The 57,671-nt window shown below is 37.1% G+C and carries 51 protein-coding genes, 1 pseudogene and 1 riboswitch (1 of these 53 only partly in view); of the genes and pseudogenes, 45 read left to right on the top strand and 7 right to left on the bottom strand.

All coding sequences use genetic code 11. The annotated features are described in order from the left end of the window. Window positions 1–30 precede the first annotated feature (30 nt). Window positions 31–654, bottom strand: a complete 624-nt coding sequence (locus CWO92_RS12280) for a TDT family transporter (RefSeq protein ID WP_101354504.1) — start codon at window positions 652–654, stop codon at window positions 31–33. Window positions 655–848: 194 nt separating this feature from the next. On the opposite strand from CWO92_RS12280, the gene CWO92_RS12275 reads away from it, so the two are divergent. After that, entirely contained in the window at window positions 849–2,564 is a 1,716-nt protein-coding gene (locus CWO92_RS12275) for an ABC transporter ATP-binding protein (protein ID WP_101354503.1), read from the top strand. Between the two features lie 177 nt (window positions 2,565–2,741). Here CWO92_RS12275 and CWO92_RS12270 read toward each other — a convergent pair whose 3' ends face one another. After that, on the bottom strand, window positions 2,742–3,347 hold the full coding sequence (locus CWO92_RS12270; protein WP_101354502.1) for a GNAT family N-acetyltransferase: 606 nt from the start codon (window positions 3,345–3,347) through the stop codon (window positions 2,742–2,744). Between the two features lie 159 nt (window positions 3,348–3,506). Between CWO92_RS12270 and CWO92_RS12265 the strand changes: the two genes are divergently transcribed. The 7 genes and pseudogenes from CWO92_RS12265 (at window position 3,507) to CWO92_RS12235 (ending at window position 12,911) form a co-directional block, all read left to right on the top strand. Beyond that, on the top strand, window positions 3,507–5,234 hold the full coding sequence (locus tag CWO92_RS12265) for an ABC transporter ATP-binding protein (protein WP_101354501.1): 1,728 nt from the start codon (window positions 3,507–3,509) through the stop codon (window positions 5,232–5,234). Between the two features lies 1 nt (window position 5,235). Further along, window positions 5,236–7,099, top strand: a pseudogene (locus tag CWO92_RS12260) (ABC transporter ATP-binding protein). Between the two features lie 310 nt (window positions 7,100–7,409). Continuing rightward, entirely contained in the window at window positions 7,410–9,827 is a 2,418-nt protein-coding gene (locus CWO92_RS12255) for an immune inhibitor A domain-containing protein (RefSeq protein ID WP_165786679.1), read from the top strand. A 96-nt stretch (window positions 9,828–9,923) separates the two neighbouring features. Beyond that, window positions 9,924–10,106 (top strand): small acid-soluble spore protein H, encoded by a 183-nt coding sequence (locus CWO92_RS12250; RefSeq protein ID WP_101354500.1) that lies wholly within the window; start codon window positions 9,924–9,926, stop codon window positions 10,104–10,106. A gap of 146 nt (window positions 10,107–10,252) precedes the next feature. After that, window positions 10,253–11,029: a molybdate ABC transporter substrate-binding protein gene (gene modA, locus CWO92_RS12245; protein ID WP_101354499.1), complete on the top strand. Its 777-nt coding sequence runs from the start codon at window positions 10,253–10,255 to the stop codon at window positions 11,027–11,029. A gap of 3 nt (window positions 11,030–11,032) precedes the next feature. Next, entirely contained in the window at window positions 11,033–11,692 is a 660-nt protein-coding gene (gene modB, locus CWO92_RS12240; protein WP_101354498.1) for a molybdate ABC transporter permease subunit, read from the top strand. A gap of 22 nt (window positions 11,693–11,714) precedes the next feature. Beyond that, entirely contained in the window at window positions 11,715–12,911 is a 1,197-nt protein-coding gene (locus CWO92_RS12235) for a class I SAM-dependent rRNA methyltransferase (protein WP_101354497.1), read from the top strand. Between the two features lie 158 nt (window positions 12,912–13,069). Here the strand turns inward: CWO92_RS12235 and CWO92_RS12230 are convergent, their stop codons facing one another. Beyond that, window positions 13,070–13,537 (bottom strand): hypothetical protein, encoded by a 468-nt coding sequence (locus tag CWO92_RS12230; protein WP_101354496.1) that lies wholly within the window; start codon window positions 13,535–13,537, stop codon window positions 13,070–13,072. A 91-nt stretch (window positions 13,538–13,628) separates the two neighbouring features. Between CWO92_RS12230 and CWO92_RS12225 the strand changes: the two genes are divergently transcribed. From CWO92_RS12225 to CWO92_RS12180, 10 genes are all read left to right on the top strand, one after another. After that, the gene (locus CWO92_RS12225; protein WP_101354495.1) at window positions 13,629–15,116 is read left to right on the top strand and encodes an amidase; all 1,488 of its coding nucleotides are present in this window, start codon (window positions 13,629–13,631) and stop codon (window positions 15,114–15,116) included. A gap of 248 nt (window positions 15,117–15,364) precedes the next feature. Next, on the top strand, window positions 15,365–16,444 hold the full coding sequence (locus tag CWO92_RS12220) for an NAD(P)/FAD-dependent oxidoreductase (RefSeq protein ID WP_233270043.1): 1,080 nt from the start codon (window positions 15,365–15,367) through the stop codon (window positions 16,442–16,444). Between the two features lie 112 nt (window positions 16,445–16,556). Then, window positions 16,557–17,333: an isocitrate lyase/PEP mutase family protein gene (locus tag CWO92_RS12215; RefSeq protein ID WP_101354494.1), complete on the top strand. Its 777-nt coding sequence runs from the start codon at window positions 16,557–16,559 to the stop codon at window positions 17,331–17,333. Between the two features lie 17 nt (window positions 17,334–17,350). Then, window positions 17,351–17,926 (top strand): bifunctional transcriptional activator/DNA repair enzyme AdaA, encoded by a 576-nt coding sequence (locus CWO92_RS12210; RefSeq protein ID WP_101354493.1) that lies wholly within the window; start codon window positions 17,351–17,353, stop codon window positions 17,924–17,926. Beyond that, window positions 17,913–18,830, top strand: a complete 918-nt coding sequence (locus CWO92_RS12205) for a DNA-3-methyladenine glycosylase family protein (RefSeq protein WP_101354492.1) — start codon at window positions 17,913–17,915, stop codon at window positions 18,828–18,830. Before CWO92_RS12210 ends, CWO92_RS12205 begins: the two co-directional genes overlap by 14 nt. Beyond that, window positions 18,814–19,296: a methylated-DNA--[protein]-cysteine S-methyltransferase gene (locus CWO92_RS12200; RefSeq protein WP_101354491.1), complete on the top strand. Its 483-nt coding sequence runs from the start codon at window positions 18,814–18,816 to the stop codon at window positions 19,294–19,296. Before CWO92_RS12205 ends, CWO92_RS12200 begins: the two co-directional genes overlap by 17 nt. A 304-nt stretch (window positions 19,297–19,600) precedes the next feature. Continuing rightward, window positions 19,601–20,635: a SepM family pheromone-processing serine protease gene (locus CWO92_RS12195; protein ID WP_101354490.1), complete on the top strand. Its 1,035-nt coding sequence runs from the start codon at window positions 19,601–19,603 to the stop codon at window positions 20,633–20,635. Window positions 20,636–20,782: 147 nt separating this feature from the next. Then, on the top strand, window positions 20,783–21,457 hold the full coding sequence (locus CWO92_RS12190; protein WP_101354489.1) for a response regulator transcription factor: 675 nt from the start codon (window positions 20,783–20,785) through the stop codon (window positions 21,455–21,457). Then, entirely contained in the window at window positions 21,454–22,497 is a 1,044-nt protein-coding gene (locus tag CWO92_RS12185) for a sensor histidine kinase (RefSeq protein WP_101354488.1), read from the top strand. The genes CWO92_RS12190 and CWO92_RS12185 overlap by 4 nt, the downstream gene beginning before the upstream one ends. Before the next feature lie 160 nt (window positions 22,498–22,657). Then, entirely contained in the window at window positions 22,658–24,349 is a 1,692-nt protein-coding gene (locus CWO92_RS12180) for a methyl-accepting chemotaxis protein (RefSeq protein ID WP_101354487.1), read from the top strand. Between the two features lie 188 nt (window positions 24,350–24,537). On the opposite strand, the gene CWO92_RS12175 is transcribed toward CWO92_RS12180, so the two are convergent. Both CWO92_RS12175 and CWO92_RS12170 read right to left on the bottom strand, forming a co-directional pair. Next, window positions 24,538–25,371 (bottom strand): HAD family hydrolase, encoded by an 834-nt coding sequence (locus tag CWO92_RS12175; RefSeq protein ID WP_158176694.1) that lies wholly within the window; start codon window positions 25,369–25,371, stop codon window positions 24,538–24,540. A 34-nt stretch (window positions 25,372–25,405) separates the two neighbouring features. Continuing rightward, window positions 25,406–26,947: a sensor domain-containing diguanylate cyclase gene (locus CWO92_RS12170; protein ID WP_165786678.1), complete on the bottom strand. Its 1,542-nt coding sequence runs from the start codon at window positions 26,945–26,947 to the stop codon at window positions 25,406–25,408. 471 nt (window positions 26,948–27,418) lie between these two features. Here CWO92_RS12170 and dltX point away from each other — a divergent pair, with 471 nt between their 5' ends. From dltX to phnE (CWO92_RS12070), 21 genes are all read left to right on the top strand, one after another. Continuing rightward, entirely contained in the window at window positions 27,419–27,583 is a 165-nt protein-coding gene (gene dltX, locus CWO92_RS12165; RefSeq protein WP_367593490.1) for a teichoic acid D-Ala incorporation-associated protein DltX, read from the top strand. An 18-nt stretch (window positions 27,584–27,601) separates the two neighbouring features. After that, entirely contained in the window at window positions 27,602–29,122 is a 1,521-nt protein-coding gene (dltA, locus tag CWO92_RS12160) for a D-alanine--poly(phosphoribitol) ligase subunit DltA (protein ID WP_101354483.1), read from the top strand. Beyond that, window positions 29,119–30,297 carry a D-alanyl-lipoteichoic acid biosynthesis protein DltB gene (gene dltB, locus CWO92_RS12155; protein ID WP_101354482.1) on the top strand — a complete coding sequence of 393 codons (1,179 nt, stop codon included), beginning with the start codon at window positions 29,119–29,121 and terminating at the stop codon, window positions 30,295–30,297. Before dltA ends, dltB begins: the two co-directional genes overlap by 4 nt. 105 nt (window positions 30,298–30,402) lie before the next feature. Further along, a complete protein-coding gene (dltC, locus tag CWO92_RS12150) occupies window positions 30,403–30,636 on the top strand; it encodes a D-alanine--poly(phosphoribitol) ligase subunit 2 (RefSeq protein WP_101354481.1) in 234 nt (77 codons plus the stop codon). After that, window positions 30,633–31,832: a D-alanyl-lipoteichoic acid biosynthesis protein DltD gene (dltD, locus tag CWO92_RS12145; RefSeq protein WP_101354480.1), complete on the top strand. Its 1,200-nt coding sequence runs from the start codon at window positions 30,633–30,635 to the stop codon at window positions 31,830–31,832. The genes dltC and dltD overlap by 4 nt, the downstream gene beginning before the upstream one ends. Before the next feature lie 166 nt (window positions 31,833–31,998). Continuing rightward, window positions 31,999–33,444: an amino acid permease gene (locus CWO92_RS12140; RefSeq protein ID WP_101354479.1), complete on the top strand. Its 1,446-nt coding sequence runs from the start codon at window positions 31,999–32,001 to the stop codon at window positions 33,442–33,444. A 156-nt stretch (window positions 33,445–33,600) separates the two neighbouring features. Next, a complete protein-coding gene (locus CWO92_RS12135; protein ID WP_101354478.1) occupies window positions 33,601–34,791 on the top strand; it encodes a serine hydrolase domain-containing protein in 1,191 nt (396 codons plus the stop codon). 134 nt (window positions 34,792–34,925) lie between these two features. Beyond that, the gene (locus CWO92_RS12130) at window positions 34,926–35,393 is read left to right on the top strand and encodes a MarR family winged helix-turn-helix transcriptional regulator (RefSeq protein WP_158176691.1); all 468 of its coding nucleotides are present in this window, start codon (window positions 34,926–34,928) and stop codon (window positions 35,391–35,393) included. 6 nt (window positions 35,394–35,399) lie between these two features. Continuing rightward, a complete protein-coding gene (locus CWO92_RS12125; RefSeq protein ID WP_101354476.1) occupies window positions 35,400–37,127 on the top strand; it encodes an ABC transporter ATP-binding protein in 1,728 nt (575 codons plus the stop codon). After that, the gene (locus tag CWO92_RS12120) at window positions 37,124–39,013 is read left to right on the top strand and encodes an ABC transporter ATP-binding protein (protein WP_101354475.1); all 1,890 of its coding nucleotides are present in this window, start codon (window positions 37,124–37,126) and stop codon (window positions 39,011–39,013) included. Before CWO92_RS12125 ends, CWO92_RS12120 begins: the two co-directional genes overlap by 4 nt. Window positions 39,014–39,286: 273 nt before the next feature. Further along, the gene (locus tag CWO92_RS12115; protein ID WP_101354474.1) at window positions 39,287–39,904 is read left to right on the top strand and encodes a DUF5052 family protein; all 618 of its coding nucleotides are present in this window, start codon (window positions 39,287–39,289) and stop codon (window positions 39,902–39,904) included. A gap of 572 nt (window positions 39,905–40,476) precedes the next feature. After that, window positions 40,477–40,586, top strand: a riboswitch (SAM riboswitch). 98 nt (window positions 40,587–40,684) lie between these two features. Continuing rightward, window positions 40,685–41,731: an LLM class flavin-dependent oxidoreductase gene (locus CWO92_RS12110; protein WP_101354473.1), complete on the top strand. Its 1,047-nt coding sequence runs from the start codon at window positions 40,685–40,687 to the stop codon at window positions 41,729–41,731. Then, the gene (locus CWO92_RS12105) at window positions 41,728–42,669 is read left to right on the top strand and encodes an ATP-grasp domain-containing protein (RefSeq protein ID WP_101354472.1); all 942 of its coding nucleotides are present in this window, start codon (window positions 41,728–41,730) and stop codon (window positions 42,667–42,669) included. Before CWO92_RS12110 ends, CWO92_RS12105 begins: the two co-directional genes overlap by 4 nt. A gap of 148 nt (window positions 42,670–42,817) precedes the next feature. Next, window positions 42,818–43,573, top strand: coding sequence for a threonine/serine exporter family protein (locus CWO92_RS12100; RefSeq protein ID WP_101354471.1), 756 nt, complete (start codon window positions 42,818–42,820; stop codon window positions 43,571–43,573). Between the two features lie 67 nt (window positions 43,574–43,640). Further along, entirely contained in the window at window positions 43,641–44,078 is a 438-nt protein-coding gene (locus CWO92_RS12095; RefSeq protein ID WP_101354563.1) for a threonine/serine exporter family protein, read from the top strand. A gap of 140 nt (window positions 44,079–44,218) precedes the next feature. Beyond that, window positions 44,219–46,066 (top strand): asparagine synthase (glutamine-hydrolyzing), encoded by a 1,848-nt coding sequence (gene asnB, locus CWO92_RS12090; RefSeq protein WP_101354562.1) that lies wholly within the window; start codon window positions 44,219–44,221, stop codon window positions 46,064–46,066. Between the two features lie 115 nt (window positions 46,067–46,181). Next, entirely contained in the window at window positions 46,182–47,426 is a 1,245-nt protein-coding gene (locus CWO92_RS12085; protein WP_233270041.1) for a DEAD/DEAH box helicase, read from the top strand. Between the two features lie 68 nt (window positions 47,427–47,494). Further along, on the top strand, window positions 47,495–47,632 hold the full coding sequence (gene ypzF / locus CWO92_RS25430; RefSeq protein ID WP_165786677.1) for a protein YpzF: 138 nt from the start codon (window positions 47,495–47,497) through the stop codon (window positions 47,630–47,632). Between the two features lie 336 nt (window positions 47,633–47,968). Then, the gene (gene phnC, locus CWO92_RS12080; RefSeq protein ID WP_101354470.1) at window positions 47,969–48,739 is read left to right on the top strand and encodes a phosphonate ABC transporter ATP-binding protein; all 771 of its coding nucleotides are present in this window, start codon (window positions 47,969–47,971) and stop codon (window positions 48,737–48,739) included. Further along, window positions 48,739–49,515, top strand: coding sequence for a phosphonate ABC transporter, permease protein PhnE (gene phnE, locus CWO92_RS12075; RefSeq protein ID WP_101354469.1), 777 nt, complete (start codon window positions 48,739–48,741; stop codon window positions 49,513–49,515). The genes phnC and phnE (CWO92_RS12075) overlap by 1 nt, the downstream gene beginning before the upstream one ends. Window positions 49,516–49,553: 38 nt before the next feature. Then, a complete protein-coding gene (gene phnE, locus CWO92_RS12070; protein WP_437177545.1) occupies window positions 49,554–50,309 on the top strand; it encodes a phosphonate ABC transporter, permease protein PhnE in 756 nt (251 codons plus the stop codon). 308 nt (window positions 50,310–50,617) lie between these two features. Here the strand turns inward: phnE (CWO92_RS12070) and CWO92_RS12065 are convergent, their stop codons facing one another. Further along, window positions 50,618–51,544 (bottom strand): phosphate/phosphite/phosphonate ABC transporter substrate-binding protein, encoded by a 927-nt coding sequence (locus CWO92_RS12065; protein ID WP_101354467.1) that lies wholly within the window; start codon window positions 51,542–51,544, stop codon window positions 50,618–50,620. Between the two features lie 292 nt (window positions 51,545–51,836). Between CWO92_RS12065 and CWO92_RS12060 the strand changes: the two genes are divergently transcribed. The 5 genes from CWO92_RS12060 to CWO92_RS12045 all read left to right on the top strand — a co-directional run bounded on the left by CWO92_RS12060 (window position 51,837) and on the right by CWO92_RS12045 (window position 55,837). After that, window positions 51,837–53,411 carry a bifunctional metallophosphatase/5'-nucleotidase gene (locus CWO92_RS12060; RefSeq protein WP_101354466.1) on the top strand — a complete coding sequence of 525 codons (1,575 nt, stop codon included), beginning with the start codon at window positions 51,837–51,839 and terminating at the stop codon, window positions 53,409–53,411. A 233-nt stretch (window positions 53,412–53,644) separates the two neighbouring features. Further along, a complete protein-coding gene (locus CWO92_RS12055) occupies window positions 53,645–55,033 on the top strand; it encodes an L-cystine transporter (protein WP_101354465.1) in 1,389 nt (462 codons plus the stop codon). A 102-nt stretch (window positions 55,034–55,135) separates the two neighbouring features. Next, on the top strand, window positions 55,136–55,321 hold the full coding sequence (locus CWO92_RS25425) for a hypothetical protein (RefSeq protein ID WP_158176686.1): 186 nt from the start codon (window positions 55,136–55,138) through the stop codon (window positions 55,319–55,321). After that, a complete protein-coding gene (locus tag CWO92_RS12050) occupies window positions 55,261–55,677 on the top strand; it encodes a GNAT family N-acetyltransferase (RefSeq protein WP_158176685.1) in 417 nt (138 codons plus the stop codon). The genes CWO92_RS25425 and CWO92_RS12050 overlap by 61 nt, the downstream gene beginning before the upstream one ends. Then, the gene (locus CWO92_RS12045; protein ID WP_101354463.1) at window positions 55,658–55,837 is read left to right on the top strand and encodes an SE1832 family protein; all 180 of its coding nucleotides are present in this window, start codon (window positions 55,658–55,660) and stop codon (window positions 55,835–55,837) included. The genes CWO92_RS12050 and CWO92_RS12045 overlap by 20 nt, the downstream gene beginning before the upstream one ends. A 30-nt stretch (window positions 55,838–55,867) precedes the next feature. On the opposite strand, the gene CWO92_RS12040 is transcribed toward CWO92_RS12045, so the two are convergent. After that, the gene (locus CWO92_RS12040; RefSeq protein ID WP_101354462.1) at window positions 55,868–56,707 is read right to left on the bottom strand and encodes an alpha/beta fold hydrolase; all 840 of its coding nucleotides are present in this window, start codon (window positions 56,705–56,707) and stop codon (window positions 55,868–55,870) included. A 170-nt stretch (window positions 56,708–56,877) separates the two neighbouring features. Here CWO92_RS12040 and CWO92_RS12035 point away from each other — a divergent pair, with 170 nt between their 5' ends. Further along, on the top strand, window positions 56,878–57,671 hold the 5' portion of the coding sequence (locus CWO92_RS12035) for a PRK06851 family protein (protein ID WP_101354461.1). 298 nt of this gene lie beyond the right edge of the window; 794 of the gene's 1,092 nt are visible here — the first part of the coding sequence; the start codon lies at window positions 56,878–56,880; its stop codon lies off the right edge, out of view.

The following is a 57,671-nucleotide window of genomic DNA, read 5'->3' as shown; positions in this document are numbered from 1 at the left end:
GGCACCATGGATAATGCAATTCGTATTTACTCAATTTTCTGTAAGGTTATGACTCTTGGAACGGATATATCGATTTAGAATAAAGGCAAGCCCTAAGCCGTATAAAAAAAATTCAAACCACCATAGCCAGGTTCCGTATATGTTAACAAATAGTCTTCCAAGGACTGATTGACCAGATGCTATCATGGATTGAATGGCCACACATGCAAGCAAAAAGATACCATGTACTTTTCCGCGGAGGATAGCCCCTGTTGATTTAAATAACTCTGCATAATTGCGAATGATGATGACTATATATCCAATGGTCCATAAACAATTTAGAAGAAATTGTGTAAAGGCAACTGCTTTTAAGAAAGGCGCAAAGTTCCTCATAACTAAGATAGATATAGATGTCGCCGCAACCCAGGTACCTACTTCGAAGCTGGATATTGGATCACGAAGATGACGCTCCCACATTAGGCCATGTATCATATCACGTCCGAAAGCCATAAATAGAATGAATAATAAGAAGATTACCAGAATAGTAGAAAGGATGGCAAGATCTTTATGATGAGATACAACCTTGTGCAAAGCACCTAAAAGCAGTATTCTGGTTGCCATTACAATGGCGCCTGCGGAGGTTGGCACTTGTTGATTTAAAATTCTAGATAACATTGTAAATCCCTTCTTTAATAACTTTTAAACACTATATGAGTATAGGATGAAAGATAATCGAAGTAGACGACAGATACTTCCACTTGCAATAGAGGTTTTGTTCAAAATGTGCCATTTCAAAATAATGTAAATCCCTTGATTTAAATAGTTATTCACCATATAATCCAATTATATTTTTAGATAAGGAGAATCCTATGATTAAACGTTTTTTTACTTACTATATTCCGCATAAAAAGCTATTTATGATGGACTTTAGCAGTGCGGTTATAGTTGCAGTATTAGAATTAGCCTTTCCGCTTGCGGTGCAGTGGTTTATTGATTCCCTATTACCGAGTAAGAATTGGTCTTCCATTGTTACGGTCAGTATTGGTTTGTTATTGCTTTATATGCTCAGTACATATTTACAGTATATTGTAAACTATTGGGGTCATAAGCTTGGAATAAATATCGAGACAGATATGCGCCAGCAGTTATTCCAGCATGTGCAAAGGCAATCATTTCGGTTCTTTGATAATACCAAAACCGGGCACATAATGAGCCGTATTACGAACGATTTATTTGATATCGGAGAGCTTGCCCACCATGGACCGGAGGATTTATTTATCGCGGTGATGACGTTTGTTGGAGCACTCATTATTATGCTTACGGTTAACGTGAAATTGGCACTCCTAGCTATTGTTATCGTTCCGTTCTTAATTTGGCTCATCATTGTTTGTAATTTAAAAATGAATCGGGCTTGGAAGCAGATGTATAGTGATATTGCTGATGTAAATGCCCGCGTGGAGGATAGCGTTTCCGGGGTCAGAGTGGTTCAATCTTTTACAAATGAAGAATATGAGATGAAGAGATTCACAACAAATAATCAGAAGTTTAGAACTGCTAAGCTTGGCGGTTACAAAGTCATGGCCTTTAGTAATTCAGGGATTTACATGATGACTCGTTTCATAACGCTTGCTGTTTTAATATACGGTGCATGGTTATGTTTTAATGATCAGCTTACAAATGGAGAACTTGTCGGATTTGTGCTGTATATTAATGTGCTATTTAAACCGATTGATAAGATAAGTGCATTAATGGAACTTTATCCAAAGGGGATGGCTGGTTTCAAGCGATTTACAGAATTAATGGATACGGACCCGGATGTGGTAGATATTGAGGATGCTGTAGATGTGCCTTTTCTTAAAGGAGACATTCAATTTAAGAATGTTACTTTCGGATATGATGAGCATAAGGTAGTGTTAGAAAATGTTGATTTGAACATTAGCGCTGGAGAAACAGTAGCGTTTGTCGGTCCATCCGGTGCTGGTAAAACCACCATTTGTTCTTTAATCCCAAGGTTTTATGATGTGGATGGTGGGCGCATTACAATCGATGGCATTGATATTCGGCAAATGACTAAGCGTTCCCTAAGATCACAAATTGGAATTGTCCAACAAGATGTATTCCTATTTACCGGAACTTTAAGGGAAAATATTGCTTACGGAAATCTGCAAGCTACAGAAGAGGATATTCAAGAGGCAGCTCGGCGTGCACATCTAGAGGATTTTATCGCCTCATTGCCATTTGGATATGAAACGCAAATTGGAGAAAGAGGATTGAAGCTTTCTGGAGGGCAAAAACAAAGAATTGCGATTGCCAGAATGTTTCTTAAAAATCCACCAATCTTAATATTGGATGAAGCGACGTCAGCATTGGATACTGAGACGGAAATGATTATTCAACAAGCTTTGACTGAACTGGCAAAAAATCGAACTACCTTAATTATTGCACACCGCTTGGCCACTATTCGCAATGCAGATCGCATTGTCGTTGTAAATGAATCAGGTATAGCGGAAGAAGGAAAGCATGATGAGTTGATTGAAAAGGATGGAATTTTTGCGAGACTTCATCGGGTGCAATATCAAAGATAGAAAGGAATAATTGGCGGAAACCAGATTCATTAGTTAGTTGAAACTGGCCTCTATCCACATATTTGAGGACACTAGATCCGATATCTTACTAAATGCTTTTCTTGCGATTTTTAGTGAATAACGGATCCAGTGTCCTTTAAATTCTTAAATAAGACTATTTTAGCATTCAAGAGATTCCTAGTCCGCCAAAGAAATTTCTCCGCGACTCTTCATAGGTCCACCTTCTTGATATTCTGATTTTAACATGGAATAAACCACGGTATCATAAAACCTTTCTCCATCAATATCTGTTTCGCGAAGAATCCCATCTTTATGGAATCCAAACTTCTCCATCAGCTTTTTTGAACCTTTGTTATCTGCAAAAATATCACCGACCATTCGGTTTAATCCGAGGGTGTTAAACCCAAATTCTAAGATTTTTGGGAGTATTTCTGTCATTACTCCTTTTTGTTGAAAGTCTTTATGAATGACGACACCCATTTCCGTTTTTTGATGCCATGTATGTAATTTGTGGAAACGGAACATACCTATCACTTGTTCATCTTGTTTATTGATTATTACCCAAGGAATCTCCTTTTGTTGTTTGAAATTCTCCAAGCTATTTTTAATAGATGCTTCCAATTCTTTAACGGTTTCGATAGGATGTGGGGTAATGTACTTCATGGTTTCTTTATCACTCATAAAGGAGTACATATTTGGTGCGTCTTTCAAGGTCATTCCCCGCAGGTGAAAATTCTCTGTTTCAAGCGCAGGAATCTCCGTAAACTCTAAAACTATAGCCATTTTCTTCACCTCTATGAAGTGTATTCGTGCTTCGTATGATAAACTCCTCTTAAATTACTTAGGAGGGCGAAAAAAGTAGTGACTATTTTGAAAATGGATAGTATCTTTGAAATAGTAGATTCGTTTTACGAAATATTTGAAAACGAAGGATGGAGTTAGATGAGGTTCTTAAAAAAATATGCGAAAAAATACTGGCTGCCTTTTTTGGTTGGAGTAATATTTGTAGCCATTGAAGCTATTTGTGACCTTATGCAACCAACCATTATGTCCAAAATAGTGGATATTGGGGTAGCGAATAAAGACTTAAGTTATGTAATGAAAAAAGGGGGGCTTATGCTTCTAATCACAGGGTTTGGAGCAATAGCGGCTTCCACTCGGAATATTGTGTCTAGTATGGTGTCGCAAAACTTTGGCGCGGAGCTTCGATCGGATTTATTTAAAAAAATTCAAGGTTTAACCTTTGAAAAAATTGATAAGTTTGACCGGGCGTCGTTAATTACAAGGTTAACGAATGATGTAACACAAGTTCAGACTTTTGTTAACGGCTTAATGAGGATTTTTGCAAAGGCACCCATTCTGTGTGTCGGCGGGCTTATTATGGCTGCACGCTTAAACCTGCACTTAGCCATTGTATTGGCAGTAGTGGTTCCAATGGTAGGAATACTAATTGTCATGAACATGAAGCTTGGCTTTCCTTTATTTTTAAAAGTACAAAAATCGCTCGATAGAGTTAATGGAGTAATGCGTGAATATTTATCCGGAGTTCGGGTGGTGAAGGCATTTAATCGCTTTGATTATGAGGTGACAAAATTTAATGCTGCAAATGAAGAGTTTCAAGCTAAATCGATTTCGGCCATAAGACTAATGTCCGTTTTTAGCCCTGCGATTATGCTGACCGTTAATTTCGGTATTATAGCTGTACTGTGGTTAGGGGGAAATGGGGTGGAATCCGGCAATATCCAAGTAGGCCATGTTATTGCGTTTATCAATTATATGACGCAAATCCTTTTTTCTTTAATGACAATTTCCATGGTATTTAATATGTTTGTAAGGGCGCGTGCATCTGCAGGCCGTATTGGAGAAGTGTTTGCGGAAGAGAATGAAGTGACATGGAAAGAAGGAGCAGCAGGAGTCTCTAATATAAAAGGAAGAATTGATTTCGAAAATGTTTCTTTTTCCTATAAGGGTACATCTGAAGAGCCTGTTTTGAAAAATATCAATTTAACTTGTTTACCTGGTGAAACGGTTGGGATCATCGGATCAACTGGCTCTGGAAAAAGCAGTCTTGTTGGACTTATCCCACGCTTCTATGAACCTACCTCTGGCTCTATAAAGGTAGACGGGGAGGATATTCGCAATATTGATCCCAAAAGGCTGAGGGAGAAAATAGCCATAGTTCCGCAAAAGACTACTCTTTTTACCGGGACAGTCGTAGAAAATATTCGCTGGGGAAAAGAAGATGCAACGATGGAAGAGATTAAGGATTCAGCCACAATGGCAGGGGCCGATGACTTTATTTCCGCTTCTCCAGAAGGGTATGATACCCGTATCGGCCAAGGCGGAGTAAACTTTTCAGGCGGCCAAAAACAACGTATTTCTATTGCAAGGGCATTGGTAAAAAAACCGGAAATTCTTATTTTAGACGATAGTACAAGTGCAGTAGACGTAGCGACAGAGGCAAGAATTAAAGAATCACTGAAAAAATATGCAAAAGGGTTAACCTGTCTTTTAATTGCCCAAAGAATATCCTCCATTATGGATGCCGATAAAATTATCGTTTTGGATAATGGGGAAGTATCTGGGATAGGTAAGCATGAGGAATTAATGAAAACATGCCGAGTGTATCAGGAAATTTTCCATTCTCAAGTAGGCAAGGAGGTGCGGTAAAATGCCACCGGTTAGAAATGAAAATAGAGGCGGGCAAGCTGCGCCACCGCCACTTCGTCCAGGTGGAGGTCGTCATGGAAGAGGAGCACCCGTTGTAAAACCTAAAAATTTTAAAGGAACAATTAAAAGATTATGGTTTTACATTGGGAAGGAACGTAAGCTTCTATCAACGGTATTTCTGTTTATTATGATTGACTCCGTTTTGACGCTGTCAGCCCCGTATTTGCTTGGAAAGTCTATTGATGCCATGTCTGCAAAAGGTGGAAAAGTTGACTTCGGTCTGTTGGAGATAATGATTCTTGTGCTATTGCTTACGTATATTGCAGATGGCGTCCTTACCTTTTTACAGAGCTGGTTAATGGCGGGGGTGTCACAACGTATTGTGAAAGGTTTGCGGAGATCCTTATTCGAAAAACTGCAAAAGCTTCCGGTAGCTTTTTTTGATAAACGGACGCACGGGGAATTAATGAGTAGACTATCGAACGACATTGATAATGTGAGTAATACGATTTCCACAGTCCACAACACAGTTGATGTCTGGATCTATCGTCATCTTAGGATCATTTATCATGATGCTTATTTTGAGCCCCATTTTGACGTTAGCCAGTCTTATTACTGTGCCATTAGTATATTTATTGACAAGGGCTATTGCTAAAAGAACAAGTGTATTATTTAAAAATCAGCAAGCTCAACTAGGAAAGTTAAATGGTCATATTGAAGAAACCATATCGGGTATTCAGGTGGTAAAGGCATTTAATCACGAGGAAAAGGCTATCCAAGAATTTGAAGAAGTTAATACAGCATTAAGAAAAGTTGGCTTGAAGGCACAAATATTTTCTGGATTTTTAATGCCAATCATGAACGTTATAAATAATATTGGATTTGCAGCCGTTGCAATTGTCGGTGGGATTTTAGCCGTGAAAAGCTTGATTACAGTAGGGGTGATTGCCAGTTTTTTAAGCTATTCTAGACAGTTTGTCAGACCTCTGAATGATCTTGCTAATATCTTTAACGTCCTGCAATCTGGGGTTGCCGGTGCAGAACGAGTTTTTGAAATTTTAGATGAACAAGAAGAGCCGAAAGACTTACCAAATGCTGTTGAATTAAAAAACCCAAAAGGGCATGTTGTATTTAAAGATGTTAGCTTTGGTTACAGATCGGATGTACCTATTTTAAGGAATATTAATTTTGAATCTCAAGTGGGAGAGAGTACCGCATTGGTTGGACCAACTGGAGCAGGAAAAACCACTGTCGTGAACCTTTTAACCCGATTTTACGATGTGACGAGCGGCAGCATATACATCGATGGGCGTGATATTAGGGAGTACACAAGAGATAGTTTAAGAAGATGCTTTGGAATTGTTCTTCAGGATACGTACTTATTTTCAGGAACAATTAAAGAGAATATTATGTATGGAAAACCGGATGCAACAGATGAGGAGGTGAAAAGAGCAGCAGCAATGGCGAATGCCGATGTGTTCATTAACCGATTGCCATTAAAATATGACACGATGTTATCGGAAAATGGCGGCAACTTAAGCCAAGGTCAACGGCAACTATTGGCAATTGCAAGGGTCATCTTATCCAAACCATCTCTACTTATTTTAGATGAAGCAACGAGCAGCATTGATACACGAACGGAGCTCCATATCCAAGAGGCATTACTAAATATTATGCAGGGCCGAACGAGCTTCATTATCGCTCATCGTTTGAATACAATCCGGGATGCCGACTCGATTATGGTCGTCGATTATGGGGAAATTATTGAAAAAGGCAATCATGATATGCTGATGGAGAAGCAAGGAAGATATTATAGTATGTTTTTCAACCAATTTAAAAATATAGAGAATACGGTAGAATCGTAAAAAACAGCCTCTAGAAAAATGTAACATTATGTTTTTCCAGAGGCTGTTTTTCATGAGTATTCTACAAAACTTTCAAGTGAAAGAGGACTATTAGCTTAGTTTTCAAAGGACTTTGGAGTGAGAATGATAGAAATAGGTCGCATACTATCGAATCAATTTCAGATAATGACAAATTTCGTGAAAGGATTTTTTGAACATGTTCTGAATTATATTACACATACATTTTATTTTTGACGGGATATTGGAGGGATGAGGGGGACCGTCCTAAGAAATTATTTATTTTTTTACTATTATATGAGGGGGATTTATTTTGGAAGACTGGAAGAAGAAATTTAGCGTTCCATTATTATTAGCAGGATTAGTAATTAGTTCATATGCTGGTGGAATCCATGCGGAAAAGGCTGCGGTTCCAAATGTTAAAAGTTCAGCGGCTATTGATGTTGCTCCAATTGATTTGGGAGTTGCCAATAATGAGCGCCTAATTGACATGTTAAAGAAAAATGGAACTATTGCAGCAGATGCTTCACCAGCAGAAGAAGATAAAGCACTACAAGAATATCTCCATAAGATGGCATTAGCCACGGGTTCATCCAAAGAGACGAACTCATTTGCCCGAAATGCTGGAGCTGTGAAAGAAGCGATGAAGCAGAAAATGGATAGCAATGGGATTTATAAAGGAAAGGGAAATAAAAACGGGCAGGCAAAACAATCGGTTATTGCACCTGTTCAAACGGAAAAATGGGATGGCAAGAAACGAAAAGACGAAGTTCTTGTTCTCTTAATCGACTTTCCAGATTTGCCTCACGGTCAAGTGACAAAGGATGAAACCGATATGTATTATAGTGGATCAGATGCATATTCACATCAGCATTATCAGGATATGATTTTTGGGGATGATGGATATGTCGGGCCAGACGGAAAAACAAAAATTTCCATGAAGCAATTTTATGAGCAACAGTCGGGTGGCAGTTATTCCGTTGATGGGGCAGTGGCAGGTTGGTATACCGCAAAGAATCCAGCAGCTTACTATGGTGCACATAGCACATCTGGAGGTAATGATGCCAATCCTAGGGCATTAATTAGGGAAGCATTGGCTGCAGCTGCAAAAGATCCATCTGTGGGCGATTTAAATAAATATGACCAAGAAGATCCATATGATCTTGATGGAGATGGAGACACAAGAGAGCCAGATGGTATTATTGATCATTTAATGGTGATTCACTCCAGTGTTGGGGAAGAAGCAGGTGGCGGTAAAATTGGCGGGGATGCCATTTGGTCGCATAGCTGGAATTTAGGTGGTGTTGCAGCGATTCCTAATACAAAAACAGATGTGCCATATTGGGGAGGGGCGCTAGCTGGATATGCTTATACAGTGGAGCCTGAAGATGGTGCAGCTGGAGTGTTCGCGCATGAATTTGGACATAATCTCGGATTACCTGATGAATATGACACGTTATACAGTGGTGCAGGTGAGCCTGTTAGCAACTGGTCTATTATGTCGAGCGGAAGTTGGTCAGGAGCAATCCCAGGCACAGAGCCGTCTGGATTTAGTCCATATGATAAAGAGTATTTACAGGCTTCCATGACAACTCCTGTGTTTACTCCAAATTGGCAATCAGGAACAGAAGTTGACTTTAAAAATGTTACATCTAAAGGTACCGAGATTCTTTTAGATGAGGCAAGTTCAAAAGGCACGAATAACGATGTAGTAAAGATTAACCTGCCTGATAAGAAGCAAGCTATTAACAAACCTGCAAGTGGTGTATCAGAGTATTTTGGTGGCAGTGATAATAATCTGGATACTAAGATGACTACAACCATTGATTTAACCAATGCTAAAAGTGCAGAATTGTCCTTTAAAACATGGTACTCTATTGAGCAGGATTTCGATTATGGCTATGTTGAGGTGAATGGAAAAGGAGTGGAGGTTCCTTCGATTTCAACTAAATCTAACCCTAATGGCGCAAATCTTGGTAATGGAATAACTGGTAATTCGGATGGATGGAAAGATGCAAAAGTAGATTTAACTCCTTATGTTGGAAAAAAAGTGCAAATAAGCTTCCATTATCAATCCGATCCGTATGTAGCTGAACCAGGATTTTATGTTGATGATATTAATGTTTCTGCGGATGGAAAAAATTTATTATCCGATGATGCAGAAGGAACACCTAAATTTGATTTAAGTGGCGGCTTCAAAAATACAGATGGAAATAAGTATACAAAACATTATTACTTGCTTGAGTGGAGAACACATAATGGCTCGGACTCCGGTCTTGCCCATATTAACAGACGTGGAACCATGCTCTCATTTGATCCAGGTCTAGTGGTTTGGTATGTGGATAATGCATTCGATAACAACTGGACAGGGCCAGGTTACCACCCAGGTGACGGCTTCCTCGGTGTAGTGGATGCTGACCAGCATAATAACGTCTGGCATGATAAATTAGGAACCGTTTGCGGCACAAATAAATGCCTCGGTTCTAACAGCTACCAAGTCCATGACGCAGCATTCAATACAGAGAAAGGGACCAATGTAACAATTGGGGATAAATCCTTCTATTTGAAGGACAACGTTACGCAAAAGAATGCAATATTTGATGATAGCCACAACTATTCGAATCCGGAAGCTCCTGATGTCGGACGCAATATTACAAGCTATGGCCTGAAAGTGCGTGTTACAGGTCAAGGCTCTGATGGTACGGTTGGTAAGATCCTAATATATAAATAATGGAAAATTCCCCTTTTGAGGGGAATTTTGTTTTCAGAGGAATAATCTAATATCTTCTTTCAAAGGATATAGCTATAACAAAGGAGGATTAGAATAGTGAACAAACAACGTGCACAAGAAATTGCAAGCTCACCGGTAATGGCGAATGTAATATACAACGGAACTCCTGTCTATATCCAGAATGTGGATGAGAATAGGGAAACCGCGCGAATTTACCCTCTTGATCAGCCTGAAAAGGAACAAGAAGTCTCCGTTAATGAATTAATAGAACTTGAATGATAAGACAGATCAGTTCTTTTTGAGAGCTGATCTTTTTTAATTTCGTTAAATCAATCAGATTACATGTTAATATAATAAATATCAGAATGTATCATATGGTAAAAATATAGTATTTTTCATCGAATACATACGGAAGGAAGGCAAGTATGGCTAAAAAACTATTACTTTTTTTAGGAATCATTTGTCTGCTTATATCGGGAGGCTGTAGTAGTAATGGTCAGTCCAATAAGGCAAAAAAAGTAGAACTAACCGTATCGGCTGCTGCGAGTTTACAAGATGCATTGGGAGATATCAAAAAGGAATACGAAAATAAGCATAAAAATACTACTCTATCCTTTAATTTTGGTGCATCTGGTGCCCTGCAGCAGCAAATTTCACAAGGTGCACCCGTGGATCTCTTTTTTTCAGCAGCAGAAGATAAATTTCAAAAGCTTGTAGAGGATGGTTCCATTGCCAAAAAGGACGGAAAGAATATGGTAGGGAACCAGATAGTGCTTATTGTGGCGAAAGATGCAACCAATAATATTTCTTCTTTTCAAGATTTAACAAAGGCAAGGAAATTAGCTATCGGAACTCCTTCTTCGGTACCTGCGGGAATGTACGGTAAGGAAACGTTGGATCATATGCAGATTTGGAAAGAGGTAGAAAACAAGATTGTCTATGGGAAAGATGTTAGACAAGTATTGAATTATGTTGAGACTGGAAACGTCGATGCAGGAATCGTATATAAAACAGATGCACTTTTATCGAAAAAGGTTAAAATAGTTGCAACTGCTAAGGATAATACACATTCACCTATCATTTATCCGGCAGGAATTGTGAAAAATACAAAGCATTATGAACAAGCAAAAACCTTTTTTGATTATTTGCAAGGAGATCAAGCGATGGAAATTTTTAAAAAGTACGGTTTTAAAGGATTATAAAGAATGGTAAATGATTTTTGGTCACCAGTTAGGCTTTCCATTGAAGTAGCGGTTATCTCTGGTATCATTGTCCTAATTGTGGGTGTATGCATTGGAGCAATAATGGCAAATAAAAGGTTTAAAGGAAAGAGTATGATAGAAACGTTGTTCTTATTGCCGCTCGTTTTGCCGCCTTCTGTAATTGGATTTTTATTAATTGTAGCTTTTGGGAAAAATAGTCCTATCGGCAGGCTATATGATTGGCTTTTTCATCAATCTATTATCTTTACGTTCGGAGCAGCTGTGATTGCCGCAGCAGTTGTGGCGTTTCCGCTTATGTATCAATCCGCCAAAACTGGATTTGAAGCAATTGATTTGGATATTGTAGGAGCTGCGAAAGTAGACGGGGCAAATAGAAGAGTCATTTTTTTGTTTATTTTGCTGCCACTTGCATATAAATCGATTATTTCTGGAGCAATTCTTAGTTTCGCTCGTGCACTGGGCGAATTCGGGGCCACCTTAATGTTTGCCGGCAACATCCCTGGTAAAACACAAACACTCCCAACAGCGGTATATCTTGCAATTGACGCAGGCAATACGAAGCTTGCCTGGGCTTGGGTTGGGTGTATTATCGTGATTTCCTTTATCATGTTGATGATTATTAATAGGAAATCGGAAAAATAATGTCGTAGATTGGACGGTATTCATGAATAAAGAAGTAAGCATACAAGTAAAAGCAAAATATGTAAATCAATATAAGAAAGGTTATCCTCTTATTTTAAAAGATTCGTTATCTAATATTAATCATCTACAAGATGAAGGAGTCATTATAAAACTGTTAGATGAACGAAAACATTTTATTGCGAAGGGGTATTTTGGGAAACAGAACAAAGGATATGGTTGGATACTAAGTAAAAAAGAGAATGAGGATCTGAATGAAAGCTTTTTTGAGAAGAAATTAAGCACAGCTTTTAAGAAAAGGGAGCATTTCTTTGAAGATCGCGAGACGACAGCATTCCGCGTTTTTAATGGTGAAGGCGACGGAATAGGCGGTCTGATCATCGATTATTACGATGGCTACTACGTAATGAATTGGTATAGTAAAGGAATTTATCATTTTAAGTCATTCGTCTTACAGGCATTGGAGAATCTTGTTGATTTCAAAGGTGTATACGAAAAGAAACGTTTTGACACAAAAGGTCAATACATAGAAGATGATGATTTTGTCATGGGGCAACGCGGTAATTTTCCAATCTTGGTAAAAGAAAATGGGGTTCAATTTGCGGTTTATTTGAACGAAGGCGCCATGGTTGGTGTGTTTTTGGACCAGCGTGAGGTTCGGAAAACGATTCGTGACGAATATGCTAAAAATAAGACAGTTCTTAATCTTTTTTCCTATACAGGAGCATTTTCTGTTTTTGCTGCTGTAGGGGGTGCTTCAAAAACGACGAGCGTCGATGTTGCAAATCGAAGTAAAGCGAAAACCACGGAGCAGTTTACAATTAACGGAATCGATGCTGCAAAAGAAGATATTATTGTGGAAGATGTATTTCATTATTTTAAATATGCGGTAAGGAAAGGGTTGCAATTTGATATGGTAATCCTTGATCCTCCAAGCTTTGCAAAATCAAAGAAGCATACATTTAGTGCAGCAAAGGATTACAAAAATCTTTTAAAAGATGCAATTGCGATTACAGAGGATAAGGGAATTATTGTAGCATCAACAAATTGCAGTACGTTTGATATGAGAAAATTTAAAGGGTTTATTGATGACGCTTTTACAGAATCGGGTGTAAGGTATCAATTGAAGCAGGAATTTTCCTTGCCTGAAGATTTTCGGACGATTCCGGAGTTTAAAGAGGGAAATTATTTGAAGGTTGTGTTCATTGAAAAGTTAGGATAAGAAAAACCCGCATAGGCGGGTTTTTTTTTACGTATTGATATAGGTACATATTCCTAAGTTGGTCTGTTCGGTGATTATTTCGGTCCGTTTATTTCCATTTTCGGTCGGTTCGAGCTGCATATCGGGCCATTCCGACAGAAACTCGGTCCGTTCAGGCTCTAAGCCCGCTTGAATCCCTCTTCATGTAAATATTCCGTTGCCTCCCCATAGGAATTAAACGTCCCATCGAGGTTCAATCCTGCATAGACATTCCACATATCATCCTCATTTACGAGCATTAATGTATGTCCCTCATCATTTTTCCATTTCTCTTCGGGATGATCTTCCACAATCGCAGCTTCCTCCAGTGTTCTCGATAAAGATACAATGGATTTTTTAATAATGGTTCGCAGCTCATCTTCGGAAAAATCGCGAATATTGACCATTCCTCGTTCGTCCGTATCGTATTCGCTTAAAAGCTCTCCATACACAAAACCATTTCCGTTTGGATGAAGATGATAGATAACATTTTTCTTATCTGAAACACTTTCCTCATAATGAAAATTGACTCGTCCCAAGGACACGTTCTTTCTTTGTAATTCCGAAAATGATTCGGCAATCGCTAGTTTTTCTTCAAAAGTTAACATAATACCTCCAGATTTTTAGGCAATTTTGTAAAATACATTGTATCATATAATCAATGAAGAATTCATTTTGATAAAAGTAAGGAGACTCTAAATGGACACTTATTCAACATATGATGGATTAGGATTAGCAAATTTAATAAAAACAAAACAAGTTTCTCCACAGGAATTAATAGATACAGCATTTAAACGTCTGGAAGAAGTGAACCCAATCCTAAATGGAGTGATTCGAACAAGAAAGGAAAAAGCGTTGAAAGAGGCGGAACACATTTCGATAGAAGATCAGCCATTTGCAGGTGTCCCGATTGTGCTTAAAGATATCTCACAAGCAATCGAGGGTGAGCCATTAACTGCAGGAGCAAAGCTATTAATGCAAAATATCGCAAAGCGCGATTCCAATTTTGTCGCGCGCCTACGTAAAGCTGGCTTCATATTTATTGGACAAACCAATACGCCGGAGTACGGACTTAAAAATATTACTGAGCCAGCAGTCTATGGACCAACAAGAAATCCATGGAATACAGATTACTCCGCAGGCGGCTCGAGCGGCGGCTCGGCAGCAAGTGTAGCGTCAGGAGTCGTTCCAATTGCAGGAGCGAGCGATGGTGGAGGGTCTATCCGAATTCCAGCATCTTTTACAAGTCTTTTCGGATTGAAGCCTACGAGAGGCAGAACTCCAGTCGGTCCAGGAGTAGGTCGCCAATGGCAAGGGGCTTCCATTGATTTTTGCTTATCAAGAACCGTCAGGGACAGTGCGGCGATGCTCGACCTTTTACAAACAATTCAGCCGGAAGCTGCCTTTCAAGTGCCACTCTTCCCAGGAAGCTATCTGCAAGAAATAAAAAAGGATCCAAATCGAAAATTCAAGATTGCCTTTACGACAGAATCTCCTGTTGGAACACCAGTGAGTGATGAAGCGAAGCAGGCAGTACATAATGTTGCGAAATGGCTTGAGGAACAAGGTCATAAAGTCGTTGAACAAGCTAATTCTGTTGACGGCATCCGTTTGATGGAAAACTATTATTTAATGAATAACGGCGAAATTTCCGCCATGGTGATTGATTTGGAAAATGCTCTTGGCAGAGCGATCACTGCAAATGACATGGAAATTGTTTCCTGGGTAATTAATGTTGCCGGTAAATCTGTTACAGCAGCAGAATTTACTAATAGTTTAGCAGAATGGGATATTGCCGCTGCACAGATGGCTCAGTTCCACGAAACTTATGATTTTTATGTAACACCGGCTACTGCATTTCCTGCTCCAAAGGTAGGAGAGCTTACACAAACACAACAGGAAGTAGAGGAATTGATGAAAGTTACAGACCTTGTCAAAACAGAACAACAAAAACTTGTATATGATATGTTTTTACCAAGTTTAACTTATACTCCTTTTACACAATTAGCGAATTTAACAGGACAACCAGCTATTAGTGTACCAACACATCTTACTTCAAATGGTCTTCCATTAGGTGTGCAATTTATTGCTCCTAAGGGGAGAGAAGATTGGCTACTTTGGATGGCAAATCAACTAGAGCAGTCGGATTTGTGGGTAGGTATGGAAGGAAATTCGATGTTTGAATAATTCTAACTAGAAACATAGCTAGTGCTTTTTTGATTCTAAGCCATCCCTTGGGTGGCCTTTTTTAATAGGGAAAAGGAAACTCAAGAATAAAACAATAATGAGTATTATTTAACCAAATAGTGACACTTAGAGGTTGTGTCAGTTTGGTTGGAATGTAATATTATATCGTAACATGAATGTCTTGGTGGATATTATTTGGGCAGTCGGCTAATAATCCTTCGCAAAATACTCTTCTGGAGGGAAATACAATGGGAAACCTCAACGTAATGGATATTATAACACCTACTAATAAGGGATATAATGTTAAAAAGGTAATAAATAGAGGTGCTACTATGGAACGTGATCAACATTACAGTAAATATGACAATGTATTTCCTGATGGAGTATTATTTGAATCTAACAGAAAAAAGGAACCTGAAGTCCATGATTGCATCATTGTTGGTGGCGGAATTGCGGGATTGCAAGCGGCTATTCAATTAGGAAGGTATTGTCATAAAGTACTTGTAATTGATTCCAACTATGGACGTTCAAATTTATGTCATGCATATCACAATATTTTAGGCTGGCCAGATGGTATAAGTGGACCATTTCTAAGAGAAACAGGAAAATCTCAGGCGGAACAATTAGGTGTTAAATTTATCGAGGAAGAAATTGTAAGGATTGAAAAAGGAGGCAAACAATTTATTCTCCACTCTAAAGCTAGCTCAACCTTTTATGCAAAAAGGATTTTAATCGCTACTGGGGTAATGGATAGGTTGCCACCCTTTCCTAATCTCTATCCTTGTCTTGGAATCAGTGTCTATGTATGCCCGGATTGTGATGGTTATGAAGTGAAGGATAAGCGGGCGCTCGTCCTCGGCTCAGGAAATGTAGGAGCGAACATGGCTTTGACGCTAACCTATTGGACGGACGATCTTATTTATATTAATCATGAAAAGGCAACAATAGATGCCATCATATTGAAACAATTAAAGGATAAGAACATTAAACTATACCAAGAAGCAATAAAAGAAGTCATTGCCGATGGTTCTACTATACAAGGAGTTCACTTAGAAAACGGAGAAAAAATAGCGGCAAATCGTGCATTTGTTGCTTTCGGTGGCAATGAAGTCCATTCTTCTATAGTGAAAGAGTTAGGTGTGAAACTTCACCAAAACAAGCATATTCTCGTTGACCCTAGAACGAAAATGACGAATATTGAACATGTATGGGCGGCAGGTGATGTAGTTGCTCACTCAGAGCAAGTAACGATAGCATTGGGGGAAGGTATGCAAGCGGCGATTTGGATACATAAAAGTCTTTTAAAGGAAGGTATGGAGGAGCTATAAGGCTCTTCTTTTTTACGGAATGATACTGGGACCATAACGGCAAGAATGAGGACGAAATGGATGCAGATTCCTTGTTAAAATGGGGTACAACAAATAACAAGGAGGAAATAACATGAATATAATTCAGGAATTCCATAAGCTGCATACATCAGAGGACATCCTATTTTTAGGGAATGCTTGGGATCTACTATCTGCATTAACTCTTGAAAAAGTAGGATTTAAAGCGATCGGTACGACAAGCTGGGGAATTGCTAACTCATTAGGTTATGCAGACGGGGAATTAATTGATTTCGACAGACATTTAGGGATTATTAAATCGATAGCTGAAAATGTGAGAATTCCCGTTTCCGCAGACATTGAGGCAGGCTATGGTGAGGATATGAATACGATTGTAGCAAATGTTTTAAAAACAGCAGATGTTGGGGTGGCAGGTATTAATATTGAGGATTCTTTGAAAAATCAGGAAGGTCTTCGAGACGTTTCCGGTCATTGTAAGCTTCTATCCAAAATAAGATCTGCATTGGACCAACATGGATATAAGGATTTTTATATAAATGCTAGAACCGATACTTATTTTCAAAACGAAAATCCTTTTATGGAAACTATTGATAGAGCGAAAGCCTATGTGGAAAGTGGTGCAAGCGGGATCTTTGTCCCTGGACTGAAACAGGATGAAGAAATAGAGGAAATTGCGTCCAGCATCAATGCCCCTTTAAATGTATTATCTTTACCTGGACTAACCAATTGTAATAAGCTTAAAGCATTAGGAGTGAAGCGCTTTAGTTTTGGAAATGCATTATCAGATAAGGTGATTGCCTTTTTAGAAAATAGAGCTGCTCAATTGCTGGATTTAAGAGATACTTCTATCTTATACGAAGAAGCGCTTTAGAAAGGATGGGATGTTCCATGGAGGCATGTATCAATCTTTCTTTCGATGAAATGTGGGAAAAAATTATGGCATGTGATAGCAAATATGATGGATTGTTTTTTACTGCTGTGAAAACAACGAAAATATACTGCAGGCCATCTTGTCGATCAAGAAAGCCGAAAAAAGTAAATGTGGAATTTTATCAGAGCATCGAGGATGTGGAAAAGGCTGGATTCCGGGCTTGCAAGCGATGCCAGCCAGATGTGGAACATTCTCCGAATATTGGTCTTGTCCGCAATGTCATTACTTTCTTAATTAATCACTATAAGCAGAAAATATTGCTGCAGGATATTGCGGATCACGTGGGGGTTAGCCCTTATTATCTCGAGCGTCTATTTAAAAAGGAAACATCAGAAACGCCACGAACTTATCTGGAAAAAATCCGGGTAGATAAAGCAGCACATCTTCTTAAAAATACTAAACTCACGAATCTTGATATTTGTTATGAAGTTGGCTTTCAAAGCACATCTAATTATTACAAGGTGTTTCGCAATATAAAGCAATGTTCACCTAGTGAGTATCGAAATAAGGAGAATCAATATGAAATGGGTTGATCAAGAAACGTACCTCGAAATTTTCCCTCCTAAGGAATTTAATTTTGAGGAGTGCTTAGTATTTTTAGGAAGGTCGGAACAAGAAGTACTGCATCAAATACAAGATAAGCATGTTCTCAAGCTTTTAAAGATAGGCCAAGAACTGATTTTATTTAAAATAGGTGGTAATTCGCAAATACTTCGAATTGAATTTCCTAGTGAAGTTCCATCTAAAAAGGAACGCGAACAAGTTGCCAATTTTGTATGGGAGTGGTTTGATTTAGAGAGAGATTTAACATACTTTTATAAAATTTCGCAGTCAGATAAAATCCTAGGACCGATTGTCCAAAAGTATAGTGGATTGCGTATCATGGGTATACCAGATTTATTTGAAGCATTAGTTTGGGCTATTATCGGACAGCAAATCAATCTAACTTTTGCTTATACATTAAAGAAACGATTTGTAGAGAAGTTTGGAGAAAGCATTACCTTTGGAGGAAAGACTTTCTGGGTCCATCCAACTTTTCAAAAAATCGCTTCTTTAGAAGTAGATGATCTCCGAGATCTTCAATTCACTATGAGAAAAGCTGAATATGTAATTGGTATTGCCAAAGCGATGGCCAGTGATGAATTGAGCAAGGAAGCATTGCTTAAGGAGCAGGATTTTCAAGAAATGCACAAATCTTTAACAGCGATTCGCGGAGTGGGTGCATGGACAGCAGACTATGTTATCATGAAATGTCTGCATCATCCAGCTGCCTTTCCAATCGCAGATGTTGGGCTTCATAATGCATTAAAGCTTCAATTAGGATTAGATCGGAAACCATCCATTGAGGAAATCAAAGAAATGGCGGTAAACTGGGAAGGCTGGCAAGCGTATGCCACTTTCTATTTATGGAGGTCTTTATATGAACAAGCTATATAAATTGGATTATTCATCACCTCTAGGAATTATTGAGATTGCTGGAACTGATGAAGCAATCTATTCCATCTTATTTAATGAACAAGATAAAGTGGTTCATGCACTTCAAGAGGATACTCCAGAGGTATTAAAGGAATGCTACACACAGCTTGATGAATATTTTAAAGGGGTACGTCAGGAATTCAATATTCCATATATCTTTGAAGGAACGGATTTTCAAAAAACAGTTTGGAATGCTTTAACGCAAATCCCTTTTGCAAAAACAGGTTCTTATAAGGATATCGCTGTTTCAATAGGGAATGAAAAGGCGGTACGGGCAGTAGGGAGTGCGAACGGGAAGAATAAGTTAAGTATTATTGTCCCTTGTCATCGCATTGTTGGCTCAAACGGAACTTTAACAGGCTACGCAGGTGGGGTATGGCGTAAAGAGTGGCTTTTGAAACATGAAAGGGAATTTGAAACTAAATAAGGGTACAAAACGGCCATTTTAAAAGGAATGGCCATTTCTTTTGCTGAAGCCAAATGGTAAACAGTACGATTTCCGTCACGAACGGACCGAAATCCACAATAAACCGCATGTTTTTAGTATACGAATGAAAATTACAATCCCCCAAAAATGTTATAAAACTCTAATCTTCTTTTAATCAACCTATGTTAGAATTCCTAATAAGAGAAAAATAAAGGAACTTCTTCAGAATAGCACGAATGTATTAAACAGTTATTATATATCCTTTTTATTAGAGGCAGAAATTTTAACTGGAAAGGAACGAAATATGAACAACTTCTTAAAAAGAAAATCTACTTTCGCTATTTTTATTATAGCTGTCATTCTTATTATTGGTTTATTTATTCCGACGCCATATTACTTAGAACAACCTGGATCTGTTGAGAAATTGTCTCCGCGGGTAACCGTTCAGGATGGACATAAGGATGAGAAAGGAAATCTATATTTAACAACAGTCCTCTCTACAAAAGCAACGAATGTGTATATCTATTTATATGGGCTAGTAGCACCTCATACGCAAATGGAAAAAGAACAGGATGTAAAGGGAGATATGAGTGATGAGGAATACGATCGCTTATTAGAGCATATGATGAGTTCCTCTCAGCAAAATGCCATTACCTCTGGTTTAAAAGCGGCTGGTGAACAGGTAAACGTCCAGAATAATGGGGTATTCGTATATATGGTGCTTCCAGACTCAAAGGCAAAGGGTACCATAAAGGTTGGAGACGTTATTCATTCCGTTGATGGGCACCCAGTGAAAAAGTCGATTGATTTCATCAACTATTTATCTAAGAAAAAAGCCGGAGATACTGTTCAACTAGGTTGGACTCATAATGGAAAGACATATACAAAATCAATTCCATTAGTAACGCTTGATAAGAAAACGAATAGGGCAGGTATAGGAATTGTCCCTGAAGATGAATTCTCAATACAGCCATCAAGGAAAATTAATATTAATGCTTCAGATATTGGCGGTCCATCTGCAGGTCTCATGTTCTCATTAGAAATTTATAACCAATTAGTGCCGGGAGATTTAACAAAGGGTTATCAAATTGCTGGAACGGGTACGATTGATCAGAATGGAAATGTAGGGCAAATTGGAGGCATCCGTGATAAAATTGTCGCTGCCCACAAGTCGGGAATTGATATCTTCTTCTGCCCGGCAGATGTTCAAAAGGGCGATACAAATGAAAAGGATATAAAGGATGAAGCGCATAAGCTTGGATATAAAATTAAAATTGTTCCAGTAAAAACAATGAAGGATGCTATACAATATTTAGAAAAATTACCTCCCAAAAAATAGCGGGAGCATAAACAGGGTCCTATGAAGGGCCCTTTTGTTTTTAACAAATTTTAATAGTTCATATTGAGTTCACATAAACCTTATATACTTGATTCTAAATTATAGTGAATAATAAAATATCGTTGGAATGTAATGGGGGAATGATGGATGACAAAAATAATGGTAGTGGATGACGACTCCCATATCCGAGAACTAATAGCATTATTTTTAAAAAAAGAAGGCTTGGAGGTTTGTGAAGCTTCGGATGGCGTAGAAGCACTAAAAATGTTAGAAACTGTAAAGGTTGAATTGGTAGTTCTTGATATTATGATGCCGAATATGGATGGCTGGCAATTATGTAAGGAGCTTAGAGAGTATTATGATATCCCTGTCTTAATGCTAACAGCAAAGGGAGAGACCGCACAAAAGTTGAAAGGGTTTGAGCTTGGAGCGGATGATTATTTGGTGAAGCCTTTTGAACCATTGGAATTGGTCGTAAGAGTGAAAGCTTTACTAAAACGGTATCATATTTCCTTATCGCAAACAATTGAAATTGGCAATTTGAAATTAAACCGAAAAACCTTTGAGGCATCCGTTGGTGAATGCAGTTTAACGTTGCCGCTTAAGGAGTTTGATCTTTTATTTAAATTGGCTAGCTACCCGGGAAAGACGTTTTCCAGGGAACAGTTAATTGAAGAAATATGGGGATATGATTATGAAGGGGATGAACGTACCGTCGATGTTCATATAAAAAGATTACGTGAAAAGTTTCCAGAGGAAGAGATTGGTTTTAAAATCAAAACGATTCGTGGTCTTGGTTATCGACTAGAGGTTCAGTCATGAAACGACCGCGATTATGGGAAATTGTATTATTCGTTCTCGGTATGTTTGCAATAGTAGTAGTGATGAATTCAGCTGCCTATTTCATCACTTTATATTTTTTTCGAATGCAGCATATACAACCAGCTGGTTATCTATTTCAACTGATAACTGATTTAATAGGCCTAATACTATTTATACTAACAATCTTTCTTATCTCAAGAGCAACTAGAAGAAGACATCTTACCTTTTGGGAAGCCATTATTGACGCGCTTAAAAAGATTGCAAAAGGAGACTTTAACATTCATTTAAATTTTGAAAGAGGCGATCGTCAATTTTTAAGCCTTGTTGAAAATATTAATCATATGGCACAACAACTTCAGCAGATGGAGGAGATGCGCCAAGAGTTCATTTCCAATGTGTCCCACGAAATTCAGTCACCGTTAACGTCTATTAGGGGATTTGCACGGGCTTTGCAAGAGGAAAGTCTGACTCGAGCAGAACGAGTCCATTATTTAGCGATTATCGAAGAGGAGAGTAACCGGCTTTCTAAAATAAGTGATAATTTACTGAAGCTAACCGCATTAGAATCACAAAGCCATCCTTTTGAACAGAAGCAGTATCGGTTGGATAAACAAATAAGGAAAATCGTGTTAGCAAGTGAACCACAATGGACAGAAAAAAACTTGGTAATGGAAGTTTCCTTGGAGGAGGTTTATATCCTTGCTGACGAAGATCTTCTTAGTCAGGTATGGGTTAACCTAATTCATAACAGTATCAAATTTACCCCACCACATGGCATGATTCACATTCAGGTAACAAAAAAGCAGGAATGCATAATGGTTAGTATTTCCGATTCGGGCATTGGTATCTCATTGGAAGATCAAATGCATATTTTTGAACGGTTTTATAAAGCGGATAAGTCAAGAACACGAACAGCAGGCGGCAGCGGGCTAGGGCTTTCTATTGTGAAAAAAATTGTAGAGCTGCATCAAGGGGATATATCGGTTAATAGCCAGATTGGAAAAGGTACTACTTTTGTCGTTACATTACCAATAAAATAAACAGTGAGTGTCCGGTGTCATTATCGGGCACTTTTTTATGATGATAGGCACAAAATGAAATCTTAATCATTCGTAAATATTTCCTTAATATTGGTAGTTTTAAATAGATTGTAATAGTTCGAAAGACACATAAAGCAATCTTGAAGAGAGAGTGAAGTGGATGAGCATAAGAAAGGGCTTTGATGTAAAACATGTCAAGAACATGAAACTGCGGTCAATATTAATTTTGCCAATAGTAGCTGTCATTATTTTGTCTTCCTCTATTATTGCCATCATCAGCTATGAAAAAAACAAACAATTAACACAGCAAGCAATCGAACAGCAATTGACTTCGTCTGCTGAGGTCATGACGGAAAAAGTGACAATGTTAAGAGCAACGGTACCGAAGGAAGAATTTGATCGGAAACTGGCTTATGCTTTAACCTTAACGCGAAATAATTATAAAGATAATCATTTAACACCTATTCAATTTAAACTCACGAAAACAGGAAAAACAGAAAACTTCAGTGGTTTTAATACCAACATTCCCAGTCTTCCGGGAGCCATTGAAAAGCAATTACATAAGCAAGGAAAAGGAATATATCATTATAACGGCGTAACATTTGCTTTTGCAAATCAAGTAGAATTAGATGATGCAATCTACATTATTGCCTTACAAGATAAAGAGTATCTACAGCCGGTCATTCAGTACAGAAATTTATTATTCTTCATCACCCTTATTACTATTTTTATTGCTAGTACAGTAGGGATCTTTACTATTCGGAATGTTACGAATCCGATTATCAAATTGAAAGAGACGATGGAGCAAGTTTCGAAGGGAAATTTACATATTAGGTTAGAAAAGACACCTATCAGCAAAGAACTACAATCTCTAGCTCTTGGATTTAATCAAATGATTAGCAGTGTAAATACTTTACTTGGACATATTGAAGGCAGTGCGAAGCATATAACCCTTTCGTCTGAAAAATTAAGTGTAACATCCTCGGCAATTAAAGATGCTTCCGAACAAATAACATCAGCGATTAGTCAGGTGGCGAGCGGAACGGAAATACAGGTGGAAGCAGCATCTCAGGCATCTACGAATGTTTTGACGATATCGGAAGGGATGGAAATGGTAGGAGAATCCATTGAAAAAGTAGAGAAATCTTTAGATAAAGCAAATGAAAAGGCTAGAACAGGAAATGAATTGGTAGAGGAAACTGTGGAACAAATGGGGCTGGTTCAGAAAACAATTGGAGAGACATCTGAAAAAATTGATGCATTAGATCAAAATTCTAAACATATTGACCAAATCGTGAATATGATTAGTGAAATTGCGAGTCAAACGAATTTGCTATCCTTAAATGCTACTATAGAGGCTGCACGAGCTGGCGAGCATGGAAAAGGGTTTGCTGTTGTTGCGAATGAGATACGCAAATTAGCGGATCAGTCAGGGAATGCAGCAATGAATATTAAGGAACTAACGGATGAAATACGGAAAGTAATCATTCAAGCAGTTGATTCTATGTCACGTGGAGGGATGGTTCTAGAGGAGGGAATGAAAAAGGTACAAGAAACGGAGAATGCCTTTGCAGAAATTGTACTTTCCATTTCGGATGTTCTTAATGAATCAAAAGGAGTATCAAATATATCCATAAAAGTACGAGATCAAATGAAAACGATGATTGGAAACATGCATCAAATTTCGGATACCACCGAACAATTTGCCGGAAGTATGCAGTATATAAAGGCAGCCACAGAACAGCAGAAACTTTCGATGGATGATGTCGCGTTTGAAGCAGATGCATTTCATCATCTGGCATTGGATCTTGTGAAGGTTATTAAAATGTATAAAAATGATGAAACCCATTGATGTAGAAATATCAATGGGTTATTTTGCTTAGACAGATTTAAATGTATTTCTTTGCTATTTAAAGTAATGGATATAATGTACGATTAATAACATCGCAAAATCAACTAGAAACCAGAGAGAATACACATGAAGCGAATGGTAAAAGTCCCCTTAGGAACTATATTTTTATCCATAAGGCTCCTTTCTGCTTAAAATAGCTTCTTTAACTCACCCAACATTTCCGGAAGATTTCTTACAATAACATCCGCATCCGAGGACGCGCTAATGTTATGAGGGTCAACCAATAGTGTTTTACACCCCAGTTCTTGGGCAGGAAGAATGTCGTTAATAGCATTATCACCTATACATAAAATATTTTTGTAGTCTACTCTATATTTTTCTTTAATTTTATTGATATGGTGCTTGGTTTGAATCGGTTTTTGTCCGTTGAATATTTTACATTCAAAGTAATCTGAAAATCCTAGCTTTAATAGGATGACTTCACTGTCTTTTTGGGGAGAATTGGTTAAAAGTACAAGATTCTTATGTAAGGATAGTTCTTCTAGACTCTCTTTAAAGCCATTTAATTCTGCCATATTAAATGCAGGAGTCATCATGAACTCACGTGTTTCAAGAAAGGCTCTTTCTGCTAATTCCTTAGATATACCATAGTGTCTTGCAATCGCAGCGGGCACCCACCAAAGATCGCCAATATGGAGGAAAGAATAGTAATCATGCTGAAGAGGGTGATTGGTCCACTTTGCTAGCTGATGGTCTGGCACTTTCTCGCCATTCCATTGATAGACTTCTGTTATCTTACCATCAAAATGTTTAATGATGACATCCTCCACAGTATCATAAGACATCCCCATTCTTAAGGGGTGTTCTCCCTTTAAAATAGCTTCATAATCAGCTTTGAATGCCTCTTGATGATCTGGGTGAATTTTCTCACAAAGTTTTTCTGCGTAAAAATCAAAATGATCAGTATCCTCATAGAGAGTACCGTCGAGATCAAAGATTAGTACTTTAATATCTCTATACAAGGTAAGGACTCCTTTCTGCTTCACATTTCCTTAATCAATAAAATTGGGAAAAGGGACCTGACCCTTCATCCCACCCTTTTATTAGGGCTTTCTCTTTGTACATTTCCCGGTCAGCATGATCGATTATTTCTTGTAGGGAAATGCTTTGATCAGAGTCATAGCAGTAAAGCCCATGGCTAACGGAGAGTTCGTAAGGTTTGCGTTTTTTTGTGTTTTCTTCCTGTAGTATTTCTACTATTTCATTCCAGACCTTTTCAGCATAATTGGTATGCTTGTCCAAAAAGGTAATAATAAATTCGTCCCCACCATACCGAAAAATGATATCTGCATTAGTTAATCTAGATTTAATGATATCACACACTGTTTTAACCAGAGAGTCTCCTTCCGGATGTCCGTAGCGATCATTCACCGTTTTTAAATTATTAATATCAATAAAGAGTAGAACAAATTGTACACTCTCGGTAGTGGATTTCTCTATTAAATCTTGTAATATTTCCATACCTTTTCTTCTATTTATTACGCCAGTTAATATATCTGTAGTTGCATACATTTCCAGCTCTGTTTCAATTTTTTTTAGGTCCGTTATATCCGTTGCTCCGGAAAGCATGCATTTTTGACCCATATAATCTATCAATTTATAATTTACTAATACCCATTTTTTAGTTCCATCAGTTGTTGACTGTTCCACAATATAGTTATCTATTTGTCCGTTTGTCTTTAATTCCTCGATGATTAAAGATCTTTCTTCCTTGCTTATATAGAATTGCTTTACGTCCAGTGCTGGTAATGCTTCTTTCTCCACTCCGTAAAATTCAAGGGCTTTATTATTAGCCAGTAAGATCTTACCAGAATTAAAGTCAGTAAGAATAAGAGGGTATGGATTTACATTAAAAAGATGCAGCAGATTTTGCTCGCTGTTTTTAATTTTTTGTTGCGTTTGGAAGTCTCTTTTTCTATAGGAATATAGGCTCAAGCAGATAATGAAAGCAATGGTTGCTGTTCCAGTAGTATTAATTTGTTCTGAAACTAAATTATACTTTTCATTGGCGTGGAAATGATAAATACCAATATGGAAAAAAATATGGGTAAACATAAGAATAAAAAAGAAATGCCATGGACGAACAGGGAAAAGAGATGCAACACCAATTAGAATGACAATATAGGTATAAATATTTCCGTTTAGTTGTTGACTATTGATAGAAGCTAATGCACCACCCATTACATAAGAAAAAATATACAGATTAATGGTGATTGTTGTCCATTTAGTATGAGGAAATCCTTTGTCTTTAAAAAGTTTATGTATAAATAAAAATGTAATAGAAGTAGTAAAACCAATCACATGAATGGCGATTAAATGGATTCGATATATGTCTTCTTGAATGCCTTTATACAATACAAAATCAGCATAAAAAAAGTAAACATACAAAAATAGCAAAATAATCGATGCAGATCTAATCCTAGTAAATAACAAACGATTATTGGATATTGTAAATTCAATGTTATTGGAAGAAGTCTTATTAAACTGGTCACTGATTGACCTCGACATTATTGAAAAAATTGTAGATATTTTCCCCACCACCTAAAGTTCCATCCCTTATCTAATTATAAAAACGACTCATATTCTTCCAAGCTTAGTATATGGAACTGCTTTTAGAAAAGCAATTTAATAAATAAAAAGGTTATTTTCTTAAATTTTTTTTTTGTTTCCAAGGGTGGTGAAAGTGGTACTTTCGATCATTATTCAGAAAGATGTTTATAGGCAGTTACATCAGAAAAAACCGCGTCATTGTGGGAAATGGGACCTGTCCCTCTGTCCCAAATAATCTATTTTATATGAAGTTACTTAATTTATTCTTAAATGAATGAACTTTTCTAATGATTTTTTCATCTTTTTTTTATGAAACTATTTTATAATGAATTACGTCTAATAGATGTTGTAATAAATTTGTAATAATACTTACAGATTTTTTACAGATTTATATCCTAATGTCCCTATATATCAATATCATATAAATATTGATTTGCGGGGTACAAAAGGTAGATAAGGATGAAAGGGTGCCTTCTTATGAAAAAGTCAGAAAAGGAGACAGGAAATCGAGTGCTATGGTGGAGTCTTCGTACATTGTATTATTTACTCATTCTGATATTGTTGGTGTTAATTTATGGATTTCATGATATGAGTGCGGGGCCATTTATATATAGTGAATTTTAAGAATCAGGAGGAGCAATAATGAACGTAATAAAATCAATTGAACGTTTGGCTGCTAATGAACCAAAACGACTTGCTTTTATCAATCGTGATGCTGCCATCACGTATGAGGATTTATGGAGTAAGTCCAATCGTTTAGCATCCTATGTTGAGAATTACTCAGAAAAGCAGCACTCTCCTATAATAGTTTATGGTCATATGGCACCTGAAATGGTTGTCTCTTTTTTAGGAAGTGTAAAAGCCGGACATCCATATATTCCGGTAGATGTTTCGATTCCAATTGATCGAATAAAAAAAATCATGGATAGTTCGAAGGCGGAATTTTTCTTTGCAACAGAGGAGATAGAGGTTGACCATTTTGAAAACTACCCAATCAAGATGGTCCAAAGTGAAGAGCTTCTCCATATTTTAAGCTCTCACGATGATGCTGCCTCTGAGGAAAAGTGGGTACAAGAGGAAGATACTTTCTATATTATCTATACCTCTGGAAGTACTGGGAATCCAAAAGGTGTACAGATTACAGCAAATAATCTTCAAAGCTATGTGGGCTGGATGCTTTCTGATTTTCCAATCGACAAACAGAAGGTCTTTTTAAACCAGGCACCATTTTCATTTGATTTATCAGTGATGGATCTATATCCGTCCCTTTGTACAGGTGGGACATTATTTGCGATTACGAAGGATATGATTGCAAATCCCAAACTGCTTTTTGAGGAATTAAAGGGATCCAATATCCAGGTTTGGACATCGACACCGTCGTTTGCTCAAATGTGTTTAATGGAACCAGGCTTTTCGGAGGAAATGCTTCCGGGACTTGAAGTATTCCTGTTTTGCGGGGAAGTTCTTTCCGCAGATATTGCTCGTCAGTTAAAAGAACGGTTTCCTGGAGCAAAGGTCTTTAATTTGTATGGACCAACAGAAGCGACTGTTGCGATAACGATGGTCGAGGTTACGAATGAACTATTAGCGTCACATTCCATTTTGCCTATTGGATATAGTAAAGGCGATACACAATTATGGATTGTGGATGAGAACGGTAATCAGCTTCCTGAAGGGGAAAAAGGAGAAATGATTATCGTTGGGCCAAGCGTAAGTAAAGGCTATTTAGGAGAAAAAGAGCTTACGGATAAATCTTTCTTTGAAACCGATGGAGAAAGAGCTTATCGAACAGGTGATGCAGGCTATAGAAAAAATGGATTACTGTACTATCAAGGTCGCCTTGATTTCCAAGTAAAGGTGCATGGTTATCGTATGGAATTAGAAGAGATTGAGTATAGCATTGCGAAATCTCAATATGTTGAAGCTTGTGTGGTTGTACCTGTCTATAAGGATGGGAAAATTGACTACTTATCCACATTTATTGTTCCGGCCCAGCACTCCTTTGAAAAACAGTATCAATTAACAGCGGCGATAAAGAAAGAATTATCGGAACTTCTTCCTTCATATATGATTCCAAGGAAGTTTTCGTATACTCATAGTCTGCCAATAACGCCGAATGGTAAGGTTGATCGAAAGAAATTATCTGCTGAGGTAATGGTATGATTCCGTACGAAAAATTTATCTTTTTCTTGATAATAGGAATTCTTTTACTGCCAACGATCATACTTGGCCTAAAGGGCAGACAATCTAGGACCTATAATATGATTATTACGGTAATCATGTTAGCCATTATTTTCGCTAATAGTATGATGGGGCTTATTTCTCTAATTGTGTTTACCATATGGCAAGTTTTATTAGTCAAAGGCTATGCTTCTTACCGCCAAAGGGAAAATAAAACATCGGTATTTGTCTGGGCAGTGGTAGGGTCTATTCTTCCACTAGCCTTAGTAAAGATTTTTCCCTTTTTGGGGCTTCATCATTTGATTGGGTTTTTAGGAGTATCCTATCTAACCTTTAAAGCGGTACAAATGATCATGGAGACCAGAGACGGCTTAATAAAAAGCGATATCCCAATTCTGGATTTTCTTTACTTTCTTTTATTCTTTCCAACGATCTCATCTGGCCCGATTGATCGCTGGAGAAGATTTCAGAAAGATAGCTTAACAGTTCCGACAAAAGAACAGTATTATGAGTATCTGTATTTAGGAATTAACAAGATTTTTAGAGGATTTTTATATAAATTCATTATTGCTTATTTGTTGCATCACTATCTGCTGGCCTATTTGCCAAAAAATCCATATGTATATGTACCACCTGTACTAGCGCAAATTATGTACATGTATGCATATAGTTTATATTTATTCTTTGATTTTGCGGGGTATAGTGCCTTTGCAATTGGAGTGAGTTATTTGATGGGAGTTAAAACTCCAGAAAACTTTAATGCTCCATTTATAAGCAGAAATATAAAGGATTTCTGGAATAGGTGGCATATGACTTTGTCATTCTGGTTCCGGGATTATGTATATATGCGCTTTGTCCTCTGGATGACAAAGAAAAAATGGATACGTGATCGCTACACGGTTTCCAATATCGGCTATACGTTATTATTTTTAATTATGGGCTTTTGGCATGGAATTGCCGTGCAATATATCGTTTACGGCCTTTACATGGCCGCATTAATGATTGGGTATGACTTTTTTGATAGGTGGAACAGAAAGCGTAAATTTTGGCCGAAGAATAAGTTTACACATGTTGTTTCGGTCATTATCACGTTCCACTTTGTATGTTTCGGACTTTATATTTTTTCAGGTGAACCATTTCGCTACTACTTTAGATAACATACGAAAAGTAGCCCCAAAATGAAGTCTACTGTGGGGTTTATAAACATTTACGAAAAGTAACAACAATACAAGTAAAGCTACGTTAAAGGAGAATAATTTAAAATGGAAAAACAAGAGATTATCAACTTAATAGCAGAGATTTGCCAAGACGAGGTTGTAAAGGAAGATCCAAATATCGATTTATTTGAGACAGGATTACTAGATTCCTTCGGTACTATCAACTTTTTAGTAGAAGTAGATGAGCGGTTCGGAATCAATATTCCAATAACAGAATTTAATCGTGAGGAGTGGAATACTCCGAACAATATAGCAGAGAAATTAGTGGAACATCAATGAAAAAATATGCTTTTGGTCCACTTATTTTAGCGGTTATCCTATTTTTGGTGTTCTTATTTATACCAAATGCTTGGATTGGGGATTTGATTTCGAATAAAAAAGTGGCAAAGGATGCTACAAGCCTTAGTCCTTTAATGTTTCAAGGAGATTATATCCAAAGCAGAATGCTAGCGGATAAGAAGTACTTTCCAATATACGGATCATCAGAATTATCAAGATTTGACCCGTTTCATCCTTCTAATTATTTTGAAGCCAATCAGGAAGGGTTTACCCCATTTTTATATGGACGTGGAGGTACGCAGTCATTAGTTCAATTTATGAACTTTGCTGCGCATTCCAATCAGTTAAAAGGGAAAAAATTGGTCTTTATTATTTCTCCACAGTGGTTTCATAAGAAAGGAATCGATAATGTTCATTTTGATCCCAATTATTCGATGCTACAGGCATATGATTTAGCTTTTAATCATTCTATTGATCCTAGATTAAAAAGAAAAGCCATTCACAGGCTTTTAAAGTTTGATGTAGTAAAAAGGGATTACATGCTTACTAGTGTGTTTCGGTCTGAAATTGGTCGTCATGGCAAGTTCAGACTGGATAATGAAATTATCAGACCGTTTGCATATATGAATTGGAAGCTGCTTCAAAAGAAAGACTTATATTTTTCACTTTATGGTGGATATAATCATAAACGATATAAAGATCCAAAGATTGTTAAAGGGAAATCATGGGGAGAATTAGAGCAAATTGCGAGTCAATATGGTAAACAAAGAGCTAAAGGAAACCCATATGATGTATCATACAGTTTTTATAAAAAGAAAATAATCCCTACTGCTGCAAAGATGAAAAATTATAATAGACATGCAACCTATGCTAAATCAGTAGAGTACAATGATTTCCAAATGGTTTTAGATCTGTTAAAGGAAAAAGGTGCTAAACCAATCTTTATTTCCCTTCCGGTGAATGGAAGATGGTACGATTACACTGGGTTTCCAAAGAACGGACGAGAAGTTTATTATAAAAAGATTTGCAAGCAGGTAAGAGCTTCAGGGTTCCCAATCGTTGATCTATCTGGACACGAATATGATCCGTATTTCTTAAAAGATACCATGCATATTGCGTGGAAAGGCTGGGTCTATGTGGATCAGGCTATGGAGCAGCATTGGAAAGCCACTCAAACAGAACCACAAGTTGATTAATCGACTTGTGGTTTTTTGCTATTTCTATGAAACACCTAAGATTGTTACTAAATTTACCAAGATATTTTATTATATTATCACTTTACCAAAGTAGAGAATTGAAGTATACTAAGTCCATGAACTAATACGGTATATAATAAATGGCATCTTAGAAAGGTGATATATGATGGAAACAAAAAAATGGGGGTTATGGATTTTAACTACCTTTGTTATAGGAAATATGGTAGGCGGCGGTATTTTTATGCTACCTGCTAATTTGGCACAGGTAGCAAGTCCGACAGGCGCTACACTTGCGTGGCTAGCAACAGGACTTGGTGTATTTATGATTGCATTAGTATTTGGAAATCTAGCAACCAGAAAACCTGAGTTAAAGGCAGGACCGCAAAGCTATGCTCAAAACTTATTTTCCTCTCCGAAGGCAGGAAAAGTAGCTGGATACAGTATGGCATGGGGATATTGGGCAGCGAACTGGGCAGCGACAGCCTCTGTTATTATTTCCTTTGCCGGTTATTTAACGACCTTTTTCCCTGTCATGCAGAGTAAGAAAGTCTTAGTTACTTTCGGAAGTTTTCAATTAGAATATGGTAAATTCGTTACGTTTATTATATGTACAATCATGCTATGGGGAATTCAATTTATTCTATCAAAAAGCTTCAATGCCGCTGGAAAATTAAATCTTACTGCTACTATTACGAAGGTCATTGGATTTTTGCTTTTTGTTATTGTAACAGTATTTGTGTTTGATGCAGCAAATTTAGGAAATGCAAAGGCATTTGTTGACGCGTCTGGTAATAAGGTTGGTCTAGGAGGACAAGTAAATGCAGGGGCAATTTCAACGCTTTGGGCCTTCATTGGAATTGAATCTGCTGTAATGCTTTCTAATCGTGCGAAGTCACAAAGCGATGTTAGAAAGGCAACGATGATAGGTTTAATCATTTCTCTATTCATTTATATTGGGATTACCTTATTAACAATGGGAGCACTGCCTCAGGATCAATTAAAAGATTCACAAAAACCTTTAGTGGATGCATTGGGCATGGTTATAGGTCATAACGGAACTTATATTATGGCATTACTAGCACTTATTTCATTATTCGGATCCACTGTTGGTTGGATTGTGGTAAGTTCTGAAGTGCCATACCAGGCAGCAAAAGTAGGGTTATTTCCAAAATTCTTTGCAAAAACGAATAAATCTGGAAGTCCTATCAGATCCTTATCAATTACGAATGTTTTGACACAGGTATTTCTTTTCTCAACTATTTCAGGTACGGTTACCGAAGCATATGATTTTGCTATTGTTGTTGCAACATTAGCCTATTTAATTCCATATCTGGTATCAGCAGTTTATCAATTAAAACTTGTCATAACAGGAGAAACATACGATAAAATAAAAGGCTTCAGGAAATTGGATGGAGTAATAACCGTTTTAGCTATTATTTATTCTATCTGGGTAATTAAAACTGGTACTGCTGATATGAAAACTTTCTTCTTGGGAATCGGTTTGTTTGTAGTAGGTTTGGTATTTTATCCGTTTATTATGAAAGATCAGAAGTTAATAAAAGAAACAGGAGCAAGAGAAGTAAAAACTTATGCGCAAAAAAATCGGGTTTAATACCTGATTTTTTTTTCATTTTGTATGTATTTAAAAAGAGGTTAATGATAATTTTTTCAAATTAAGGAGAACCTTTAAACAATATTATTCGTCTATTATTGTAGGGATTTAATTACAAAAAAGTAGAATAGAGTATTGTTATGAGGAGAAAAGAAAATGCGGAATAAAACAAGATATCAACTAAGAAGAAAAAGAAGGAACCAATGGAAGATTCCTGCTATTATCTGTTTAATTTTGCTATTAGCAGCGTTCGTTCTTGTTAAACATCGATTTGCAACACATCTTGTTAATAAGAGGAATGTAGAAAACGCAGCGAGTGTTATTACATCAGGAAAAACTTATCATCCTTCTAAAAAGATTACTAGTAAAGGAATTTCCAACAATGATGAAATAGATCAATACTTGAAAAAAATTCATTTTAATGGTTCAGCTACAATTGTTCATAACGGTAAGGTAGTTATTAATAAGGGATACGGTTTTTCTAATGAAAGAAATAAAACGCAAAACAACCCAGATACTGTTTTTTATATAGGTTCAATAACAAAGTCTTTTGTTGCTACCGCATTTTTACAGCTTCAGGAATCCGGAAAATTAAATATTAATGAACCATTATCAAACTATCTTCCTGATTTTCCTCATTCACGAGAGATAAAACTGTATAATTTATTAACCCACACCTCCGGAATTCCTGTTCGTAATGAGTTCGGAGGAAAAGTGTCAAAGGAGGAGTTAATGCGTGAAATTGGAGTCACTGCACGTCGTCTGAAATCTAAACCTGGAACAAGGTGGGAGTATTCAGATGCTAACTATTCCGTTCTGGGATATGTCATTGAGAAAGCGAGTGGGATGCCGTTGCACCAATATATTAAAGAGCATATTTTTAATGTAGCAGGAATGACACACTCTGGGTTTGGCGAGGATCTTAATAAGGAGAAATATCACTCAACCGGGTATAGGGTTAAAATGGGAATAATCTTTACTCCAAAGTTACAAGACTTTTCACAAGTTTTTGGTTGTGGTGATATATACTCGACTGCTTACGATTTGTATAAATTTGATCATGCCTTACAATCAGGTAAACTTCTATCCCACAAGAGTTATTTACAAATGTTTACTCCAAAAACAATATCTCAATATGGATATGGATGGTACATTAATCGAAAAGGTTGGTCAGTTCCACCAGGTAATTATTCGTCTCATGGGGTATTACCGGGATGGAATGGGATGAATAGTTATTCAAAGGGTGGAAAGGATTACGTAGTGCTAATATCCAATATACAAAACAGTGTAAGATCTTATGCTCCGATAAGTAAAAAGATATATACTATGCTGTTAACTGAAAATTAATCCAATCTCAGGCTAATACCTGAGATTTTTTTGTGAGGAATTATCCATTTTATTTGACGATAAAGTAGATAAAAAATATAATTAGTTTACTTAACTATTAATTAACTTAAGTAATGAAAAATGAGGTGAGAATAGTGGAGGAAAATAATCCAATTGCTAAACAGCTCTTGCATTCCTTAATGCAGTTTCGCAGTCATTTTCGACCCAAGGCATATAAGGGGTTAAAACCGAGTGAATATAAATTGTTGTTTACGATAAAGGCTGCTAGAAAGCATCATGATTTGGATATAACAGTATCTGGCTTAAGCAAATACCTTCAAGTAACAGCTCCTTCTGTTACACAAATCATTAATCGCCTAGAAAGGGACGGACTTGTAGAGCGGCAGATGGACCCGAATGATAGAAGATCTGTTCAAGTAAAATTAACAAAAGAGGGGGAAGAGATAACGGAAAAAGTATTAGAAGCTTATTTGAACAAGCTTCAAGGCGTGATTGATTATTTTGGAGAGGAAAAAAGCCAGCAATTTGCGGAAATGCTTTCCGAGATGATGGATTACTTTAACCAACAAGAATCGGCCACAAAGCGGGATGAATGGAGTTGATGTCTTTTGCTACGTTTGTTTAGGCACTTGAAACCTTATCGATTATTAATTGGACTTGTCATTATCTTAGTTTTCCTTCGTTCTATGTCCGATTTATATCTGCCATCCCTAATGGGGGATATTGTAGACAAAGGAGTTGTTCGTGGCGATGAGCCATACATCTTAAAAATAGGCGGGTGGATGCTTTTAATTGCTGGCTTAGGTGCTATATGTTCCATAGCTGCAAGCTTTTATTCTGCTAAAGTTGCGTCAAGTTTTGGAAAGAATCTTCGGACAAAGGTCTTTACCCATGTTGAAAGCTTTTCACTTAATGAATTTGATCAAGTGGGTACAGCATCCCTAATTACTAGGACAACAAATGATATTAACCAAGTCCAGCAAGTTCTTATTATGATGATGCGGATGATGGTGATGGCTCCGTTAATGTGTATCGGCGGGATTATTATGGCTGTTTCAAGGGATGCGAAGCTTTCCTTAGTCCTTGTGGTGTCAATGCCAGTTTTATTTATAGCGATTCTCCTTGTTCAACGAAAAGGAATACCTTTATTTAAGGCAATGCAGAAAAAACTAGATAAATTAAATCTTGTATTGCGTGAAAATTTAACAGGCATTCGTGTTATTCGTTCTTTTAACCGTATTGACTATGAAAAGAAACGGTTTGAAGCTGCTAATGCAGACTTAACGCAGACTGCTATTAAAGTAAATAAAATTATGGCTACTTTAATGCCGATCATGATGCTTGTTTTAAACTTCTCAACCATTGCAATTATATGGTTTGGCGGGATTCGAATTGATAACGGAAATATGCAGGTTGGGGACTTAATGGCTTTTATACAATATGCGATGCAAATTATGTTTTCGCTCATTATGTTATCGATGATGTTTATCATGATTCCGCGAGCATCCGTTTCGGCGGTACGAATTAATGAAGTATTAGACATTAAACCCAATATTATCGATGCCGAAAATGTTCAAGAAGCGACAGGAAAAAGAGGATATATCGAGTTTCAAAATGTTACTTTCAGCTATCCAGGAGCGGAAAATCCAGCCGTTTCGAACATAACCTTTAAAGCGAATCCTGGTAAGGTGACAGCGATTATTGGTGGAACCGGTTCCGGAAAGTCAACGCTAATTAGCTTGATACCAAGGTTCTATGATGTAAATGAAGGGAAAGTTTTAGTGGATGATGTAGATGTTCGTGATATGTCACAGGAGCATCTTCGAAAAAAAATTGGATTTGTTCCGCAAAAGGCGGTTCTTTTTACCGGAACCATTGCTGACAATATTCGTTATGGAAATGAAAATGCATCTGATGATGATATTAAACATGCCGCGGAAATTGCACAGGCGACAGAATTTATCTCTGAGCTAAAGGATGGACTTCATTCGGTGATGGCACAAGGCGGTACGAATGTTTCTGGAGGGCAAAAGCAAAGGTTATCCATTGCTAGAGCATTAGTGCGGAAACCAGAAATTTATATCTTTGATGATAGTTTTTCGGCTCTCGATTTCAAAACCGATGCTACATTGCGAGCCGAATTGAAAAAGGAAACTGGAGATGCAACGGTTTTGATTGTAGCTCAAAGAGTGAGTACAGTGATGGATGCTGATCAGATTATTGTTTTAGATCAAGGAAAAATGGCCGGTATCGGAACTCACAAGGAATTAATGGAAACATGTGAAGTATATCGTGAAATTGTATCCTCACAGTTATCAGAGGAGGAGATTGCATGAGTGAAAGAGATAATCGCAATACCCACCAAGTAAGAAGGGGACCAATGCGCGGGCATGGGCACGGCCATGGATTTGGAATGCCTGTTCAAAAGGCACAAAACTTTAAAGGTACTTTTAAAAGATTAATTGGGTATTTAAAACCACATCGATTTCGACTAACAGCAGTATTTTTGATGGCCATTTTAAGTACAGTTTTTACCATTATCGGACCAAAATTAATGGGAAATGCCACAACCAAATTATTTGAAGGCATGATGATGAAAATCAATAAAGTCCCTGGTGCAAAGGTTGATTTTAATTATATTTTGCATATTTTGTTAGTTTTAGCCGGTCTCTATATCTTCAGTTCCTTGTTTAGTTATTTTCAACAATATGTAATGGCAGGAGTTGCCCAGAAAACCGTCTACAACTTAAGAAAAGAAGTAAATGAAAAGTTAGCGAGGCTACCATTGAAATTGTATGATTCTAGGACACATGGGGAAGTGCTGAGCCGAGTTGTGAATGATATGGACAATATTAGCAACACCTTGCAGCAAAGCTTAACACAATTGATTACTTCCATTGTAACGCTAGTTGGCGTTGTGGTGATGATGCTTACCATTAGTCCTTTGATGACGCTGATTATTATTTTAACATTGCCCTTAAGTATTTTGGCAACAGCTGGTATTGCAAAGAAATCTCAAAAGTATTTTATGGGACAGCAAAAAGCACTTGGAGAATTGAATGGTCATGTAGAGGAAATGTATACTGGTCATCAAATTGTAAAGGCATTTGGAAGGGAAGAAAAATCCATTTCCGATTTCAACACGATTAATGAACGACTTTATGAATCGGGTCGGAAAGCCCAATTTATTTCCGGAATCATAATGCCATTAATGGCTTTTATCAATAATATTGGATATGTACTGGTATCGGTTGTTGGTGGTATTTTAGTAACGAAAAGAGCTATTAAGATTGGAGATATTCAAGCGTTTATCCAATACGCAAGACAATTTTCACAACCTATCACACAAACAGCTCAAATTGCAAATATCATCCAATCAACCATTGCTTCTGCTGAACGTGTGTTTGAACTTTTAGACGAAGAGGAAGAGGTTCCGGAAACAGTAAATGCAAAGGAAATCAAACTTCCTAAAGGGGACGTTACGTTTGAAAATGTAGTCTTCGGCTATAAAGAAAATGAAACAGTTATTAAAGGAATGAGCATCGATGTAAAAAAAGGGCAAACCATTGCCATTGTTGGTCCTACAGGTGCAGGTAAAACGACGCTTATTAATCTGCTGATGAGATTCTATGAAATTAATGAAGGGAAAATTACCATTGACGGTATCGATATTACCGAGCTAAAAAGAGGAAATTTACGTAGTATGTTTGGTATGGTGCTGCAGGATACATGGCTATTTAACGGTACCATCAAAGATAATATTGCCTATGGGCGTGAAAATGCAACGGAAGAACAGGTTGTTCGGGCGGCAAAAGCAGCTCGTGCCGATCATTTTATTCGGACGCTTCCGGATGGTTACGAAACTATCTTAAATGAGGAAGCATCGAATATTTCGCAAGGTCAAAAACAGTTGCTCACAATCGCTCGAGCGATCCTTGCAGATCCTGCAATCCTTATATTGGATGAGGCAACAAGCAGTGTTGACACAAGAACGGAGGTTCTTATTCAACAAGCGATGAACGAATTAATGAAAGATAGAACAAGCTTTGTGATTGCTCACCGACTATCAACCATTCGCGATGCGGATTTGATTTTAGTTATGAATCATGGAGATGTCGTTGAAAAAGGAACACACGAAGAACTGCTTAATCAAGGCGGTTTTTATGCTGATCTTTATAACAGTCAGTTTACTCATAAAGGTGGAAATGCAGAGGTTATATAACTTCTGCATTCTTTTTTTGCTATCAACTATATGCAAGCAGATTATTGATTTGGATATGGAGGACATTTTACACAGTCATAAACAATGTTTCAAAAGAATTCACTGAAACGATGGAAAAATCCTGAAATTATGAAGAGAAGTTAGATGAGATAGTGGTCTTTTAAACCGAAGATGGTACTGTTTTTATTCCATACTTTCAAATGAAACAAATAATAAGCTCTTTACGTAATATTGTATAATTAGTATTCATCAAGACTGGGGGAAGAAATACCTATGAAGCAAAATTTAAAGAGATTTTCATTATTAGTATTAGCTGCTTCCTTAATATTCGTTCTTAGCGGGTGTCAGTTATTTGACCTTTGGGGAAAGAATATTGAGAAAGCATTAAAGGGATTAGATGTCACACTTCAGACCTACGATGCAGATGGTCAACCAATTGATACCATTAAAGGTGTATCCGGCAATATTAGCAGGGATACGAAATTCGACATAACCAATGAGAAAGGCGATACCACAAAACAATCATCCGTATTAAATATAACTATTGGTGGAAAGCAAATTACACATGTAGGCAGCACATTAGTCATGTATGAAAAAGGCTTAAAAGATGTAATGAATGAGATACCTCAAAATGTTTCGGTAGATAACACTGACAGAAGTATGCCTTTTTTAAATAAGATTGTGAATAATTATCATAATTTATTTGCTGGTAAGTCAAAGATTATATTAATAAGATCACAACAAGGAAAACCAGTTGCAACTTTTACAGGTAATAAAGTCTCTTATTGGCAAACGGATGTACCAAATTCAACAGGAATCATTATAGACGGAAAGTATCTGTTTATTTATCGCTGTGACTTTACAATGTATGAAACAAAATTATTAGAATAGAAGATTGTAAGACTTACTGATGTATTAATAAGGATTCCGAATCATAATTAAATGCTGATTTTCAAAATAAGGAAAAGGGGATGAAACGAATTCATCTCCTAAATCTATATTTTTTAGCAGTACATGATCTAACATGTTTTGCTAAGTACATAATTTCAATGCAGAAAAAATAAACCAAAATAGAGCTTCGTAAACTCTCCAAATTGTTATTAAAACACCATATACTTAAATATCCCAATGTTCTTAAGCAATATAGCATTCCAAATTCAGAAATCCTGAAGGGAGTCTATTGTACGCAATGTTTTTATTTACCCAAGGGTAACAATTGACCATTACCAATAAAGAAGCAAGATAATTTATACAATGTCATCAGAGTCCACCAATCGTAGGATTTTATTAGATTAGAATTTCCTAATTCAGGTGTAATAAAAGGAATAGTATTTGCGCCTCGTTTTGATGATTGGGAATAAATGTGTAAAGGTTATATCGCTTCTGTACCTTCTGACTTTTCGAAAATTATTTACTTGACTAAAGTCCAACTTATATTGTAGGATTACTATGAAAAAAGAATAGTCTTATCAAGAGAGGCGGAGGGACTGGCCCGGTGAAGCCCAGCAACCTTTAGACGTGTGTTTAAAAAGGTGCTAATTCCAGCAGAGCTTTTTGTTCTGATAGATAAGTAGATTTTTGTTAGCAAACTTCTTCTTATCGAGGAAGTTTTTTATTTATGTTATTTCAAATGAATAAATCATCTTATGTAGGTGGGAGGAGCAGGAAAAGATGAAATACGGATTTTGGTTACCTATTTTTGGAGGATGGCTACGAAATGTAGAGGATGAAAAGATGCCGCCTACATTTGAATATGCAAAAAAAGTAATTCAATCGGCGGAAAAATGGGGATACGATACGACTCTCATCGCAGAATTATATTTGAACGATATTAAAGGACCTGAGCATGATTCTTTGGAAGCATGGTCGACTGCTGCGGCCCTTGCAGCGGTAACAGAGAAAATAGAAATAATGGCAGCGGTAAGACCTGGGTTCCATAACCCAGCTGTTTTAGCTAAAACAACTGCAAATATTGATCATATTAGTAATGGCCGTTTCACTTTAAATGTTGTTTCCGCATGGTGGGAAGAAGAGGCTCGTCAATATGGCGGTATCTTTACTGCTCATGATGAACGATATGATCGAACAGAAGAATTTATTGATGTGTTAAAAGGAATGTGGACAGAGGATACATTTAATTATCAAGGTAATTTCTATCAAATTAAAGATGCTCACTTACATCCTAAGCCAGTTCAAAGACCAAATCCGGTTCTTTATGCAGGAGGAGAAAGTGAAAGAGGCAAGCAAGCGATTGTAAATAGCTGTGACGCTTATGTTATGCATGGTGGTACGGTAGAAGAAGTTGCCGCAAAAATTCAAGACATGAAACATCGTCGGGAAAGTGCCAATAAAACCCCGTTTAAATCCTTTGGAATGGCCGCCTATGTTATTTGCCGAGATACGGAAGAAGAAGCTGCAGCTGAGCTTGCTAGAATCACCGATATTAAGGAATCGAGTGCTTATGCAGGGTACAATGATTTTGTCAGCAAGTCTCAATTAGAGCAACAAGTGAAATTATATGATTATTCCGTATCCAACCGAGGGCTAAGACCGAATCTAATAGGAACTCCGGCCCAAATTGCTGAGAAAATTAAAGAATATGAAAGTGCCGGAGTCGACCTATTATTATTGCAATTCTCACCACAGTTAGAAGAAATGGAAAGATTTTCGAAACAAGTAATGCCATTGTTAAAGGAAAGTGGGGTAAGTCTATCATGACAAAGGTGTATATAATTCATGAAAATAGTGATTGGACCATTCATTTAACAAAACGTTTAGAGGAACTTTCCATTGCATTCGAAGAGTGGTTTCTCGATGAAGGAGTCGTCGATTTATCAGAGGAACCGCCTGAAGGTATTTTTTTCAGTCGGATGAGTGCATCCTCTCATACTAGAGGGCATCGCTTTTCACCAGAGTTATCGTCTGCTGTCTTTACATGGTTAGAAAGCTATGGAAGAAAGGTATACAACGGCAGCAGCGCCATTAGATTAGAATTAAGTAAGGTAAATCAATATGCTGAGTTGGAACGGTACGGCATCAGAACACCGAAAACAATAGCTGCGGTGGGACGAACAAAAATTGTAGAGGCAGCGGAAAAATTAGGTACTCCATCATTTATCACAAAGCATAACCGAGCTGGGAAAGGTTTAGGAGTCCAACTTTTCCATTCTATACAATCATTAGAGGATTATGTGAACAGTGCTGAATTTGAAGAGCCGGTAGATGGAATTACACTTGTGCAAGAATATATCCAATCCCCTGAAAGCTATATTACTCGATGTGAGTTCATCGGAGGGAAATTCCTGTATGCTGTTCGTGTCGATACATCAGAAGGATTCGAGTTATGTCCAGCTGATGCATGTCAAATAAATGATTTATTTTGTCCGGTTGGTGAGACTTCTACAGAAACAGATAAGTTTCAAATTATAGAAGGATTCCACGATCCAATAATAGAAAAATATGAATCATTTCTACGTGGCAATAATATTCAAATAGCAGGAATAGAATTTATTCGCAATCAAGCGGGAGACATTTACACCTATGATGTAAATACAAATACAAATTATAACAGCGATGCTGAAATAAAAGCGGGAAAGTTCGGAATGCTTGAGCTTGCCAAATTCTTAGGGGAAGAGTTAAAAAAACATTCAAGATAAGAACAGGAGGAACGAGGCTATTCATGCAGCCTCGTTTTTACTTGTTCCAAACAGTATAGTAACATAAAGAAAAATGTATTGATAAAACACTTGTCTATATTTTAAGATGATAAGGGATTTCTTGAATATGAACGTATAGGAGTAAAAAATGGAACAAGAATATAGCAAGACATATAAAATTGTGGATGTATGTTTACTCGCGGGTAAAATCATGCTGCAAAGCGGCGGTGAAACGTATCGGGTCGAGGATACGATGACCAGAATTGCGAATGCATTTGGGATATACGGATCTCATTGTTTTGTGACGCCGACAGGAATAATTTTTTCTATTGATGGGGTGGAGCCGACAAAGCTGGTGAGGATTGTCGAGCGCTCCACGGATTTAAAAAAGGTAACTGTAGTAAACAGTATATCCAGAAAAATTGCAAGCGGTGAGCTGCAGTTAGATGAAGCCTATCAAAAATTAAAAGACGCAGAAAAGGCAGATTATAAATTTTCCGTATGGCTTCAAATTGCAGCGGCCTCATTGGCAAGTGGCTGTTTCCTTATCATGTTTCAAGGCCAGTGGAAAGATTTTATTCCCGCTATGATTACTGGCGGAATTGGCTATACAAGTTTGTTATACTTTCACAGACTCGTCCAAATTCGTTTTTTTGCCGAGTTTTTGTCCTCTTTCATCATGGGGCTAGTATCTGCTTTTCTTGTAAAATTTAGTATAGGCACCGAACTCGACAAAATTATCATTGGCTCTGTAATGCCGTTAGTGCCAGGGTTATTAATAACGAATGCAATCAGGGACTTAATGGCGGGGCATCTTGTTTCAGGTCTTTCCAAAGGAGCGGAGGCTTTTTTAACTGCCTTTGCAATAGGGGCGGGAATCGCCATTGTACTTTCCTTTAGATAAGAATATTTTTACAAACTAGGGAAATTACACAGTGTTCAATCAGAGAGGAATGAAAGCGTTGATGATGATGCTTGGACAGCTTATAACTAGTTTTGTCTCCACCGCAGCGTTTGGGATTATTTTTAATGTACCGCGGAGTAAGCTATTTTTATGCGGCCTTGTAGGGATGGTAGGGTGGATTGTATATATAGCATTAAATATTAATCTTCACACAGATTCCGTAATTGCAACATTTATTGCCGCTTTTATAGTAGGAATTATTAGCCAAATCTTTGCTCGAATCTACAAAGAGCCAATCATTATTTTTAGTGTGTCAGGTATTATTCCTATGGTTCCTGGCGGATTAGCTTACGATGCTATGCGTCACTTTGTGGAAAATGACTATAACTCAGCCATTCAATTAGCGGCGAAGGCATTCATGCTGTCAGGAGCCATTGCGATTGGTATCGTTTTTTCGGAAGTTGTAAAGCAAATAATGAAGAAACCAAAGACAATATCCAAATAATAGCTATCACCCATTGATTGGGTGTTTTTTATTTTTTTATGGCTGGTACCGTTTACATCAAAAAGGACAACTTTCCATTCGGGTTACTCGCCCATATGATAAGTATGGTTTTTAAAAGAAAATTGGAAGGATGGTCCTTTATGTGTGGTATTACTGGGTGGATTGATTATCGAGGCGATTTAAGTAACCAACATACCATTTTAGAAAAAATGACAGAAACATTAGCGAAGCGTGGACCTGATGACACGAATGTATGGGTAACACCACATGCGGCATTTGGACATAAGCGGTTGGTCGTTGTTGACCCTCAAGGTGGTATTCAACCGATGACGCGAACAAAGGGAGAGTACAACTATACTATTTGTTATAATGGGGAACTTTATAATACAGAAGATATAAGAAAAGAGCTTATAAAAAGAGGATATCAATTTCAAGGACATTCTGATACAGAAGTATTGTTAACGTCTTATATAGAATGGAAAGAAGATTGTGTCCAATACTTAAATGGTATATATGCATTTGGGATTTGGGATGAAGAAAGACAGCAATTATTTATGGCCCGTGATCGCATGGGGGTGAAGCCGTTATTTTATTCTGAGCATAATGGAAGACTTTTGTTTGGCTCAGAGATAAAGGCTATTTTGGCTCATCCAGACATGAAGGCGGAAATTGGAATGGATGGATTGGCAGAGGTTCTAGGATTAGGCCCATCCAGAACACCTGGACATGGAATTTTTATTGGGATTAAAGAAGTTCGGCCTGCACATGCTTTAACATATTCAAAAGATGGATTGAAGATTTGGAGATATTGGAATGTAAAGAGTGAACATCATACGGACAGTGTAGAAGAAACTGCGGGAAAAGTGCGGTCATTATTTACGGATGCTGTAACAAGACAATTGGTTTCAGATGTTCCAGTTTGCACCTTTTTATCTGGAGGAGTTGATTCAAGTGCTATAACTGCTATTGCATCCAATCATTTTAAAGCAGAAGGTAAGGGCCCGCTTCACACCTATTCCATCGATTATGAAGGAAATGATCAGTACTTTAAAGCTAATGACTTTCAACCAAATGCGGATGGTTATTGGATAGATTTGATGAAAAATACTTACGAAACCATTCATCATAATTGTGTTATTAGTCAGGAAGACCTCGCTGAATATTTAAAGGAAGCAGTTCTGGTTAGGGATACTCCCGGAATGGCGGATGTTGACTCATCTTTATTATGGTTCTGCAAAGAAATTAAAAATGATTTTGTAGTAAGTTTATCCGGAGAATGTGCAGATGAAATCTTTGGTGGCTATCCATGGTTTCACCGTCAAGATGATTTAGAGCGGGCAGGATTTCCTTGGATGCGTTCCTTGGATGAACGAGTTAGCCTATTAAAGGATAGTTGGAATCAAAGGCTCCATTTACAGGATTATGTCATGACACAATATGAGAGCACTGTACAGGAAACCCCAAAACTGGAAGGTGAAAGTCCATTAGAAGCGAAGAGACGGCAGTTGTTTTATTTAAATTTGACATGGTTCATGACAACACTGTTAGATCGCAAAGATAGAATGAGTATGGGCGCAAGCCTTGAGGTGCGGGTTCCGTTTGCTGATCATCGTCTTGTAGAATACGTCTGGAATATTCCTTGGGAAGTGAAAATGTATGCAGGCCGTGAGAAGGGAATTTTACGTAAGGCATTAGAAGGTATATTACCTGATGAAGTATTATATAGAAAGAAAAGTCCTTATCCAAAAACACATAACCCTGTATACACAAAAGTTGTGCAAAATTGGTTAAGCGAAATACTAGAAGATAGAAATTCTATTCTGTACGAAATATTTAAAGCAAAAAAGTTGCGAGATATTATGGAGTCAGAAGGAAAAGCATTTCAAGTGCCGTGGTTTGGCCAATTAATGACAGGGCCTCAATTACTGGCATACCTTGCCCAAGTTCATTTTTGGTTTGATCACTACGGAATTAATATAAAGGAATAGTTCCAATCGGAGGTAGCTCTCAGAGATGAGTTACCTTTTTTATATAGGATGAGAAAGTTTTATTTTAAAGGACATGATATGATTAAAGGCAGAATAATTTAAGGGTGTGAAACGTTTGTCCAATTTTATAAAACTAGGTGTAGGTACTAATCTTAACAAAGTGCTCCATTCCTATGGAATTATGGAGCCTACTCCTATTCAGGAAAGGGCCATTCCTCCTCTTCTTGAGGGAAGGGATATGGTTGCACAAGCAAAAACTGGTACAGGAAAAACATTTGCGTTTATTTTGCCGATATTGGAAAAAGTGAATGCGGAGAGTCCTCACATACAGGCTTTGATCATCACTCCTACTAGGGAATTAGCGATTCAGATTACGACAGAGTTAAAGAAGCTGACAGAAAAACTAGATAATATCCATGTACTTGCTGTATATGGTGGGCAAGATGTGGAACAGCAAATGAGAAAATTAAAAGGGGCTATGCATATCGTTGTAGCAACTCCAGGAAGACTGCTCGATCATATGCGTCGGCATACAATTGATCTATCGCATGTTAGGATGCTAGTCCTTGATGAAGCAGATCAAATGCTCCATATGGGATTTTTACCTGAAATAGAGGATATTATTGGGGCGCTATCAGTAAATAGGCAAACTATGTTATTTTCGGCAACTATGCCAAAGCAAATTCGCTCTATAGCAAACAAGTATATGAAGAATCCAATCGATATCCAAGTAAAAAGCCCAAGAATAACCGTTGATGATATTAAGCAGTTGGTGATTGAAACTACAGATCGGGCGAAACAAGAAACTCTTTGTGAATTAATTAATCAGTATCGACCGTTTCTTGCCATTATCTTTTGTCGGACGAAAAGAAGAGCCAGTAAATTAAACAATGCTTTAAAGGAACGGGGATATTTAGCGGAAGAGCTTCATGGGGATCTTTCACAAGCGAAACGAGAAAAGGTCATGAAACAATTTAGAGATGCCAAGATTCAACTATTGGTAGCAACAGATGTAGCAGCACGCGGAATTGACGTCGAAGGGGTGACACATGTATTTAATTATGATATTCCGGAAGACGTGGAAAGCTATATTCACCGGATTGGTCGGACAGGTAGAGCCGGAGGAACAGGCCTTGCCCTTACGCTAGTTGCCCCAAAAGATCGTTCCTATCTGGAGATGATAGAGAAAGGCATTCATCTCAAAATAGAAAAGATATTAACGAAACAAAAGAAACCCTTCAATTCTCATAGCACAGAACAGAGGAATAGAAGAAAGAAGTCTATTCCATCGAATGAAAAAAGAAACAGCAGTGGTCACAAAGGGAAAAGGAAAAAGTCAAAAAGTCCTTATAAAAGATAGTTTCCTCGTATAATATTCTTCATTTTCATCAAACTACAAATGTAGCCGATGAAAAAGGGGTGAAGCTCATGGGAAGAACGAAACATGGTAATGCGAATGCACAAAGAAATAATAATGTTAAAACTCAAAATGTTATGAGCGACGAATTAGTCGAATTTAATACTCATAAAAGAATTCAAAAGGGAAATGAATCTGAAAAAAAATGAAGGGCAGGCAATAGCCTGTCTTTTTCAATGGAAAAATCTACTTTCCGATTTTATTTAATAAGGAAAGTTTCTTTAAAGTTTTTATTATATAATATATTTAGAAACATTTTCGTCATAAAATTGAAATTAAATAAAATCTTAACTTGAGTTTACTAGATTTATTTAGTAAATTAAATGTTGTAAAATGTAGTTTTTTGTATTTTTTATTAGAAAATATTGTAATATACAGAAAAAAGTTGGGATTTTAACCCTCACGATAGCAGTCAACTGCTTAGTGAGGGTTTACTGCCAATCACGGTTAAATCAAACTTTTGTAAAAGGGGAAATCATAAAAAGATGATTGAATTCAAAAATGTTTCTAAGGTATATCCGAATGGGACAAAGGGTCTGAAAAATGTAAACCTTAAGATTAATAAAGGAGATTTCGTAGTCATAGTAGGACTTTCTGGAGCGGGTAAGTCTACACTTCTTCGTTCTATCAATAGATTGCATGAAATCACAGAGGGAGAAATCATCATTGATGGCAAATCTATCACAGCAGCTAAAGGAAAATCACTTCGTCATATCCGTAGAGATATAGGGATGATTTTCCAAAATTTCAATCTTGTTAAACGCTCCAGCGTTATTCGAAATGTTTTGTCTGGAAGGGTAGCCTACCATTCTACCATTCGAACATTGCTAGGATTATTTCCAAAGCAGGATGTTGAATTAGCGCTGAATGCATTAGGTAGGGTGAATATTCAAGAAAAGGCATATTCTCGTGCTGATGAATTATCAGGGGGACAACAACAGCGTGTGTCGATTGCACGTGCTTTAGCGCAAGAGGCAAAAATCATTCTTGCTGATGAACCAGTTGCATCTCTTGACCCGTTTACAACTAGACAAGTAATGGATGACTTAAAAAGAATCAATCAGGAACTTGGAATTACCACGATTGTAAACCTTCACTTTGTAGATTTAGCTAGACAGTATGCTACAAGAATTATAGGGATTCGTGCGGGTGAGATTGTGTATGATGGTCCTGTTGAAGAAGCTACAGACGATGTATTCTCTCAAATTTACGGCCGTGAAATAAAGAGTGACGAGTTGTTAGGAGAGACAGAGTAATGGAAACAGTAAAACCAAAGAAAACAAAAATAAAAACTCTCTTAACCATCGTATTAGTTATTGCAATTATTTGGGGAAGTATTATTAATACACAAATCTCTTTATCGACCTTAATTCAAGGTTTGCCTAATATCGTAGATTTAATTAAAGAAATGTTCCCGCCTGACTGGAGTTATTTTGGTTCTATTACCAATCAAATGTTAGAAACCATCAGGATGGCTGTATTAGGGACAACATTTGGTGGAATTATTGCAATTCCTTTTGCACTCTTATCTTCTAGTAATGTAGTTAAAATACCGGTAGTATATCAGGTTTTTAGATTTATTATGAACTTAATTCGTACAATTCCAGAACTTCTGTTAGCAGCACTTTTTGTGCCGGTATTTGGGATTGGGGAACTTCCGGGTATTTTAGCAATTGCTGTATTCTCATTTGGGATTATTGCAAAGCTCTTTTATGAAGCAATTGAAGCAATTGACCCTGGTCCGCTTGAAGCGATGACAGCCGTAGGCGCAAATAAAATTCAGTGGATTTTCTTTGGGGTTATTCCTCAGGTTATTGCTCATTATATGTCCTTTTTCTTATATAGCTTTGAAATCAATATTCGTGCAGCTGCTATTCTAGGGTATGTAGGGGCTGGTGGTATTGGATTAGTATTAAATAATGCATTAGGATTTTTCCAATACGACCGAGTTCTCACGATTATTATTTACACATTGATTGTGGTCGTTATTGTCGATGCCATTAGTAATAAGTTACGGGAGAAGTTGCTATGAACCAAGTATCTTTAAAAAAGCCAATAAGAAAACGTGTGATGAAATGGGTAGTAGTTGCAATTGTTATTCTAATCTATGTATGGGCATTTTGGGGTGCTCCACATATAGAGATAAAGGATTCTGCCAAACAAGCTCTTAAAGGAATTTTTAGTGGTTTTGCACATCCAGACTGGGGATATATTTATGATCCGGAGGGTGAGGATTTATTAAGATCCTTGCTTGAAACATTAGCAATTGCCGTTTTAGGAACGTTCATTTCGGCGGTTCTATGTGTGCCATTTGCGTTCTGGGGTGCGCGTAATATGAGTAAAAACAAAGCTATTTCTAGTGTTGGTAAATTTGTACTTAGCTGTATTCGCGTGTTTCCGGAATTAATTATGGCGTTAATCTTTATTAAAGCAGTTGGTCTTGGACCATTTGCGGGGATTCTTGCATTAGGCTTCCACTCTATTGGAATGTTAGGAAAACTGTTCGGGGAATCCATTGAAAATACGGAATTTAGTGCCAGAGAAGCGTTAATTGCTTCAGGAGCCAATAAAATTCAAACTTTATGGTTTGCCATATTGCCGGAAGTCATGCCTGCCTTTTTATCTTATACCCTTTATCGCTTTGAAATAAGTGTGCGTTCTGCTACTATCCTTGGTATCGTAGGTGCAGGGGGAATCGGAGCTCCACTGATCTTTGCTTTACAAGGTCACACATGGCCGCGCGTTGGAATCATTCTTTATGGAATAGTTGTAATGGTAACTATAATTGATGTGATCTCAGCACAAATTAGAAAGAGAATAGTTTAATAGTATAAGTGGAATGCGGACTCTTCCGAGAGTCTGCTTTTTATTTTATGCGTATAAAGATAAGTTTCTTTTAAGAGTTTAACGATGCATGTCTCCAACTCTTATCAGCTGACCAATAATGGGGAGTCAATTGTTAGATAGCATTGAAGAATCTAGCGGTGAATTGTCCTTATAATTTCTCCAACATTGAAGCTGACCGTAACGCTTGTCTGCCTTTTCTTTTAAGGTTGACCTGTTACGTGAATATATTAACTTCGTTATCTAGGAATATAAAAAACACCGCCGATATTGTGGCGGTGTTTTTTATATTATTTACCAATCTCTTCCATCTTTTTGCTATAATCACGAACGATATTAAAGTTAGAGTCTTTAGACTTTACATAACCTTCATGTGTGTAGATGGATTCAATAATCTTCTTACCTTCTGGATCTTTACCAATTTTAATGAATGCATCAGCGATCTTATCTGCCCATTTCTTTGATATATCTGGACGAATACTGATAGTATCATTCGGAATTTTTTCTGTTAAGAATAAGTAATGTGTATCTTTATAAATATTAGGATATTCTTTTGCTACAATATTACGAGCATCTACGAATACTGCCGCAGCGTCGATGCTTTTATCCATTACACCCATAACACCTTTATCATGTCCTTGTAGTTGAACACCTGTTACATCTTTTTGTGCGTCGATACCGTGATCTTTTAAATATGCTGCTGGCCATACATAACCAGCTGATGAAGTTGCAGCTTGCCAACCGATTTTCTTACCTTTTAAATCATCTACTGATTTAATACCGGAGTCGTTTCTTACAAGAAGTCCAGCATAGTAATAATCAACTAATTCTTTTGTTTGTGCACCAGTATCAGGATTAACTCCATAACGTTGTGCTTGAAGAAGTACATTTGCAGCTTTTTGTTGATGGGCTAGTACATAATCAGTAGGAGGTAAGAAACCAATTTCTAGTTGTTTAGATTTCATTGCCTCTACGACACTATTATAGTCAGTAGTAACGCTAACCTCTACTGGAATACCAAGTTCTTTTTTTAGAAGTCCTTCTAGAGGCTTCGCTCTTGCTTCCAATGTTTCAGCGTTTTGAGATGGTACGAATCCGATTCTTAATTTTTTTAGATCTCCATTTCCATCTTTTGCTTTATTGGAGCTTCCACATCCAGCCAATGCTATAGCAGCAAGAGAGAGAGCTAACAATAATACAGCAAACTTTTTAAGCATACTTTTACCCCCGTGTTTATATTTTTTTGAACACGAATTAAGCATATAATATTTTGTCGGTAAAATAAACAAAAAATTTGCATTCCGATAAAATATTTTGAAGGGAATGTACAATTGTTAATACGGCATTAACAGGGGGTTAAAAGCTTGTTAAGAGTATGTAATAATTCTTTATATTGAAATAGATTTTCTGATTCTGTATTGCAAATTTAATGGTAGTTTTTAATAGGTTTGTGTAAAATATAGGGACAGAATATTCTATAAAACAGTTTCTCTAGAAAGGAATTTTATCATGAACAAAATGGAACTAGTTATCCTGGAAACGAGTGATGTTCATGGAAGCATATTTCCAATTAATTACGGAAATAACAATCCCTCTGACGTTGGCTTAGGAAAGGTAGCAACTTTGATAAAAAAGGAAAAAAACAACCATTCGCAAGTTTTATTAGTAGAGAATGGTGATCTAATCCAGGGAACTCCACTAACATATCACTATGCACGGATTCGATCTAATCGTCCTAATCCGATGATTATTCTAGCAAATGAATTACATTATGATGCTGCCGTTTTTGGGAACCACGAGTTTAATTATGGGAAAGAGCTGCTAGCTTCAGCGGTGAAGGAATCCAATTTTCCTTGGTTATCTGCAAACATTGTAAGTAAGGAGACAGGCGAACCCTACTTTGGAAAACCATACACCGTTAAAGAATTTGCAACAGGTTTACGGGTTGGCATATTAGGACTGACCACCCCGTATATTCCTAATTGGGAGCAGCCTCAGCATATAGAAGGAATGGAATTTGTGGATGCAGTTGAAACTGCTAAAAAATGGGTAAGCCATTTAAAAACAGAAGAAAAAGTAGATATTGTAGTTGTTGCTTATCATGGCGGTTTCGAATGCGATTTAGAAACAGGCGAACCGACAGAGAACTTAACTGGAGAAAATCAAGGATATCAGCTATGCATGGAAGTCGAAGGCATAGATGTTCTGTTAACTGGTCATCAGCACCGTCAAATTGCTGGAAATATCATTAACGGTGTTATCGTTGTCCAACCTGGTAATAATGGGATTGCTTTAGGAAAAGTAACATTACAGCTAGAGAAACTAGATAATGGTTGGAAATGTGTACAAAAGTCTTCTGAATTACTTTCTGTCCAAAATGTGGAGGCAGATCAAGTATTATTAAATAAAGTAATGGAGTATGAGAGGGATACACAGGAATGGTTGGATCAGCCAATTGGAAAAATTGAAGGAGATATGCTTGTTCGAGATCCAATGGAAATTAGAACACGTGATAACGCTCTAATTGAATTTATTAACCGCGTTCAAATGGAAGTAGCAGGAGTGGATATTTCTAATACTGCTTTATTCGATAATATTTCTCCTGGATTTCCGGTAAATGTAACAATGAGAGATGTGGTATCAAACTATATATATCCCAATACATTAAAGGTGATACGTATAACCGGGCAAGATATGAAAGACGCCTTAGAGAGGTCTGCATCTTATTTTAAACAATATGATGGTGGAAAAATTGAAGTGAATCCCGCCTTTTCTACACCAAAGCCGCAGCATTATAATTATGATATGTGGGAAGGAATTGACTATTTGATTGATATTTCTAAGCCTTTTGGTGAAAGAATTGTCAAATTGGAATATAATGGACAGCCAGTTCAATATGATAAGGAATATGACGTAGTAATGAATAATTACCGTGCCGGCGGTGGCGGCGATTATTTTATGTATAAAAACAAACCAGTGATTAAAGATATTCCAACAGATGTTTCGGAATTTATAGCCAACTATATATTAGAAAATAAAGTGGTTCAAGCAACAGTTAACCATAATTGGAAGGTTATCTATTAATAAGGAAGAAATCAGCCTATCGTTTGGCTGATTTTTTTATTTACTGGTTATGAAACTAAGGCATATATACTAAAAGACAATGTCAAAATCGGTCGATATAAAATAGTGGGAATTGTTCATTTATTGCTCATTAAAAAAATAAGATGATTATTAAGTAATCCGACTTGACTGATTGGATTAATTATACTATAGTATGGACTTGTATTTCTTATTATTTTATAGGGGGAAGAAAAGTGAACTCGTTTCTTATTATTATTAATATAATTGTTTTGCTTTTACTCATTGTAGGTATGGCTATGATGCAGAAGAAGCATGTTTCTTTTTCCAAACGCGTCTTTACGGGCCTTGGATTAGGTATCGTATTTGGTTTGTTAATACATATCCTATACGGTACAACATCATTCGTAACTACTCACACTATTGATTGGTTCAGTATTGTAGGTAGCGGATATGTGAAATTACTGCAAATGATTGTTATGCCTTTGGTGTTTATCTCCATTGTAGGGGCATTTACAAAGCTAAATCTGACTAAAAATATCGGGAAAATTAGCTTCTTAGTAATTGGTATTTTATTAGGAACAACAGCAATTGCTGCAGCTCTTGGGATTGGATCAGCATTAAGCTTTCATCTTGATGGTGTGCACTTAGTTTCCGGAGAAATGGAAAAAGCCCGGAACGCTGAATTAGCTCAAACTGTCGGTACTGTTAAAGATGCTACAATACCGCAACAAATACTTCAATTATTCCCAAGTAATCCGTTTCAGGACTTAACAGGAGCTCGTCCAACTTCTACGATAGCAGTTGTTATCTTCTCCGCTATAGTAGGGATTGCTTATCTTGGAGTGAAGCGAAAAAATCCTGAGCAAGGTGAATTCTTTGCAAAAATAATAGATACTTTATATGCCATTGTTATGAGGGTGGTTACACTTGTTCTTCGCCTGACACCATATGGAATTTTAGCTTTAATTACAAAAGTTGCTGCTACAAGTGATTATGGTGCTATTGTAAAACTTGGAAAATTTGTTGTTGCTTCTTATGTTGCACTAATTGTAATGTTTATCGTTCATTTAATTCTATTATCACTAGCAAAACTAAGCCCTGTTCAATATGTACGCAAGGCATTGCCAACTATATCTTTTGCCTTTACTTCTAGAACAAGTGCAGGGACATTACCTTTGAATATCAAAACTCAAACAAATGATTTCGGAGTTTCAGAGGGTATTGCAAACTTTGCAGCTTCTTTTGGGTTAACCATTGGGCAAAATGGTTGTGCTGGAATTTATCCTGCGATGTTAGCCGTTATGGTAGCACCAACTGCAGGAATTGATCCAACATCTCCATCCTTTATTATTACGCTAATTTTAACAGTTGCAATTAGTTCGTTTGGTGTTGCAGGTGTCGGTGGTGGTGCGACATTCGCTGCCTTAATCGTATTATCAACTTTAAATCTGCCAATTGCGATTGTTGGTTTACTTATTTCGGTTGAACCATTAATCGATATGGGTCGTACAGCATTAAATGTAAGCGGCAGTATGACAGCTGGAATTTTAACTGGTAAAATAACAAAGGAAATTGATACAAATATATATCAAGAGCCAAAACAAAAGGCAGTTGAAGCATAATCATACAAAACAGCTTATCTAAATTGATAAGCTGTTTTTGTTTTAATATTAATATGTTTCAATGCTATAATGCTTGTAAAAAAATTTGAAATGGGGATAGGGATGAAGATTAGAATTGCAACTATCGAGGATATTAAAGGGTTGGCAAGGGTTCATTATGACAGCTGGAAGTCAACGTATACAGGTATATTCTCAGAAGGACATGGAAAAATCGCACATATGAAAAAGTGGAGAGTAACTGGATACCTCGTCTCGAGAAAAAAGCAGAAAAATACCACTGCTTTTTAGCGGAAACAGAGGAAGGAGAAATAGTTGCATTTGCGGAGTGCGGTCTGGAAAGGACGAATAAATTCCCGATAAAAGGCGAACTTTATACTCTATATATTTTAGAAGCCTTTCAGAGAAAGGGAATTGGTACACTGCTTTTTAAACAAGTAATAGAGCATCTAATAAGCCATAATATTCACTCCATAATGGCATGGGTAATAAAAGATAATGAATCCAGAAAATTCTATGAACGTCATGGCGGTGAGGTTATTGGTGAGCAATTGATAGGAGATACTGGTATACTAGAAGTGGCATATGCATGGAAAAATATCAATGACTTCATTAGAGGTGTAAACGATGAATCGAAAAGAAATTGAATATAAGATAGAAGATCTAAAGGCAGATTATGTACGGCTCCAGCATGATTTAGAAAAATTAGAGTTTGTTAAAGGAAACTTGTCGCCTTTAGAAAAGCAGCTGGCTGATATTGAAAAGGAATTAAGTAACTTGAACAAACAATTAGATGAACTTGACTAAAGAAAAAGCGGGGGGTTTCCTCCGCTTTTCTTAATATCCCCATAAAAATTCACCAACATATTGATCTACAATCGGATTCTCATGTAAACCGCTATGTGTAGCATGAGGGTCATAGATAACCTTCTTTTGAAAATGATTTTTTGGTGCAATATCTCGAAGTCCGAGTGCACTATTTAAAGAAACCACTCCATCCCCATCTTCTGGATTTCTTGCTACCCCTGCAATGGATAATACCTGGACATGCTGACTAAAGTCTTTTCTATTGGTAACAAGAGAGCGAAGAAACGATGAGTTAGTTTTTAAATCCAAAATAGCAGGGCCTGTATTATGGGCGTTTTGGTAATAAGTCTCTCTTTGAATTCCTTTAAATGGGCTACCGATGGTAATAAGCTTTTGAACTTCCGGATATTGTCCATCAGATTGTTCTATAAAATTGGTAAGCACAAGTCCACCCATAGAATGCCCCACTACAAAAATTTTTTTTACATTATATTGTTGATGCAAGACAATCATAATTTCTTTTAACCAATTAGTGGTATCTTGGATGCTTGCACGGTTATTTTTAAAAACAACTTGGATAAATGGGTTTTTTGAGTAAGTCGGTATTCCTCCGTAAAAACGAAGATGACCGTTTTTATCGACCTCGCAAACCATTGTCTTCTCTCCCCAATGATACTCATTCTGAAATCGATCAAGCATAGTATTGAAGGATCTTGGACCACCTTTAAACCCATGGACAAACATGGTTGGTGTCGATTGGTTAGTATACTGCGATTTTGTTCGGTCAGGTGAAATGAATAATAATATGAACAATCCAAACAAAATCATAACCATTGAAGAAAAGAGTACTTTTTTATTTTTTACTTTCAATTTCTATTTCCCCCTATATACCTTACACCTATAGTATAGGCCAATAAACATTGTACTATCAATGAATCTAACATTGTATGGGCAAAGTAACCAATTTTTCAAATGTTGCATAGGCTAATGTGTAGTTATTTTCAATTTTAATCCGATTACTGTAAGAGGAGTGTAAAGATATGACAGGAAAGGTTTTAAATTATTATGCGGGCGGTAACACTGGCAGAGGTTTTTATAATTTATTCAATTCCAACTTAAAGGGGCTTGATCGGCTCTTTATTCTGAAAGGCGGACCTGGAACTGGAAAATCCAGTTTAATGAAAAGACTTGCTGCGGAATGGGGACAAAAAGGATACTCCATTGAACTAATCCATTGTTCTTCTGATAATGACTCTATTGACGGTATTATTATCCCCTCGTTGAAAGTGGGTGTTGTGGATGGAACAGCACCGCATGTTATAGAACCATTAGCTCCTGGAGCGATAGAGGAGTATATTAATTTAGGTCGTGCATGGAATAGCGAGCTTCTTATTCAACATCGCAAAGAAATTGTCGGCATTCAAAAGAAAATCAGTGAGAAATTTCAATGTGCTTATGATTCATTTGCAGAAGGTTTGAAGGAGCACGATGATTTAGAGGAAATTTATATTAAAGAAATGAGTTATGAGAAGGCCAATCAGGTTGCTTTAGAATTAATAGAAAAAATCTTCTCAGATCAGGTTAGTGAAAAAGAAGCTATTGTTCGCGATCGTTTTCTTGGGGCAGCAACGCCAAAAGGGGCTGTGGATTTCATTGCAAATTTAACAGATGGTTTAACGAAACGCTACTTTATTAAAGGTCGTGCAGGAACAGGGAAATCCACCCTTTTGAAAAAAATCGCTGCCGTCTCGGAAGAAAGGGGCTTTGACACAGAAATTTATCATTGTGGTTTTGACCCTAACAGCTTAGATATGGTGATTATCAGAGAATTAGG

Source organism: Heyndrickxia camelliae (assembly GCF_002844575.1).
Classification (GTDB): Bacteria; Bacillota; Bacilli; order Bacillales; family Bacillaceae_C; genus Margalitia; species Margalitia camelliae.
The sequence above is the reverse complement of the archived record's forward strand: the minus strand, read 5'-3'. Positions and strand labels throughout refer to the sequence as shown.

Coding starts and splice junctions, on each gene's coding strand:
- CWO92_RS12280 (WP_101354504.1), bottom strand. CDS start 654: ATGTTATCTAGAATTTTAAATCAACAAGTGCCAACCTCCGCAGGCGCC.
- CWO92_RS12275 (WP_101354503.1), top strand. CDS start 849: ATGATTAAACGTTTTTTTACTTACTATATTCCGCATAAAAAGCTATTT.
- CWO92_RS12270 (WP_101354502.1), bottom strand. CDS start 3,347: ATGGCTATAGTTTTAGAGTTTACGGAGATTCCTGCGCTTGAAACAGAG.
- CWO92_RS12265 (WP_101354501.1), top strand. CDS start 3,507: ATGAGGTTCTTAAAAAAATATGCGAAAAAATACTGGCTGCCTTTTTTG.
- modA (WP_101354499.1), top strand. CDS start 10,253: ATGGCTAAAAAACTATTACTTTTTTTAGGAATCATTTGTCTGCTTATA.
- modB (WP_101354498.1), top strand. CDS start 11,033: ATGGTAAATGATTTTTGGTCACCAGTTAGGCTTTCCATTGAAGTAGCG.
- CWO92_RS12235 (WP_101354497.1), top strand. CDS start 11,715: ATGAATAAAGAAGTAAGCATACAAGTAAAAGCAAAATATGTAAATCAA.
- CWO92_RS12230 (WP_101354496.1), bottom strand. CDS start 13,537: ATGTTAACTTTTGAAGAAAAACTAGCGATTGCCGAATCATTTTCGGAA.
- CWO92_RS12225 (WP_101354495.1), top strand. CDS start 13,629: ATGGACACTTATTCAACATATGATGGATTAGGATTAGCAAATTTAATA.
- CWO92_RS12220 (WP_233270043.1), top strand. CDS start 15,365: ATGGGAAACCTCAACGTAATGGATATTATAACACCTACTAATAAGGGA.
- CWO92_RS12215 (WP_101354494.1), top strand. CDS start 16,557: ATGAATATAATTCAGGAATTCCATAAGCTGCATACATCAGAGGACATC.
- CWO92_RS12210 (WP_101354493.1), top strand. CDS start 17,351: ATGGAGGCATGTATCAATCTTTCTTTCGATGAAATGTGGGAAAAAATT.
- CWO92_RS12205 (WP_101354492.1), top strand. CDS start 17,913: ATGAAATGGGTTGATCAAGAAACGTACCTCGAAATTTTCCCTCCTAAG.
- CWO92_RS12200 (WP_101354491.1), top strand. CDS start 18,814: ATGAACAAGCTATATAAATTGGATTATTCATCACCTCTAGGAATTATT.
- CWO92_RS12195 (WP_101354490.1), top strand. CDS start 19,601: ATGAACAACTTCTTAAAAAGAAAATCTACTTTCGCTATTTTTATTATA.
- CWO92_RS12190 (WP_101354489.1), top strand. CDS start 20,783: ATGACAAAAATAATGGTAGTGGATGACGACTCCCATATCCGAGAACTA.
- CWO92_RS12185 (WP_101354488.1), top strand. CDS start 21,454: ATGAAACGACCGCGATTATGGGAAATTGTATTATTCGTTCTCGGTATG.
- CWO92_RS12180 (WP_101354487.1), top strand. CDS start 22,658: ATGAGCATAAGAAAGGGCTTTGATGTAAAACATGTCAAGAACATGAAA.
- dltX (WP_367593490.1), top strand. CDS start 27,419: ATGAAAGGGTGCCTTCTTATGAAAAAGTCAGAAAAGGAGACAGGAAAT.
- dltA (WP_101354483.1), top strand. CDS start 27,602: ATGAACGTAATAAAATCAATTGAACGTTTGGCTGCTAATGAACCAAAA.
- dltB (WP_101354482.1), top strand. CDS start 29,119: ATGATTCCGTACGAAAAATTTATCTTTTTCTTGATAATAGGAATTCTT.
- dltC (WP_101354481.1), top strand. CDS start 30,403: ATGGAAAAACAAGAGATTATCAACTTAATAGCAGAGATTTGCCAAGAC.
- dltD (WP_101354480.1), top strand. CDS start 30,633: ATGAAAAAATATGCTTTTGGTCCACTTATTTTAGCGGTTATCCTATTT.
- CWO92_RS12140 (WP_101354479.1), top strand. CDS start 31,999: ATGGAAACAAAAAAATGGGGGTTATGGATTTTAACTACCTTTGTTATA.
- CWO92_RS12135 (WP_101354478.1), top strand. CDS start 33,601: ATGCGGAATAAAACAAGATATCAACTAAGAAGAAAAAGAAGGAACCAA.
- CWO92_RS12120 (WP_101354475.1), top strand. CDS start 37,124: ATGAGTGAAAGAGATAATCGCAATACCCACCAAGTAAGAAGGGGACCA.
- CWO92_RS12115 (WP_101354474.1), top strand. CDS start 39,287: ATGAAGCAAAATTTAAAGAGATTTTCATTATTAGTATTAGCTGCTTCC.
- CWO92_RS12110 (WP_101354473.1), top strand. CDS start 40,685: ATGAAATACGGATTTTGGTTACCTATTTTTGGAGGATGGCTACGAAAT.
- CWO92_RS12105 (WP_101354472.1), top strand. CDS start 41,728: ATGACAAAGGTGTATATAATTCATGAAAATAGTGATTGGACCATTCAT.
- CWO92_RS12100 (WP_101354471.1), top strand. CDS start 42,818: ATGGAACAAGAATATAGCAAGACATATAAAATTGTGGATGTATGTTTA.
- CWO92_RS12095 (WP_101354563.1), top strand. CDS start 43,641: ATGCTTGGACAGCTTATAACTAGTTTTGTCTCCACCGCAGCGTTTGGG.
- asnB (WP_101354562.1), top strand. CDS start 44,219: ATGTGTGGTATTACTGGGTGGATTGATTATCGAGGCGATTTAAGTAAC.
- ypzF (WP_165786677.1), top strand. CDS start 47,495: ATGGGAAGAACGAAACATGGTAATGCGAATGCACAAAGAAATAATAAT.
- phnC (WP_101354470.1), top strand. CDS start 47,969: ATGATTGAATTCAAAAATGTTTCTAAGGTATATCCGAATGGGACAAAG.
- phnE (WP_101354469.1), top strand. CDS start 48,739: ATGGAAACAGTAAAACCAAAGAAAACAAAAATAAAAACTCTCTTAACC.
- phnE (WP_437177545.1), top strand. CDS start 49,554: ATGAAATGGGTAGTAGTTGCAATTGTTATTCTAATCTATGTATGGGCA.
- CWO92_RS12065 (WP_101354467.1), bottom strand. CDS start 51,544: ATGCTTAAAAAGTTTGCTGTATTATTGTTAGCTCTCTCTCTTGCTGCT.
- CWO92_RS12060 (WP_101354466.1), top strand. CDS start 51,837: ATGAACAAAATGGAACTAGTTATCCTGGAAACGAGTGATGTTCATGGA.
- CWO92_RS25425 (WP_158176686.1), top strand. CDS start 55,136: ATGAAGATTAGAATTGCAACTATCGAGGATATTAAAGGGTTGGCAAGG.
- CWO92_RS12045 (WP_101354463.1), top strand. CDS start 55,658: ATGAATCGAAAAGAAATTGAATATAAGATAGAAGATCTAAAGGCAGAT.